Origin of the sequence: Methylobacter sp. BBA5.1 (assembly GCF_000746145.1) — a bacterium.
Classification (GTDB): Bacteria; Pseudomonadota; Gammaproteobacteria; order Methylococcales; family Methylomonadaceae; genus Methylobacter; species Methylobacter marinus.
Window position 1 is genome coordinate 1 of record NZ_JQKS01000018.1, and the last position, 56869, is coordinate 56869.

Below are 56869 nucleotides of genomic sequence, written 5' to 3' on the forward strand. Positions count from 1 at the left end.
TTTGAACCACAAGAGGCGCGGCGAATTTTGGATAAACTGGAAATCCATTACACGCCCAAGCACGGCAGTTGGCTTAATATGGCGGAAATCGAGTTGAGCATCTTATCAAGACAATGTTTGGATCGGCGCATTCCGAATCAAGAGGTCTTGAAAAACGAAGTCGCTGCCTGGCAAGACAAACGAAATTCGATTTCAAAACCCATGGAATGGCAATTTACCAATCAAGATGCTCGGGTAAAATTGAAAAAACTTTATCCGACAATACAACAATGACTAAGTACTAGTACCCAGCTTCCGAAATATATCCGATAACCTATACGAGCAAAGGCTTGCCAATGTAAGTCCAGAGAAACGGCTTTGCCAAGGTCTCGTTGAAGAATTCAATAAAAGCCAGGATACGCTGATTCAAAATTTCAGTTGAAGCAAAGCTACCTCGTTTGAGAAACCGGCGGCTCAGGATCCCGAACCAGATTTCGACCTGGTTGAGCCATGAGCAATGTTTTGGAGTATACACAAAACGGATACGCTGCCCGGTGTCTTGCAAGAACTCTGCGCGAGAGCCCATATTGAGCAGAATACCGGACTTGCCTTTCTCACCCAGTGCTGTTTTACGCCACACAATCCGGCCACGCATTCCACCAGTGAGGCCGATTTATGAGTATTGAGCTGGCAAAGTTGGCTATCACTGTCTGCGTCCCATGTCAGGTGCACTCGAACTCGTGCAGTTCCAGCTTACCTTGCAGTTCTTACGCGAATATCCGCATCGAAGACGGCAAAGCCGGGACATCAGCCGTTTCGATGCCTTAGAAGTCGAACGCAAGACGCTCGATGTCCGGCGGCGGTTGCTGGAGTTCACCGATGAACGCGATTTTCTGATCAAGCGCATTCAGGACATGCGTCCGTGGGGCGATTTCGTTTTTTCGCCGCTGCATGAAATGGGCAATCTCCGCTTCTGGTTCTATGTAGTGCCGCACCGCGATATGCCCAAAGTGGCGGAACTGGGGCTGCCCTATGAGATCGTCAAAAAGGATAACCGTAATAGTTATGTCGTGGTCATTTCCGAAAACGAGCCTGAAGGCATGCCCGTCAATCGCACGCATATAGGCTACCAGCCCCGGCATGTCCTGGAGGCTCTCCTTGAAGACGTGGAACTGGCTATCGAGGATGTGCAAGCGGAACGCGCCTATTTGACCCGCTGGTATACACTGATCAAGGACAATATCGCCACACTGGAAGATCAGGCCGCATTGACAGCCGCGCTGAATCAGACTTACACGCGCCACGAAATGTTCGGGTTACGCGGCTGGGTGCCGCAGAATCGCCTCCCGCAACTTGCCGATTATGCGCGCCGCCATCGGGTGCATATTGATACCCGGGAAGCAGAGCCTGACGACAACCCGCCGACTTGTATGGAGAATCCATCCTGGCTTTCGGCCGGCGAGAATCTGGTCAATTTCTACATGACACCGGGTTACCGTACCTGGGCCCCTTCTCCAGTCGTATTCATCTCTTTTGCACTGTTTTTCGCGATGATTCTGGCCGATACCGGCTATGCGCTGCTGCTGGGCACTCTGCTGCTCTTCTTTTGGTGCAAGATGGGTGCTTCGCGGGCAGGAAGACGCTTTCGGCCACCTTAGGACCCGGCCTGCTTGGGCAAGTTTTCGACGGCTTGTTCAACCCTTTGCATGTGCTGGCGAAAAAATATGGCTTTTTTCTGCCGCGCGGCGTTTCTGTTTCGCCGCTGGACACCGATAAAAAGTGGCAGTTCACGCCGGAAATAGAAATTGGGGGGACATTGCCTCCCGGCGGGGTCCTGGGATCGGTACCGGAAGGCCCTTTCAAGCATAAGATCATGATTCCTTTCAATGAGGCGGGGCCAGTCAAGGTAACCTGGATCCGTGGAGACAGTTTCAGCATCGATGAGGTTGTCGCACGCTATCAAACGTCTGCCGGAAAGGAGCGGGAATTAACCCTGGCCCAACGCTGGCCAATCCGGCGGCCGATTCCGGAAAACCTGCTACGCAAGCGCTATGTCGAACGGCAGTTTCCGGCCATACCGCTGACTACGGCAACCCGTATCATCGATACTTTTTTTCCCATCGCCCAAGGCGGCACCGGTTGTATTCCGGGGCCATTCGGCGCCGGTAAAACGGTCCTGCAAAGTCTGATCGCGCGTTACTCCAGCGTCGACATCGTGATTATCGTCGCTTGCGGCGAACGTGCCGGCGAGGTCGTCGAAACCATTCACGAATATCCAGAAACGGCTGATCCCCGTACCGGCGGAACGTTGATGGACCGGACGATCATTATCTGCAACACGTCTTCGATGCCGGTCACGGCGCGCGAGGCCTCCATCTATACCGGCATCACCCTCGGGGAATACTTCCGGCAAATGGGCTATCACGTCCTGCTCATTGCCGACTCGACCTCGCGCTGGGCGCAAGCAATACGTGAGACATCAGGCAGGATGGAGAAAATTCCGGGCGAGGAAGCGTTTCCGGCCTATCTCGATTCTGCCATTAAAAATCTTTATGAGCGCGCCGGCGTTATCCGTTGCACCGATGGTACCACCGGCATGCTGACATTGATCGGTACGGTTTCTCCGGCGGGCGGCAATTTCGAGGAACCCGTGACACAATCCACTTTGGGCACCGTCAAAACTTTTCTCGGTCTGTCCGCCGACCGCACCTATAAACGCTTTTATCCGGCCATCGATCCATTGCTGTCGTGGTCGCGGTATCTGGATCAGTTGGCGCCGTGGTTCAAGAAAGAACTCGATGCGCAATGGGTTGACGACGTTAAGGACATGATGGCCTTACTGGAGCGCGGCGATGGCATTTATCAAATCATGCAGGTTACCGGCGAAGAAGGCATTTCCCTGGAAGATTTCATCGAGTGGCAAAAATCGGTGCTTTTAGACATGGCCTATCTGCAGCAAGACGCCTTTGACGAAGTGGATGCCAACATGCCGCGCGAGCGGCAATTGGCCAGTTTCCGCTTATTGAAAAAGCTGTTGACGACTGAATTTAAATTTCAGGACAAAGAGGCCGCGCGCGATTTTTTTACCCGAATTACCGGGCTTTATAAAAACTGGAATTACAGCCGTGCGGATTCACCGGATTATGAACGATACATGACGGAAATCGAGCAGCTTGCCGGGCAATATCAATCGTTCCACCTCATGCCTTAAATTAGTGCAATTCTCTGTTCTATAGAACCGTATTCTGTCCAAATAGCTGGAGATATTCTCAATTAAGCCAGATGGACGGCATTGCGGCTACTGTGACTTTTGTCTACTGGATTAGGATGTAGTGGAACGATATGTTCAAAACAATGGAAGCAATTGATTTTAGATTATCACCTTATCCTCATACTGTAGTAGCATACGCGGCGAGCAATAGAGGTCTAAATCTTACTGTCTCTCTATAAATCACTGATCCTTTATCCAACGATTGAACTCTTGACGCTGATTTCAGATGCTAGGGTCTGAGTGATAGCAACGCTGAACAAGAACATTGAAAGTAAGGCTCAAATTGGATGTGACCGAAGTGTTTGTAAAACTTCAGATTCGATCACGTCTGTCATGAAAAATAATTAAGCGAAAAAAGTGTTATGAGATTTGTCGTTTCTTATCCCCAAACCAACTGGGATTATGTCAAGTTTAGATTAAACCGCATCATCAGAGGCAAAGACCGATCCAATGATGTTTTCAGAGGTTTACCCGGCGGAAAACTGGAGTTATTCGAACATACTGGCGAATTAGGCGGCATAAAATATCTGGGTGAAATATCGCCTGTGAAGCCGTTTGGGATGCAGTATGTCTCGGGGGAAGGTTTATATTTCATAACAGGTTTACCTTGTAGCGAAGACGGCGTACCGGGAGACGAGCATATCGCCAGGCTCAATGACAAAGGCGAGATCGATTTGGAAATTCGTAGCCCTTATATGACCCAGGTACGTTCGTTGCGCAGAACCGAGCGGGGGTTATTGATCACGGCAAGTGGTGTTGATGCCCTGCTGGAATTTGATTTAACAGGCCAATTGGTCTGGTCCTGGTGGGCCACCGAACATAGCTATGACACAGCCTATGGCGGCGGAAAGCGCCTTATCGACAAGCAAATGGACCATCGCTTCAAGAATTATCCCGGTCGTCTGCAAACAACTCATTTAAATTCCGCCATCGTCGACCCCTATGATGAAAGCAAAATACTGACCATACTGTTCTATCAAGGCAAAGTGATCCGCATTGATAAAAAAACCCTGGAGCATGAAGTTGTCATTAGTAACTTAAACGGAGCGCATCACATCCGGCCTCATTCAGGTGGATATATGTTATCCAATTCGCGCAGAGGGGAAGTACTTTTATATGATGAAAACTTCAACTTGACGCGCCGCATTCCCGGCACGAGCCGCTTTTTTCCTGTTAAATGGGTGCAGGATGCGATTGAAACGCCTTTTGGAACCCATCTTATCGCCGATTGCAATACCTTTAATTTGCGCGAGCGCGACAAGAAAGGCCGAGAGAAGGTCTACAATACACGAATGCCGAATCGAGTGTTTCAAATCGAGTGGGTCGACGATCATTTTAATTTCGCTACCTGATATAAAAAATGCGCGTTTTAGTTATCGCACCCTCCTGGGTAGGCGACATGGTGATGGCGCAGAGTTTATTCATCACCCTCAAACGACAGTACCCGGACTGCCGAATTGATGTGATCGCTCCTTTGGCAACGATCCCTTTACTGGAATATATGCCCGAAGTGTCATTGGGCATTGAAATGACAGTCAAACGCGGTAAGTTGGGATTGCTGACCCGCATCAAATCCGGGCTGAATCTACGCGATCATTATTATGATCAAGCAATAGTATTGCCAAATACCTGGAAGTCGGCGTTGACGCCATTTTTTGCTCGCATTCCCCAGCGAACAGGCTATGTTGGAGAATGTCGCTGGGGATTGCTCAATGACGCACGTCTGCTGGATAAAACCAAACTGACTAAGACCGTTCAGCGTTTTGTCGCCTTGGCGACTATGTCGAAAGCTGATGCGGAGGATTTTCCTAAGCCTGTTTTTAAAGTTGATCCGGAACGTCAGAATCAGGTCATTCAAAAATATCACTTGTCGAAAGACCGTAAAATTGCCGCCTTATGTCCGGGCGCGGAGTATGGAGAGGCAAAACGCTGGCCAATCAGTCATTATGCTGAAGTTGCACGTCAACTAATAGATTATGGCTGGCAAGTCTGGCTTTTGGGTTCCGGCAAAGATCAGGCTGTGACTGATCAGATCAATCAATTGACGGACGGCGCTTGTCTGGATTTTGCCGGCAAGACAAGTCTGGGCGAAGCCGTTGATTTATTGTCGCTGGTTGAGGTGGCCGTCAGTAACGATTCCGGTTTGATGCATGTTGCCAGCGCCTTAAATAAAAAAGTGCTTGCAATCTACGGATCTTCAGATCCCAACTTTACGCCGCCACTTAATGACAAAGCCAGAATATTTTATTCCGCTCTTGAATGTTCCCCTTGTTTCAAAAGGATCTGCCCTTTAGGGCATACGTCCTGTCTAACCGACATTAACCCCGGTTCCGTTATTTCAGAATTAACAGATTCTTGAGTTTTGCATCGATGCCTGCATTAGCCTGGGCCAAAACCGGAGACCAGTTATATTTTATTCTTTTCGTTCAAGATCAAAACCAAGCGGACAATCGGTCTGTTTGATCGTCTCTCTACTAGTAGTATGTGTATTCTTTATCTTTAAATAGTGTCGGTGCCGGTTTTGCGCGTCGTTTTGATCATTTTTTCCTGGCTGACGCGAGGGCTATGGCGCGGCCACTATCTCAGGCGATAACAGTTTGATATCCAGCTCAAAATCCATTTTGATGCGACGTACAACCGATTCAGCTTCTTTTTGGTTTTTGAAGGGGCCGGCGATCACTTGATAAGAGCCGTCTGTTTCAACTTTTCGCGCCGGGATTGGCGGACCTTGATGATTGAGCATCGCCACCAGTTGTTGCGCCTGCACCTCTTTGTCTAAGTCGGCGACTAAAATCGCCCAGTCGCTGTCGGTCAATGCTGAAACCACTGGCGCCCCGTAGAAATGCTCAGGATGCTCCAATTCAGACGCACTCGCGACCAGTTCCGGTAAGCCCGGACTGGCCATCAGGATCGGGGTGGGGATGCCGTCGGCGCGTTGCAGGATGCGGTCGACTTTTTCCCAATCGATAGCTACGTTTTGCTTAGTGCCGATTTGCTTCAGATCATTGATCAATTTCTTTTTCAGCTTAGGCTTTTGCTTGGCCCATTTTTCCAGCGGCTCATGGGCTTCCAGGTAAAGCCTGTCCCCGTCCCATGCCGTCATATAAGGCTGGTGTATGATGCGCACCGGCATCCCGACCGGTCTTTTTTTGAACAGCACTTCAATGTCTTCGGGGTAAAGGCGCACACAACCGTGGCTGACTTGCAGACCGACGCCATAGGGCTTGTTGGTGCCATGGATCAGGTAGCGTTTAAAGCCTAGCAGTAGCGCATATTTGCCTAGGGGATTGTCGGGGCCAGGGGGCACTGCTTCGGGCAGCGGATCGCCTTTTGCCGCGTGTTCGCGGCGAATGGACTCCGGAACCATCCATGTCGGGTTGGCTGTTTTTGCGACGATAGTGGTTTGCCCTAATGGCGTATTCCAGTTTTGGCGGCCAATGCCGACCGGGTAGGTAAACACGGTGTCCGGCTGTTTCGGGGGATAATAAAACATCCGCATGTTCGCCAAATTGAGCACGATGCCTTTGCGCGGCACATCGGGCAGGATGAACTGCAACGGCAGCAGCACGCGTGCGCCTGCTTTAGGCGTCCAAGGGGGTATAGCGGGGTTGGCGATGGCGATCTCGTTATAGCCCAGGCCGAAATGCCGGGCGATATCGGGCAAGGTATCTCCATCGCGCGCACTGATCATGGCAAGACTGCCAACGATGCTGTGGTCTTTGTCGATAGCGAATTTGCGGGTGGCGATGCCGGCAAGTTTCGGCTGACGGCCGGAAAGTTTCGGCTGGCGCTCGTCTACCACATCCAGCAGGGAGGCTATGATAGGCGGTGAAAAGTCTATATAAGCAGGCTCAATCTGGCAACCGCCGAGAAAACCGACGGCCAGCAGCACGAAAGGCAAAGCTATTCCCGTATGTGACAGGCCGACCGATGTTTTTTTCAATGGATTCACTTCGTCTAAGCACACTACGCGGTAGCTTTTCAGGATGAAGTTAGCGTGGAGCAATACAGAAGTAATAACACCGCATTCTGTAACGCCCCACGCAGGTTATTCGTTATTCAGGCATCAAAGGAAGTGTAGAACCAATTTTCACGTCGCTAGTAGCTTGCAAAATGTTTTCTATTTGCAGAAAACGTGCAGCAATGGTTTTTGATGTTGCTTTTGCGATTTTGCCATAATATTTTTCAAGTAGTGCCGTGCGCTTTTTGCGGAAATCAAACATACGTTTGACCAGTTTGTCTGCTTCAGCACCCTTAATGTTGTCAATCTTAGCCGCATAATCACTGATGACTGCAAGACGCTCGTCATTTAACTGTTTCAATTCAGTGTCATAACGATCGTATTGATCCAGAAACTTTTCTTCTTGTTCTGGGGGCAGTTTCATCGCTTTCTTGACGAAGTCCAATTTCTCCATACGCAGACTGAAACGGAACATATCCAGTGTCTTTCCTTCATCAGCCGTTGCTGCAGTTGCGGCTGCTTCTTCCACAGCTTTGTCATGAGCTTCGACGGGTGTAGCTGTTTCTGCTTGTGTAGTATTTATCGCAGGAAGATTAACGGCGGCAATAGCGCAAATAAAGGCCAGATGTTTATATTTCATTGGCTACTCCTTAATAATGAATTGAGGATATGTTTATTCAGCGTTGAATATTTGCCAATAAATCACAGCGAAGTTGACCACGTAAATTAACCCGAGTTCGAGAAAGCAGACAGGATTTTGTAAAAACAGGAAACCATAGGTTCTGACATCATATAAGCATGGTTTCAAGTTGTTTCGTTCTGGCTCGGATTGTTTTGGCCAGTGGGCCTAAATTTGCGCCTAGTACTCAGTCAATTTAATTATGACGGATAAACTGTAGGTGCGAATTCATTCGCACTATTCGCAGGCTATGGATACTCCGCAAATTTTACTCGTCAGAACAAGGCTGACCGAGTACTAGCGGCTTGCTGCTAAAGTATGACCCTGCTCTCACAGTCAATTGCCCTCCAAGGCACCACTTGCAGTTTTGCTCAGCAAGGAGCCAAACCATGAAACAAACCGACGACGAATCACTGGCACTCTCCCTGGTCCGGGATGACCTGCCGTTTCGGCTCCAACGCCGCGTGGGGCTGATTCCCGAACAGGGATTGGGCACAATGCGCCGGGCAGTATTTTTTGCTTTGCTCGCCTGGTTGCCCATCGTCGTTTGGGCCATGTTTACGAGCCGGATACTGCCCGGTACCGTAGACGAGCCTCTACTGAGGCACTTCGGTGTACATGTCCGCTTTTTGCTCGCCGTACCGCTGTTTATTCTGGGCGAGGGAATGCTGCATCAGCAGAGTACGACTCTCACTCCCTATTTCCTGACCTCGGGCCTGGTACAGTCGGCTCAGCGGCAGGATTTCGTAAACATCATCAAGGGCATTACCCGCCTGCGTGATCGGACCCTGCCTTGGGTGTTGATTACCGCGCTTATTGTTGCCTGGACGATCTTGGCGTCAGTGACCGCCGGGTCTGATCTGGGCCATGAAGTCAACTGGGCCTCAATCGACGGCACAGGCCGTCTCGGGTTCGGGGGCTGGTGGTTCATGTATGTGAGCCGTCCTATCTTCATCGCCCTCCTGGCGGCTTGGCTTTGGCGCCTGATCCTAATGTTCATCCTGCTGAAGCGCATTGCCCGGCTCGATCTCGCGATTGTGCCCACCCATCCGGATGGAGCCGGTGGTTTGGGCTTCCTTAATCGATTGCCAAAAGCGTTCAGTCTGTTCGCCTTTGCCGTATCAGCGGTACTGGCTTCACGTCTGGCTCATAACGTGCTGTACCACGGAGTCGACGTTCAATCCTTAAAGCTAATGCTCACAGTTTTTCTGATTGTCCTCGTCGGGATTTGTCTGGCGCCGCTTCTGACATTCGTCATCCCTCTCGCCGCCGCCAAACGCCGTGCATTGCTGGAGTATGGCGCCTTGGTCGGCGAACACGGGCGTTTAGTGCGCCGGCGCTGGATCCTGGGTCAAACGGAAGTAGACGATCCACTTCTACAAGCAGAGGAACTCGGGCCGGTGGCTGATACCCTGGCACTTTACGAAGCAGTCAGAAAGATGCGCCTGGTGCCGATCGATAAGTCCTCATTGATTGCCATAGTGGTCCCGGCTCTGATTCCCATTGCCGCCCTATTCTCTATCCAAATCCCGATCAAGGACATACTGATAAAGATTGCCACCGCTCTCTTCTAATAACCTTTAGCCCTACGGCCTTTTGTTTAGGCAACCTTGCCCCGTTCTGGTATTTGCGCTATGAGCAGAATAGGCTCTATCGATTTAGGATAGCGCTGAACTGCTTCCTGTGAATGCCAAGCTATCAATAGTTTGCGCCCATCCACACTGGGAAACAGAAGTTTTGAACTGATAATTTGTAAAACTCTGAACTTGTTCTGACAACTTACAAAATTAGTTTTAACTGCACAAGACGTTGAATGGCTCAAGTAGACCCAATGCGGAAGTTCGGATTCTCATTCTCTTGTGTCTGCTATCAGGTATGAAGCAGGCGTTCGGTAGTAAAACTCCAATCTCAGCCTACTGTTTATGCTCTACGTCCCTCGTATCACTGTTGTCGAATTCAAATGATCCGGTTCGTCCCTCATCGCATCCTAGTAGTCAGTCAATTTAATTATGGCGGGTAAATTGTAGGTGCGAATTTATTTATGCCCTTCAGGGTATTCGCACTATTCGCACGCTATGAATACTCTGCAAATTTTACTCGTCAGAACAAGACTGACTGAGTACTAGGGTACAAGCTCAGTAGTCATACCAATTGCTAAATTAACGAAATTTAGTTCATGCTTGCTTAACAATTCAAATGTAAGAAGGACAAAGTCATGACCACCCAAGAGAAAAAAACAAAATAGTCCCAATACACATAATCCTTCCTCATCAAAAAATAAATTTATTAACGAAATACTGGAAACTAAAGCAACGGACTATCGAATCGATAATATTTATGACATTTTTTGCACAACGGAGAAACGATATGAAAAACAATATGAAACTTATAAAAGGCACGATACTGGCAGCGAGCATGCTGTTGACAGGACAGGCACTGGCAGCTTTTACGGCCGCGGATGCAAAAAAACTGGAAACGGATGCATCAGCGGCCGTAGCGCGGTTCCAGAGTGAGACCCAGGGAGCAGAGACGTTGTTTAATAACGCTAAGGGTATTCTTGTCTGCCCAGAGATTACCAAGGGCGGCTTCATTATAGGCGTTGAGGGCGGAAAATGCGTGATGCAGATCGGGGGAAAGCCAGTTGGATATTACACCAACCGTGCCGGGAAGTTCGGTTTCCTAGCCGGTATACAGTGGTATTCACTGATTCTGGTTTTCAACGACCAAGCGACTCTTGACCTTTTCCGGACCGGCAAACGTGACTTTGAGATCGGTGCCGATATTTCCGTAGTGGTGGGTAAAGTAGGAGCTGGCGGTTCACTGGATACCACCAATCTTCAAAGTCCTGTTGTTTCATTCGTCTTCGGTGAGAAGGGCCTGATGGGAGATTTATCGATAGAAGGGGCATCCTTCAAGAAACTTGAGGTTGAATAAGAACCCATTTAGCTATACATGGCTTCTCACTAAAAGGGTTTGAAGTCCAGCGGTACAAAAACCGCTAAGCCAAAATATTGCTCATCTAAGTACAAGGCAAAAATCTCAAAGCCTAAAGAAAGTCGGCAAATCGCATGGAGAAATACTGCGGAGAAAGTCGAGTCCGTGCCGGAAGATAGACTTCTGTTTCGTGCGTGATCGGATAGGCATCCCGCTTTGATATGGCTACACTAAACCGGACACACAATTTAAAATTAAGTAAACAGAGAACGTGTGCCCAAAATGAATCAAGAAAAACAAAAAATCTATAGTGCGGAATTCAGAGCGTCAGCCGTTAAACTGGCGGACGAGTCGGACTAGTCGATTGTCCAGACTGCCAAGGATCTCGGTATCAATGTCAATACGCTGCATACCTGGATCAGCAAATACAGCCGGCCCAAAACCAGCGATAAAGCGATACGCACTGACGAGCACCTTTACGATGAAATTAAGTTACCTCCGGCATAGCCGGAGGTTTATTGGGTTATGCCCGCCCTCAAAGGGCTCTTATTGCGGCCAAGCCGCCACTCACATCCATTGATTGCTCAAAATATTCATCCTGGCTTTCTTGATGCCGGATATATTCTCTAACAACGACTTCATCCAAACCCACCGTTGAAACGAAATACCCCCGTGCCCAAAAGTGTTCGCCATTGAAATTTCTCTGTCGTCCCTTAAATTTCCTGGCAACGGCAATTGCGCTCTTCCCTTTCAAATAGCCGACTGCGCTCGATACAGCTATTTTAGGCGGAATACTTAAGCACATATGAACAGGGTCTCTCATCAAATGCCCTTCTAAAATTTCAATGCCTTTTTGCTTCGCCAGCTCATGCAGAATATCACCCAAATATTTTCTTAAACTGCCATAGATGACTTTCTTCCTTTTCTTCGGAATGAATACAACGTGGTATTTACAATCCCATCGCGTATGCGACAGACTTTTATAGTCTTTCATAGTTCTTTTCCTTCAAATTTCTTGGTCGAAATTTAAAGGTAAGAAAAACTGCCGTATCGGTAAAACCTATGAGAGTCTCCCCGGCATAGCCGGGGGTTTACCTAATGATTAATTAGTATTATTTTTCCGTGTCCTCTGTGCTCTCGGCAACTGCTCCTGCGTTGCCTACAGGGATGTAGGTACTTAGCGTGAGCAGGAGCAGTTTTCGACCTACCTCCCGCATAATCCCCATGGATGGGGATTATGCAGAGAAATGACGGGATCATTTCCTGTCCATGCGGTCGTCTGTGGTAAATCATTTTTTTAACCTGGCAGGGATAATACATTCACACTCTCGTACCCTACGGTATTTTTCAGGCAGGCTTGTCAATAACAAAACTCAATGTTCACAACAGTCGTTGCTTTCAAGTAACGACTGATTGCTCTAAACAGCCAAGCGCTCAAGTCTGAACGTACGTAATAAGCTCCTGTTTATGTCATCTTTCCTGCAATCCCCCGATATTTTTGTCGCATTTGTCGTATAACCGACATTAATTTGTGGTTTTATCGCCACCTTGCCGGCGTTATTTTCCGCATTGATAAAAAGGTTTTTCTAACCCGTCAATCCGGTATGAATGTTGCAATAGCATTGCGGAGCAGTGTCGGCGGGGGAGTCATGCCGGTCACCGCGCTGGATAAAAACAGGCACTGAAGAACGTCCACGAACCGCCGCCGGCCGTGCGTTCATCGAGTAGCCGGATAACAACGCCAGGAGTTCCTGAATGAATGAAACCTTTTACGATGTCATGCGCAGGCAAGGCATCACGCGCCGCAGTTTTCTCAAGTTCTGCAGCCTGACCGCTGCTTCGTTAGGGCTTTCTCCCGCTTTCGCTCCCAAAATCGCGCATGCGATGGAGACCAAGCCGCGCATTCCGGTGCTGTGGCTGCATGGCCTGGAATGTACCTGTTGTTCGGAATCCTTTATCCGTTCCGGCCATCCCTTGGCCAAGGACGTGATCCTGTCGATGCTGTCGCTGGATTACGACGACACCATCATGGCGGCGGCCGGCCATAACGCCGAAGCCATCGTCGACGAGATCGTGGAAAAATACAAAGGCAACTACATCCTGGCCGTGGAAGGCAATCCGCCGCTAGCCGAGGACGGCATGTACTGCATCATCGGCGGCAAGCCGTTCGTCGAGCAGCTGAAATATGCCGCCGAAAGCTGCAAGGCCATCATCTCCTGGGGCTCCTGCGCATCGTGGGGTTGCGTGCAGGCCGCCAAACCCAACCCGACCCGGGCGACGCCGGTGCACAAAGTGCCGGGTCTGGCCGACAAGCCGATTATCAAAGTCCCCGGCTGCCCGCCGATTGCCGAAGTCATGACCGCCGTGGTGGCGTACTTGCTGACTTTCGACAAGCTGCCGACGCTGGACAAGCAAGGCCGGCCGCAGATGTTCTACAGCCAGCGCATTCACGACAAATGTTACAGAAGGCCGCATTTCGACGCCGGCCAGTTCGTCGAACACTGGGACGACGAAGCCGCCCGCCAGGGCCATTGCCTGTACAAAATGGGCTGCAAGGGGCCGACCACCTATAACGCCTGCTCGACGGTGCGCTGGAACGAAGGCACGTCATTTCCGATCCAGGCCGGCCACGGCTGCATCGGCTGTTCCGAAGACGGTTTCTGGGATAAAGGCAGTTTCTACGAGCGCCTCACCGACATCAACCAATTCGGCATCGAGGCCAACGCCGATGCCGTCGGCGGCACCGCGGCGGCCGTGGTCGGCGCCGGCATTGCCGCGCATGCGGGCCTTACGGCATTGAAACGGGCCAGACAATCAGGAGCTGAACAACAATGACAGTCAGAAACACCCCCAACGGCTTCCATCTGAACGATGCCGGCCGCCGCGTCGTGGTCGATCCGGTCACGCGCATCGAAGGACACATGCGCTGCGAAGTCAATATCGACGACGACAACATCATCCGCAACGCCGTCTCCAGCGGCACCATGTGGCGCGGCCTGGAAGTGATCCTGAAAGGCCGCGACCCGCGCGACGCCTGGGCCTTCGTGCAGCGCATCTGCGGCGTCTGCACCGGCACCCATGCCCTGACCTCGGTGCGCGCGGTGGAAGATGCGCTGAAGATCAAAATTCCTGAAAACGCCAATTCGATCCGCAACCTGATGCAGCTCAGCCTGCAGGTGCAGGACCATCTGGTGCATTTTTATCATCTGCATGCGCTGGACTGGGTCAATCCGGTCAACGCCCTGAAAGCCGATCCGGCCGCGACTTCGGCGCTGCAGCAATCGATTTCGCCGCACAATCCCAAATCCTCGCCCGGCTATTTCCGCGACACGCAGAATCGTCTGCTGAAGTTCGTCGAATCCGGCCAGTTGGGCCCGTTCAAGAACGGCTACTGGACCAATCCGGCTTATCTATTGCCGCCGGAAGCTGACCTGATGGCCGTGACCCATTATCTGGAAGCGCTGGATTTTCAAAAAGACATCATGAAAATCCGCACCATCTTCGGCGGCAAGGACCCGCATCCGAACTGGCTGGTCGGCGGCGTGCCTTGCGCGATCAATATCGACGGCGTCGGCGCCAACGGCGCGATCAACATGGAGCGGCTGAATCTGGTCTCGTCGCTTATCGACCGCACCATCGATTTTATCGATCAGGTCTACATCCCCGATTTGCTGGCCATCGCCCAGTTCTACAAAGGCTGGCTGTACGGCGGCGGCATTTCCGGTCAAAGCCTGCTGTCCTACGGCGACATCCCCGACAACGCCAACGACTACTCGGCGGCCAACCTGCTGATGCCGCGCGGCGCGATCATCAACGGCGACCTGTCCAAAGTCCATGAAGTGGATTTGACCGATCCCGAGCAGATCAAGGAATTCGTGCCGCATTCCTGGTACAAATACCCGGACGAGTCGCTGGGCCTGCATCCGTGGGACGGCGTCACCGAACCCAATTACCGCATAGGGCCGAAAACCAAGGGCAACCGCACCCACATCGAGGAACTGGACGAGTCCGCCAAGTACTCCTGGATCAAGGCCCCGCGCTGGCGCGGCCATGCGATGGAAGTCGGACCGCTGGCGCGCTATGTGATCGGCTATGCGCAAGGCAACAAGGAAATCACCGAGCAGATCGATTTCGTCCTGAAAACCCTGGACGTGCCGGTCACGGCCCTGTTCTCGACCCTGGGCAGAACCGCGGCCCGCGGCCTGGAGGCGCAATGGGCGGCCGGCAAGATGCGCTATTTCATGGACAAGATGATCGCCAACATCAAGGCCGGCGATCTGGCCACGGCCAATGTCGAGCGCTGGGACCCGGAAACCTGGCCGGACAGCGTCAAGGGCGTCGGCTTTACCGAAGCGCCGCGCGGCGCCTTGGGCCATTGGCTGAAAATCGAGAACACCAAAATCGCCAATTACCAATGCGTGGTGCCGACCACCTGGAACGGTTCGCCGCGCGATGAACAAGGCAACATCGGCGCTTTCGAGGCGGCCTTGATGAACACCAGGGTCGAGCGTCCCGAGGAACCGGTGGAAATCCTGCGCACCCTGCACAGTTTCGATCCCTGCCTGGCTTGCTCCACGCATATCATCAGCCCGGAAGGCACCGAATTAACCCACGTCAAAGTTCGCTGAGGAGCCTGATTATGAAAAGAATTATATTGACCGCCGGTCTTATCGCGTTTTCCCAAGCCGCATCGGCGCATACCGGCCTGCTGCCGACCGACGGTTTCAGCGATGGTTTCCAGCACCCGTTTCTGGGCCTGGACCATTTTCTGGTCATGCTGGGCCTGGGGTTGTGGGCGAGCAGCCAACGCCGTTTGCTCTGCAAGCAAGCGATAGGATTGTTTTTATTATTCATGGTGATAGGGGCGCTACTGGGTTTAAGCGGGATTGGTTTCGCTTATGTCGAAACGGCTATTTTGGTCTCGCTATTGCCGGTTGGCATAGCGCTGAGTTTTCCAATAGTTCCCACGCTCCGGCGTGGAAATTCAGTCTGCAACGCTCCAGCGTTGCGGGTGCGGGACGCTGGAGCGTCTGTCACGGCATTCCCACGCCGGAGCGTGGGAACGATAAAACATGGCTCGCAGAAACCAGGAAGATTTAGTCAGGCAATCATCTTAACGTCGATTGCAATCTTTGCCGCCATGCACGGACTGGCGCACGGCAGCGAAATGCCGGCAGCCGCTTCGGCCTATGCTTATATCGCCGGAATTGTCTCGGGCACGGCGGTTTTGCATTTTTCCGGATTAGCTTTGGGCTTGCTCTTCAAGCGCATCAATGCGGCAGGCTTGATACGCGTCTATGGCACCCTGACCGGCCTGATCGGTGCCTGGCTGTTGCTCGCGTAAGGAATCCGCCATGACTCAACCTGCATCTTCCACTCAAGCCGTTTATGTCTACGAAAAACCGGTACGGCTATGGCACGGCCTGAACGCCTTAGGTATCGTCGCCCTGACCGTCACCGGCTACCTGATCGCCTCGCCGCCCGCGTCAGTGAGCGGCGAGGCGTCCGATCACTTCCTGATGGGCACTATCCGGTTCGTGCATTTCGCCGCCGGCTACCTGCTGGCGATCGGCCTGCTGTTCCGGTTGTACTGGGCCTATGCCGGCAACGAACATGCCCGGCAAATCTTCCTGCCGCCGTTGTTGTCGCGAAAATTCTGGCAAGGCGTCGGCCATGAAATCCTGTGGTATGCCCTGCTCGTCAAGGAACCGCGCAAATACACCGGCCACAATCCATTGGCGTTGCTGGCCATGCATTTCGCCTTCGTCTGGGGCACGCTGTTCATGATAATCACCGGCTTTGCGCTGTACGGCGAAGGCACGGGGCAAGGCAGCTGGCAATACGCGCTGTTCAGCAGTTGGGTGCTGCCGGTGTTCGGCGACAGCCAAAGCCTGCACAGCTGGCACCATCTGGTCATGTGGCTGATCGTGTGCTTCGTGCTGATCCACGTTTACGTCGCCGTGCGCGAGGACAGACTGTCCCGCCAGAGCATTCTGTCGACGATGGCGACCGGCTGGCGCACCTTCAAGGACGACAAACCGCTGGACGACATCCATTGACCATGAACATTTTACTGCTAGGCATAGGCAACGTGCTGTGGGCCGACGAAGGCTTCGGCGTTCGCGTGATCGAACATCTGCAAAAAAACTACCGCTTCCCCGACCGGGTCAAGGTCATGGACGGCGGAACCCAGGGCGTTTATCTGGTCGAACATGTGCGGGCCGCCGATGTATTGATCGTATTCGATGCCGTCGATTACGGCCTGCCGCCCGGCACGCTGAAGCGGGTCGAAAACGATGACGTGCCGCATTTTCTCGGCGCCAAAAAGATGAGCCTGCATCAAACCGGATTTCAGGAAGTGCTGGCGATGGCGCAAATGCTGGGCGATTATCCCCGGCACCTGCTGCTGATCGGCGTGCAGCCGGAGGAACTGGACGACTACGGCGGCAGCCTGCGGCCGTCGGTCAAGGCGCAGATTCAACCGGCGATCGACATGGCGCTTGATTTTCTGAAGGCTTTCGGCATTACGGCCGAAACGACCTGCACGGATGGCGAGCTGGCCGACCCGGTGCTGGACATGCATCGCTATGAACAGGAACGCCCCCCGGCAGACCAGGCCTGCCGCATCGGCGACGAACGTATCCTGCTGTCCGATGCATTTGAGGTGCGCCCGCCGCAACCCGCGGACGAAAACACATTGCAAGTCGATGTCGATTACCGGGGCAAATACTGATGTGTATCGGCATCCCCATGCAGATCATCGAGCCGCGCGGCGAATCGGCGCTGTGCGTTCATAATGGCCGGGAAAGCCTGATCGACATGATGCTGGTCGGCCCGCAGCCGGCCGGCACCTGGCTGCTGGTTTTTCTCGACACCGCGCGTGAAGTGCTCAGCGAACAGAAAGCCCGGCAAATCGCCGATGCGCTGGAAGCCGTGCATCTGGCGATGCAGGGCGAGAGCCGGATAGACCATTTATTTGCCGACTTGGTCGATCGGGAACCCCAATTACCGGAGTTTTTAAAACCATGACATCGCCGCTGATTACCCAATTGCAAACCCGCCACGGCTATCCTTTGCTGGATGCGGACAGTTACGATCATTTCGTTTACGGCGCCGAAACGAGCGTGCTGTTTTTTTGTAACGATCCCGTTCAGTTTCCGGAAAGCCATGACGTCGCGGTGATTCTGCCGGAATTGGTCAAGGCATTCAGCGGCCGGCTGCAGGCTGCGGTCATCGACCGGTCCATAGAGCGGGAGTTACAGGCAAGATTCCGCTTTACCGGCTGGCCGTCGCTGGTGTTTTTGCGTAACGGCGAGTATTTAGGCGCCATCACCGGCATTAAGGACTGGCAGGAATACAGGCAGGAAACCGCGCGGATTCTGGTCGCCGCGCCCGGCGAGCCGCCCGTTTTCGATCTGGATAAAGTCTGTGGAGCACGTTGAATTTTGGAACCCGTAGGGTACGCACCGCGTACCTTTCCCAAACGTTCCAGGCATTCAAAATCTAAACAAAGGTACGAGACTGTGAAAGTATTCAATTTAAAAGATTTAACCACGAAGGACACGAAGCACACGAAGTTTTAAGTTATTGATTAATTTTATTTTTTCTTCGTGTCCTTCGTGATCTTCGTGGTGAATAAGGCTTTTTATGACGCTTTTCACTAATTCTTTCACAGTCTGGTACCAGACTGTGAAAGAATTCAGAATTTTTCTCTTCAATGTCTATATGTTGTTATATAAAAATATTGAATACACAGTATATTGTGTTGGAAATTTTAAAAAACGAATACTTTCACAGCCTCGTACGCGATGCGTACCCTACATTAATAACCAGCCAGCGAAATCAATAAACCTGAAACTATGAACTCAATCTCCCTCCCAATTTTCGGCCAGGGCAGCCAGCCTCCGGAAGAAGACGGCGTCGAACTGGACTACCTGCAAATGCCGCAGGAAATGGCGACCTACCGCATGCCGCAGGTTTCGGCGGAATTAAACGCGGCGGATCTGGCGCAGGCCAAAACCGCCTTGCGGCAACTGGAACAGAATCTGGCTGCATTTCCTTCGGTTTCCGAAGCTATTGACCTGACCAGGCTGAATCAGCCCAACCGGCAATTCATCAACGAACTGCTAGGCGAAGGCGAAGTCAGCCTGATCTGTTCCGGCAGGCAGGACATCCGCATTCAGGAATCGGTGCTGGCCGGCGTCTGGCGCCTGCAACAGCTCGACGGCCGACAACAGATCGTCGCCGATACGGTGGAAGTCGGCATTATTCCGCAGCACGCAGTTCAATCGGCTTTCAACGGCGCGGCCGGCCAAATCGACACGCATTGGACGGCACTGCCGGAAGGCGTGATGAATGCGCCACCGCTGCTGGCCGAACTCAATGCCAAGATCGCCGAATACCGGCCAGGCGGCGAGGCGCATATCATCAACTTGAGCCTGCTGCCGCAGACCGAACAGGATCTGGCGTTCCTGGAGCAGCGGCTGGGCCGGGGCCCGGTAACGATACTGTCCCGAGGCTACGGCAACTGCCGGATCACCGCGACCGGCACCCGTTTCGTCTGGTGGGTACGGTATTTCAATTCCCAGGACACCCTGATTCTCAACACCCTGGAAGTCAGCGATGTGCCCAGCGTGGCCTGCGCCTCGCCGGAAGACATAGCAGACAGCCATGAGCGCCTGCAGGAAATACTGAAGGTGTATTCATGAGCACAGCCTTTTTTGCCGGCGCCTTTGGCGGCGATGCTTCCGGATTGCCGCAGGAGACCCGGCTGGAATGCAAAATCTGCTGGCATGTCTATGATCCGGCAGAGGGCGACGAGATCTGGCAAATACCGCCCGGCACGGCTTTTTCGCACTTACCCGAACACTGGAGCTGCCCGCAGTGCGGCGCGCCCAAACAGGATTTTCTGGTGCTGGACGACTGAACATGCAGTGGCGGAATGTCGAACAAATCAGCTGTGCGCTGGAGACAGTATTCAACGGCGTTCTGGAAACACGCATGCGCGGTGTGCCGATTATCAACCCCGCGCTTTCGGTGCAGGCCATCGGTTTCAATCCTTTTAACGGAGACTGGCCGGGCGTGCTGATTACACCCTGGTTCATGAACCTGCTGTTGTTGCCGGGACCGGACAGCCAGTGGCGTGAACAGCCGCCCGGCGGCAAATTTCAGCAGTCTTTCCCGTATGGCACATTCGAATTTACGCTGGCCCGCGAAGCGCAATTAGGGACTTATGCGCTGTGTTCGCTGTTCTCGCCGATGTTTCAGTTCGAGAATCAGTCAGCCGCTCTGGCTGCGGCGCAAGCCGCGTTGCAAGGCTTGCTAACCGTCCCGGCGGCGCGCGCCGTCAGCCGGCGGGACCTGCTGCGCGGCGCTTTCGGAAGCCGTTGAGCGATGCCGACCGGCGCTGTCCATATCGAACTGCATCACCGCGCCGGACGCGCGATGGAAGCGCGCGTCGTCTCCGCCCGGCCCGAAGCGGCGCGGGCATTGCTCGGCAAAACACCGGAACAAGTCCTGTCCAGCGTGCCGCTGCTGTTTACACTGTGCGGCAATGCCCAAGCCTACGCCGCGCTGCTGGCCTGCCGCGCCGCATTGGGCATGGCGGCCGAACCCGAAGCCGATGCAGCCCGCGATCTGTTGGTGCAACAGGAAACCCTGCGCGAGCACGCCTGGCGGATTTTGCTGGACTGGCCGGGCCTGGTCGGCCTGGAACCGGATAAAAAAGACGTGGCGGCGCTGCTGAAATTCGATGCGCTTTTCAAGCGGCATCTGTTCCAAGGTGGCGAGGCCTACAGGCTCGACAGCCGGCTCGACATCGATGCCATGCCGTTTACGCGGCTGACGGCCGAATTGGAAGCGCTGATCGACGCCGCAATTTTTAAAGGTCGGCTTGCCGGTTTTCGGATGATAACCGGCGAAACGCAGCTGCTCGACTGGCTGCGCCAAAACGATGCGCTGCCGGCCAGCCTGCTGAGCGATTTGTATAACCGGAACTGGACGGCAATCGGACAAAACGACATCGCCTGCCTGCCCGAGCTTGAGGCGGAGGCTTTAAACCGGCAGATGCGGAATGAGGATTTGACTGCGTTCTGCCGGACGCCGTGCTGGCTGGGCCGCTGCTTTGAATCGACGCCATTGGCGCGGCAACGGTCGCATCCCCTCATCGCCGGATTGCAAAACCGTTACGGCAACAGTCTGATGGTGCGTTTTCTGGTCTGTTTACTGGAAGTGGCAGCGATAACGAGGCGGTTAAGCCGGTTTGACGGGCAAAAAGTTAAACAGATATTCACTCCGGGTATCGGCGGCATCGGCCTGGCCCAGGTTCAGGCCGCGCGCGGCCTGTTGATTCATCGTCTGGAACTGCGGCATGGGCGGGTGTATGATTACCGGATTGTCGCGCCCACGGAATGGAATTTCCATCCCGAAGGCGCCGTCGCCCAAGGCTTGAAGCGCTTGGAAGCCGAAGATCCGAACGCGCTGCGGCGGCAGGCGGAACTATTGATCAACGCCGTGGACCCATGCGTACGATACAATTTAACGCTGACGGACAGCGATAGCGAGACAAAAAATTATGCATGACAAACTACCGAGAACGGATTTGCACTTACCCGAAGGGTACATGGCAGGGATTCCCATGCATGACAAATCCGCCGGGAGCGGATTTGCATTTACCCGAAGGGTGCATGGCAGGGATTGCCATGCATGAAATGTCGTTATGCGAAAGCGTTTTGCAGATACTGGAACAACAGGCGGAAGCCCAGCAATACCGCAAAGTCAAAACGGTCTGGCTGGAAATCGGCGCCCTGGCCGGCGTCGAGATCGAGGCGCTGCGTTTCAGTTTCGATGTTGTCGTACAAGGCTCGCTGGCCGACCAGGCCCGCCTTGAAATCATCGAAGTGCCGGGCCAGGCCTGGTGCCTGCCGTGCGGGCGCAACGTGGCCGTGCGGCAGTTATACGATCAATGCCCGCGCTGCGGCAGTCATCAATTGCAGATCAACGGCGGCGATCAAATGCGAATCAAAGAACTGGAGGTAGAATAATGTGCGGCGTATGCGGCTGCGGCGAGGGCCATTCCCACTCGCACGATCATGATCATTCCCATGATCACCATCATCACGACCATGACCACGAACACGGCGCGGCGCACGCTCACGCCCCGGATTTGAGCCCGGCGCGCATGGTGCGGATCGAACAGGATATTCTGGCCAAGAACAATCGTTACGCCGCGGAAAACCGCCGCTATTTCAATGAACGCGGCATGCTGGTGCTGAATCTGGTCTCCAGCCCCGGCTCCGGCAAGACCACGCTGCTGACCGAAACCATCGCCCGGCTGAAAGACGACACCGGCATCGCGGTGATCGAAGGCGACCAGCAAACCGCCCGCGACGCCGAACGCATCCGCGCCACCGGCGTGCAGGCGGTGCAGATCAATACCGGCAAAGGCTGCCATCTCGACGCGCACCGCGTCGGGCATGCGCTGGAAAGCCTGCAGCCGGACAGCCATAGCCTGTTGTTCATCGAAAACGTCGGCAATCTGGTCTGCCCTTCGTCGTTCGATCTGGGCGAGGCGCACAAGGTGGTGATCCTGTCTGTCACCGAAGGCGAGGACAAGCCGATCAAATACCCCGACATGTTCCATGCCGCCGACCTGATGATTTTGAACAAGACCGACCTGCTGCCGTATCTGGACTTCGACAGCGAACAATGCATCAGTTACGCGAAACAGGTCAATCCGCGCATCAAGGTCCTGTCGCTGTCGGCCAGAACCGGCGAAGGCATGGACAACTGGCTGCGCTGGCTGAAGGCCGAACTGGAACTGCAGCGCATCGCCTATGCTTAATGATCGCTACCGTAGGGAACGCAGCGCGTACCTTCTGGATTTTGATCGAGCAATTTGAAGCCGGTACGCAATGCGTACCCTACGTCTGAGGAAATCGAAAGTTATGTGCCTGGCTCTGCCCGCTCAAATCATCGCCATCGATCCCGATTCGGGGATGGCGACCGCCTCGGTCGACAACGTCAAGGTCGAAGTGTCGCTGGCCCTCGTCGATGATGTCGAGGTCGGCGACTACGTACTGGTGCATGTCGGTTATGCGCTGAACAAAATCGACGAGGACGAAGCCCTGAAAACGCTGGCCTTGTTCGCCGAAGCCGGATTCACGTCAAAGCCATGAAATACATCAGCGAATTCAGGCAACAGGACCTCGCCCGCCAATTAGCCCGGGCCATCGCGCAAACCGTCGATCCCGACCGCCGTTACCGGCTGATGGAGTTCTGCGGCGGCCATACCCATGCCATTTTCCGCTACGGCGTGCAGGACCTGATGCCGGCCAATGTCGAATTCATCCACGGCCCCGGCTGTCCGGTCTGCGTCTTGCCGACCGGGCGCATCGACAACGCGATCCAGCTGGCCGAACGGCATGAGGTAATACTCTGCACCTATGCCGACCTGATGCGCGTGCCGGCCACCGGCCGCAACAGCCTGCTGAAGGCCAAGGCCGGCGGCTGCGACATCCGCATGGTTTATTCCACACAGGACGTCCTGAAAATCGCCCGCGACAATCCGGATCGCCCCGTGGTGTTCTTCGCCATCGGCTTCGAAACCACCACGCCGCCGACCGCCGTCGCCATCAAACAGGCGCAGGCCGAACGGCTGGCCAATTTTTCGGTGTTCTGCAACCATGTGCTGACGCCCGCCGCAATGCTGGCGATACTGGACGCGCCGCAGCCGGTTTCTATCGATGCCTTTCTCGGACCTTCCCACGTCAGCACGATCATCGGCAGCCAGGCCTATGAGCCGTTCGCCGAGCACCATGCCAAACCCATCGTTATCGCCGGCTTCGAACCCTTGGACGTGATGCAGTCGGCACTGATGCTGATCCGACAGCTGAACGAAGGCCGGCACGAGGTCGAAAACGAATACAGCCGCGCCGTCACCCGGCAAGGCAATGTGAAGGCGCAAGCGCTGATGCGGGAAGTGTTCGAGTTGCGGCCGCAATTCGAATGGCGCGGCCTGGGCCTGATTCCTGACAGCGCGTTGAAGCTGAAACCCGACTACGCCGACTTCGACGCCGAACAGCGTTTCAGCCTGCCTGCCATTCAGGCATCCGACGTCAAAGGCTGCGAATGCCCGACCATCCTGCGCGGCGCGAAAAAGCCGCAGGACTGCAAGTTGCTGGGCACGGTCTGCACGCCGGAAAATCCTATGGGGTCTTGTATGGTGTCGTCGGAGGGAGCTTGCGCGGCATACTGGTCGTATGGACGGTTGAGTCGTAGGTCGGGTTAGCGCAGCGTAACCCGACATTTGCCGCTACCTTTATCAAGCTACTTTGCAATACGGGAATCCATTCAATGCCCAAACCCTACACATCATCCCTTAACCTGACAACCGGCAAGGTCGACCTGAGCCACGGCGGCGGCGGGCGAGCGATGGCCCAACTGGTCGACGAGCTGTTCATCAGGCATTTCGATAATGACCTGCTGCGGCAGCGCAACGATCAGGCGCTGTTTGCCGTACCGGCGGGGCGGCTGGTGATCAGCACCGACGGCCATGTGATTTCGCCGCTGTTTTTTCCGGGCGGCGATATCGGCTCGCTGGCGGTGCACGGCACCGTCAATGACGTGTCGATGTCCGGCGCGCGGCCGCTGTATCTGGCGGCCGGGTTCATCCTGGAAGAAGGATTGCCGCTGGCCGATCTGGAAAAAATCGTCATCAGTATGGCCGCCGCTGCCCGCCAGGCCAACACGCCTGTCGTCACCGGTGATACCAAGGTGGTGGAGCGCGGCAAGGGCGACGGCGTTTTCATCACCACGACCGGCGTCGGCATCGTGCCGGAAGGCGTCAATCTTTCAGGCGACCGCGCGCGGCCTGGCTGCGCAATTTTGGTCAGCGGTTCAATCGGCGATCACGGCGTCGCCATCATGGCTGGGCGGGAAAACCTGCAATTCGGCACCAGCATCATCTCCGATTCCGCCGCGCTGAACGGCCTGGTCGCCGAGATGGTGGCGATCGCGCCGGACGCCATTCATTGCCTGCGCGACCCGACCCGAGGCGGCCTGGCGACGGCCCTGAACGAACTGGCCCGGCAATCCGGGGTCGGCATGGTCGTCGACGAGACGCGGATTCCCATAAAAGCTGAAGTCAAAGCCGCCTGCGAAATTCTCGGCCTGGACCCGCTGTATGTCGCCAACGAGGGCAAACTGGTCTGCATCTGCGCCGCCGATGCCGCCCAACGCCTGCTGGCGGTGATGCGGCGGCACCCGCTGGGCCGTGACGCCGCAATCATCGGCGAAGTCGTCGACGATGCGCACGGCTTCGTACAAATGCTCACCACCTTCGGCGGCAGGCGCATCGTCGACTGGCCGGTCGGCGAGCAGTTGCCGCGCATCTGCTGATGGCCGGCAAGGCGATCCGGGCGCGCGGCGTGGTCCAGGGCGTCGGCTTCCGGCCGGCGATCTGGCATCTGGCCCGGCTGCACCGGCTGACCGGATCGGTGTGGAACGACGCCGAGGGGGTTATGATCCACGCCTTCGGCAACGAAGCGGACCTGGACGCCTTCATCCACGACATTCCGCTGCAACTGCCGCCGCTGGCCCGGCTCGACAGCCTGGAGGCGCAGGATTTAAACGCACCGCCGGATGACGAATTCCGCATCGTTGCCAGCCGCGAAAATCACGGCGCCCAAACCCCGATCGCCGCCGACGCCGCCACCTGCCCCGACTGCTTGGCCGAAATCGCCGACCCCGCCAATCGCCGCTACCGCTATCCGTTCACCAATTGCACGCACTGCGGCCCGCGGCTGTCCATCGTCCGGGGTGTGCCTTATGACCGCTGCCGCACCAGCATGGCGGAGTTTGCGATGTGCCCGCGATGCCGGCATGAATATGACGACCCAAACGACCGCCGCTTCCACGCCCAGGCCAATTGCTGTCCCGACTGCGGCCCCAGGCTGTGGCTGGAGAATGACAACAGGGAAACCTGGCATTGCGATGATCCGGTCACACAAGCGGCCGAACTGATTCGGCAGGGGGTTATCGTCGCCGTCAAGGGCCTGGGCGGCTTTCATCTGGCCTGCAATGCCGCCGATCCGAACGCCGTTGCGCGGCTGCGGCAACGCAAGCGGCGCCATGCCAAACCGTTCGCCCTGATGGCCCGCGATGCGGACATGATCGCTCGCCACGCCCGGTTGGGCGAACAGGAAAGCCGGGCTCTGCATGACAAAGCCGCTCCTATCGTGCTGCTGGCCGCGCACGGCATGACGCTGGCGCCCGGCATCGCACCGGATGACGACAAGCTGGGTTTCATGCTGCCCTACACGCCTTTGCACAGTCTGCTGATGCAGGCGCTGGACGCGCCTATCGTGCTGACCTCCGGCAACATCAGCGACGAACCGCAATGCACGGACAACGATGAAGCCCGGGAAAAGCTGGCCGGCATCGCCGATTATTGGCTGCTGCACGACCGGGCCATCGTCAACCGGCTGGACGATTCGGTGGCGAGGCTGATGGACGGCCGTATCCGGCAGCTGCGGCGGGCGCGCGGTTACAGTCCGGAGACGCTGCCCCTGCCGGCGGGCTTCGAAGCGGCCGATAACATTCTGGCCATGGGCGCGGAATTGAAGAACAGTTTCTGTCTGCTGAACAACGGCCGGGCTATCGTTTCCCAGCACATCGGCGACCTGGAAAACGCCGCCGTGCAGCACGATTACCGCAATGCCATTGCGCTGTACCGGCGGTTATTCGGCTTCACGCCCAAACGCATCGCCGTCGATCTGCATCCAGGCTATCTGTCTACAGAGTACGGGCATGCATTGGCGGAAATAGAACCAGCGGAGCTAGTCGCGGTACAGCATCACCACGCCCACCTGGCCGCCTGTCTGGCCGAGCATGGCATACCCCTGGATACGCGCCCGGTGCTGGGCGCGATCTTCGACGGTTCAGGACTGGGCGATGACGGCGCGCTATGGGGCGGCGAATTCTTGCTGGCCGATTACCGAAGTTACACCCGGCTCGGCCATTTCCAGCCCATCGCCCTGCCCGGCGGCGCCCAGGCCATGCGCGAACCCTGGCGCAACGCTTATGCGCAACTGCTGCATTATTTTGACTGGCCGGCGCTGCGGCAGGAATTCGACGGGCTGAACATCATCACATTGCTGACCGGCAAGCCGCTGGATACGCTGGCGACGATGATTGCCAGACAGCTCAACTCGCCGCTCAGCAGTTCCTGCGGCCGCTGGTTCGACGCCTTTGCCGCCGCGCTGGACCTGCATGCCGAACAGGTCCATTACGAAGGCCAGGCCGCGATTGCGCTGGAAACGCTGGCAACGCCGCTGTTCGCCGATGAACGGCCCTACCCGCAAGCCTGGACGGCCGATAACGACGGCGGCCTGCAGGAATTAAACTGGCGCGGCTTATGGCGAGCCGTACTGGCCGATCTCCAATGCGGCACGGACAGAGCCCGCATCGCCGCCCGCATCCATCACAGCCTGATTGCCGCGACCGTCGAACGGCTGAACCGGCTCTGCCGTCAGACCAGCGCCGACTGTATTGTGCTCAGCGGCGGCGTATTCCAGAATCGGCTGCTGCTGGAAGCCGTATCCCGGCAATTGCGGCTGGCCGGCAAGACCGTCCTGTCGCCGCAGCGCTATCCGATGAACGACGGCGGCCTGGCATTGGGACAGGCGGCGGTTGCCGCTGCGCGAAGTATTTAACCTGGATATTTCATTACGAACGATCGCATGGCTGCAGGAAGTAGAGCAACGCAGGAGCAGCGTAGCGGTGTGCCGAGAGGAGCAAATATCTGTCCCTGAGGTCGTTTGTATCCTCTGTGCTCTCTGTGTTCTCTGTGGTTTTATGAAATTTTCGGGCTATCCTAAAGCGGACGATCTCCGGGCGTAAAACTCGCGGCATTCGCGCTCCCGGCCGCGCACGACGCGCTTGCCCTGCAGCGGTCCTTTGGTTTCGGTGACGACCGTGTATTGCCCTTCATGATGCTGGTCGTCGTAGAAGTAAATAACCACCCAGTCCTTGATCCGGTTGAGTTGGTGGGCGCGCGAGGTGTTCGAGTACAAGGCCGTGAAATGCCAGCCGTTGCGGGTTTTGTGCATGATCGGCAGCCAGGCTTCGCCGGACGGATTGAAGCGTTTGGGCGCGATTTTGGGCAGTTCTTCCTCGTCGGCTTTGGTCAGGTAAAGATAGTCGATTTCCAGCAGTAATTCGATCGGCACCTCGACGGTCGGCGCCTGCGTTTTTTTACGCGGGCGTCGATAGCCCAGAATGCGATCCAGCCAGGCCTGGATCATTTCGGTTTTGTTCCGGCTAAAGCCCGGCACGGCCGCGAGCCGCCCGTCATGCGCGGCCATTTCCAGCTCTTCCAGCGTATCGATATGCAGCGTTTCCAGCAAGCGATGCGCCAGGGTCGGGCCGATGCCCGGAATCTGTTCGAACAGTTCGATGGGATCATGGCCGGTTTTCAGGCTGTCCAGCCGGCTCATGCGCCCTGTGGTGGCGTATTCGCAGATCGAGCGGGCGATGCCGGAGCCGATGCCGGGCAGTTCGGTCAGGCCGTCGATGCCCTCCTTTTCGACGATCTCGGACACCGGCCGGTCGAGTTCGTCAACCGTAACCGCGGCCCGTAGATAGGCGGTCGAACGGAACGGATTGGCGCCCTGATCCTCAAGCAATCGGGCAATTTCCCGCAATCTGTCGGAAACTTCTTTGTTGATCATAAAGCGGTCCTCGCGCCCATTATGGCCTGTGACCCGCAATCGGCTCGCTAAGTTCTGGTCGTTTCGGGACTGGAAAAATTTTTTAGCGCTCTGTTAAACGAGCCGAGGGCTTACGATGTCAGATGGGGGCGTTCGCAAGCAAATTTTTCGCCTGGCGTCCGCAAATAATAAAATACAATGACTCTCCCATCATTTCACAGCGAGGAACAGATAATGGCCAACAGGCAATCCCCCACGATAGCGAATCCCTCCGTTATCGTTCCGGTCAATCCGGCCATCGAGAACTACCTGCTCAGCCTCACCGGCCCTACCGATCACCCGGTATTGGCCGAGATGGAAGAGTATGCAAGGCAGCATAATTTCCCCATCGTCGATCGTCTGGTGGGTATTTTTCTGGAAACGCTGGCGAAAAGCATCGGTGCCCGGCGCGTATTCGAGTTCGGCAGCGGTTACGGTTATTCGGCTTACTGGTTCGCGCGCGCGGTCGGTCCTGAAGGCACCGTGATCTGCAGCGACGGCGATGCCATCAATCTGCGGAAAGCGGGGGACTATCTCAGCGCCGCCGGGTTATGGGACAGGGTCGATTTTCATACCGGATCGGCACAGGACATCTTCGCTCAAACCGAAGGACTGTTTGACATCTGCTACAACGATGTCGATAAAGGCGATTATCCTGAGGTCTGGAGAATGGCCCGAGACCGCGTCCGCCCCGGCGGCCTGTATATCGCCGATAATGTGCTCTGGCACGGCCGCGTGGCGGCGGAAAATTTTGTCGATATTGTGCCGGGCTGGACCGAGGCGATACTGGAGCACAATCTGTTGGTCTTTAACGATCCCGATTTTGACAGTTTTATCAACCCGACGCGGGACGGCGTGATTGTCGCGCGTAAAAAAACAGCCTGACAGCAATACAAGTGCCGCCGGCTGTTCATTCATGGTTTTGCATGGCTTTGGACAGCTGCCGCATTTGCCCGGCATCCAGCCACTTCTTGCACCAGACGTTCAGCGCCCGCGCATCGCCCTGCATCAGCTTAAACTCTTGCCGGGCCAGTCCGGGCTGTTCCGTGGGCCACCAGGAATGCGCCTCCAGCTGTCTTTGCAGATAATCGCGCGCGGCTTCATAACTGGACTCGGTTATTCTGGAATTGCGTGTCGCCATCTTGATCACCCGTTTATGCTGATTATGGACTGGACAGATTTTATGATTATTGGAAACTCAAAAAACCATCAAGTTCCTGATTAATAACAGTTGATTTAAACCACTAACACTGCTTTATCCCACCTCTTTGAAACATCATGCCGACAAATTTATCAACTACCGCGATTTTATTCTGATGCGCATCCCATTAGCCTACCTCAGTATCATTTTAATTTGGGCCACTACACCGCTGGCGATCAAATGGAGCGGCGAAGGGCCGGGTTTTTTGTTCGGCGTGGCCGGCCGCATGAGCATCGGAATTGTCTGTGTAATAACGCTGCTGTTAATGCTGCGGCAACGTTTGGCCTGGCACGGCAAGGCGCTGCTGACTTATCTGGCCGTGGCCCTGCAAATCTACGGCGCCATGCTGTCGGTTTACTGGGCTGCGCAGTTCATTCCTTCCGGCTGGATATCGGTGATATTCGGCTTGTCGCCGTTGATCACGGCGCTGCTGTCGGCGCTCTGGCTGAAAGAACGCAGCCTGTCGCCGGGCAAATTGTTGTCTTATGGCCTAGGCGTTGGCGGTCTGGCCATCATGTTCGGATCGGCCTTGCAATTCGGTCCGGAGGCGGTGCTGGGTATCGCCGGCGTACTGGTTGCCGCCGGCCTGCAATCGGCCAGTGCCGTTTGGGTGCAGCGCATCCACGCGCAACTGCCGGCTTTGTCACAGGTCGCCGGCGGTTTGCTGCTGGCGGTGCCGGCCTATTGGCTGACCTGGTGGCTGGCCGATGGGCAATGGCCGGTTTCCTTGCCGCTTGCCAGTTTGGCCTCGATTATTTATTTAGGCGTTATCGCGACCACTATCGGCTTCGTGCTTTATTACTATGTGCTGGCCCATCTGGCCGCTACGCGCGTGGCCTTGATTACCCTGCTCTCGCCGGTACTGGCACTGATGCTTGGCCATACGGTCAATCATGAACCGCTGACCATGAAAATCGTTTCCGGTACGGCGCTGATACTGGCGGCGCTGGTTTTGCATGAGTTTTTCGACAGGATGACGAATTATTTCGTCCGGAAAACCACTGCCAGGACAAGGCGACGCTTGCGGCCCTTGGATTGACGCGCATTGCGAACCTCTTCCGGGCGAAACTATTTTGCCGCCGGCCTGTCTTCTTTTTAATTCATGTTTGGTTTGTGAACTTAACAGGAGAGGCTGAAATGAAAATGTCAAAAATCGACAAAGTACTGGTAGGTGAAGCTCTTGTAGGTGAAGGCAATGAATTGGCGCATGTCGACCTGATCATGGGGCCGCGCGGCAGCGCCGCCGAAACGGCGTTCTGCATTACACTGACTAATCAGAAGCGCGGGGATAACGCTTTATTGGCGCTGGTGGCGCCCAATCTGATGGCCAAGCCCAATACGGTCATGTTCAATAAAGTCGAAATCAAAAACGAGAAACAGGCCACGCAAATGTTCGGTCCGGCCGAGCGCGGCGTCGCCAAGGCGGTTGCCGACAGCGTTAAAACGGGCGTCATACCGCTGGAGGAAGCCAACGATATTTTTATCTGTGTCGGCGTTTTTATCCACTGGGAAGCCGAGGACAATAATAAAATCCAGGACTGGAATTACGAGGCCACGATGCTGGCGATCAAGCGCGCCGTTGAGGGCACGCCGACAGCCGAGGAAGTGATCCGTCAGGAAGATGTCGCCCATCATCCGCTGGCAGCGCACGATTAATCACTGCCATCAAGCATTTGATGACTGCTGTCTCATCTCATCAATTCAAGGCATAAAACCGCGAACGACTGCCTGGACGGGAACTGATTCAGTCATTGCCCGGCATAAACACTTTCCTTGGGGCTTATGCATACGGTAGGGAAAGTCGCCCGCAGGTCATGGCGCCTGTATCCAGACAGTTCTGTTCGTTCGAGGCAAATATCCCCAGGCTAGCGCATGACAGCCGTTATAAGGCGGGTTTATTGACGATATTCAGTTTATCGGATTCGATGCCGATCAAAAAATCGCCCTTCAGCAGTCCCACCAGTTCCCTGCCCGCCATGCTGAAGCGCCAGCCGTGCAGTAACGAGCACTCGTCGTCATCGTTGAATAGCAGTACTTCCAGGTCTTTGCGTGTGGCAAGAATGGCTGGATTCAGCGAGTTCTCTTCGGCCCTGACCCGAACCAGCGCCGTCAAAATATCCAGTATGGCTTCCTGCTGCTGCGTTTTCCGGGCGGGTCTGCCTTTTTCGTGCAACGGAACGGGCGGGCGTTGCCTGGCGTCGTTGATCAACTGGCACAGCACCTTTCCGTATCGGTTGACGGTGCGCTCGTTAATGCCGCGCACTTCGGCCAGGGCGCTGACGGTACCGGGCTGAAGCTTGGCCAGTTCAAGCAACATATCATCGCGCATCAGCCAGCTTCTGGGCCTGTCTTCAACCTGCGCGGTACGTTCGCGCCATTCACACAGTACCTGGACAATCGACAGCTGCCGACCTGTCAATTTGTTTTTACCCTTGACCTTTAACCAGGCTTTTTCCGGTGACACCAGGTAGAGTTCGGGATTCTTCAATAGCTCAAAATCGCTTTTCAGCCAGTCGAAACGGCCAAGCTCCTGAAGCTTCTGGCGCATGATCAGATAGACCTGACACAAATAAATCACGTCATCGGCCGCATAGCGCAACTGCTCCTCGCTTAACGGCCGTACGGTCCAGTCGGTGCGCGTATGCGCTTTGCTGAGGTTGATATTGAGAAAGCTGGACACCAGCATGGCATAACCGGGATTATCCTGAAAGCCCAGCAAAGGCGCGGCTATTTGGGTATCGAAAATCGGCTCGGGGATGCTGCCTCTTAATTGAAAGAAGATCTCCAGGTCCTGTCTGCAGGAATGGAAGACCTTGATAATGGCGGGATTGTACAATGCGTCGAAAAGTTCGCTTAAATCGGGCAGCGCGATGGGATCGACGCAGGCCACCCATTCGGGCGTGGCAATCTGCAACAGGCAGAACTTTGGAAAGTAGGTTTTTTCTCTCAAAAACTCGGTATCCAGCGCCAGCCAGGGTTCTGTCAAGATTTGCCGGCACAACGCACTTAGCTTTTCCGGCGTATCAATATATTGAATAGTAGTCATAATTATCACAATAACAGTTTTTTTATTTTTAACCTACCTCGGTCATGAATTTGATCGAACTGCATCTGATAGGTTGATGGTAAAATCGTTTTATTTAGAGTGTGTCTATATGAAATACCGCATTATTCCCGTCACGGCCTTTCAGCAAAACTGCTCCCTGCTGATCTGCGAGCGAACCGGCAAGGCCGCTGTCGTTGACCCGGGAGGTGATGTCGACCTGATTCTGGACGCCATCGAGCAGGAACAGGTGATGCTGGAATCCATTCTGCTGACGCATGGCCATCTCGATCACATTGGCGGCACTTATGAACTGGCCTCTTCCTTTAGTATTCCCATTGTCGGCCCTCACCGCGACGACCAGTTCTGGATTGATGCCATTGCGGCCCAATGCCGGACCTTCGGCTTTCCTGCCTGCCATAAGTTCAAACCGACACGCTGGCTGGTGCACGGCGATAAGGTCACAGTCGGGGAAGAAACGCTAGAGGTATTGCATTGTCCGGGACATACGCCCGGCCATGTGGTTTTTTATCACCGTCAGTCGCAACTGGCGATTGTGGGTGATGTCTTGTTTAAAGGCTCAATCGGACGGACCGATTTTCCTAAAGGCGATTTTCATACATTGATCAGTTCCATAAAAAATAATTTATGGCCTTTGGGCGAACAGGTCGCGTTCATTCCCGGCCACGGCCCGATGTCTACCTTTGGCGAGGAAATGCGCCGCAATCCTTATGTCGGTGTTTAGCCTACGATGCCCGACAGGTCGGTGCCCTGATTATCCAATTGCGCGGAACGCTGCCGCCCGCGCCGAAAATTGCCTTTTCCACGTTTTTTACTGCGCGCTTTTATACGCGTTATGTTCAATTTTTGCTGATTGATTTCCACTGTTTTCAGGTGTTGAAAGATATCCGGCGGCATGCCGGCCGGCAATTCGATAATGGTATAGACACCATGAATATCGACTCTGTTGATATTATTCTTATCAACGCCGGATTCTTCAACCAGAACCTTTCTGATTTCTTCTACCGTAACATGATGGGTTCGGCCTATGTCCAGGCGATAGCGTATCATTTTGATAGGCGGCAGACCGGGTGACGGCGGCGGTTTGATGGCCGGCTTTTGTTCCTCCCATAAACCAATGGACGATATAGTCGCCGCCGACTGGTTTAAATAAACCAAAGCCGCGGCGCAATCCAAAATATCCGCATCCAGTTCAGCGGCTATTTCCTTGATGACGGCACGATGGGCCTCCAGGTTCTGGCTGCTTAAAATCTGCCGCAAACGTTTTGTCAACGGTTCGGCTTGGCTGACCGCTTCAGCCGTTACACTATTCCTGTCATTCATCCTGTTTTACGATCGATCGCTGTTAACCGCACTACTTTAGAGTCTATCCTGGTAAATTTCCACAAATGCTTCATCACGCAGCCTGCGCATCCAAAGTTCGGTTTCTTCTTCAATTTTACGTTTGCGTATGGCTTCCCTGACCTGATTCTTTTTGTACTCGTCGCTATTATCCTTGTTTTCCCTATCCTGAACCTGAATTAAATGCCAGCCGAACTGTGTCTGCACGGGCTCGCTGATTTCATTGGTAGCCAGTTGCTCCATGGCGTCTTCGAACGGCTTTACCAAATCGCCGGGGCCGACCCAGTCGAGACTACCGCCTTTTAATGCCGATCCTTTGTCGTCGGAGTGGGCGCGCGCCAACGCTGCAAAATCCTCGCCGTTTGCCAGCCGCTCTTTCAAGGCCAGCAAGCGTTTTCTTGCCTCGGCATCATCGATCAGCTCATTGGTTTTGATCAGGATATGCCGGACTTTGGTTTTAGTGACGATATGCTGCTCCGAACCTTTTTGTTCGAGCAATTTCACAATATGAAAACCGCTCGGGCTGCGAATGGGGTCGGCGATATCGCCCGGATTCATGTCCCCGACCTCACTAGCAAACATGGTCGGTATATCGCCCTTGGTGCGCCAGCCCAGATCGCCGCCTTTCAAGGCATTGGCATCATCTGAATAGCTCATCGCCGCCTGCGCGAAATCGCCGCCCGCGCGCAGTTTTTCAACCAGCTCATTGGCTTTGGCCCAGGCTTTTTGTATTTCCTGCGCCGACGCGGCTTCTTGAACGGCAATCAGGATATGGCCAAGATGATACTGAGTCGCCTCCTCGCCAATCTTGCCCTGGGTTTCCAGGTAGTGTTCAACCTCTCTGTCGGTCACTTTGATGCGCCCGCCAATTTCCCGTCCGCGCAACTGGTTGATAATAATCTCATTACGCATGGTATCCAAAAAACCCTGGTAGCTGATGCCCTGACTTTCCAGCTCGGCCCGAAACTCCCGGGCAGTCATATTATTTCTTCGCATAATCTCAGTCGCCTGGCTGTTCAGCATTTCCTCGGTCACCGTGATGCCGGCTCTCTCAGCCATCTGACGTTGCAGCATATCGATAATCATTCTTTCCAGCACCTGCTTGCGCAGGATATAACTCGGCGGCACAACGGCATTATTGGCCTCGATTCGCTGCACGACAGCCGCGACTTCCCGCTCCAGTTCACGGTCAAGAATCACGTCATCTTCAACGACAGCAACAATTTTATCCAGCACTTCCGCATGCACTGCGCCAAAAGCGCTGAAAAATAAACTACAAAGCAGTACAGGTACAATCAATTTTTTCATATTTTTTTGAAAAATTATTTCGTCGGTTTCCGGTAACCATAAATATTCTCTTCAAAGAACTCATCCAGTTTTTCTCCCACACCGGTCAAGCCTTTAAGCTCTATTTGGAAAAATACGCCGGTCTGGCTTTCGCCTTCCGGATCGAGATTAGCGAAATCGACATTAGAGATAGCGGTATCGCCAAACACATTAAGGACGGCAGTGTTCACCCAGCGCCGGCCGATCACGCGGAAACGCCAGCAGCAGTTCTCTTTTTCAAAGCCGAAAAAGCTTTCCCGCGTGGCATTATTGAGCAAGGAGTACTGCCAGCGCCCCACCGCATACCAGTTGTTGTATATGGGCCAATGGAATGAAATATCGCTTTGGATAATATCATTGCGCCGGTCAGGGAAAGTCACGACCGTATTTTTTCTATACCGGTAACCGATATTGATAATTTCACCGGGATGATTAATATAATGCAGCATGACATCACCTCGGACGATGTCATTGACATCCGGGCTCCATTGTAGACCGCTGTCAACCGATAAATGATCCGTTAACCGGACATTTAGTTCACTCACCAGGTTGGAAAAACGGCTGGTTTCAAGCGGCCGGTTAACTGTGCATAACGGTGAGTAATAGCTGCCGCATAAACCGACTTCCCTATCCCGGAAATAGAAAATCTCACCGATATCGAATCTGAGTCTTTCCCTGCCGGTCTCAGAATCGACCAGACGCGAAGTAAGGGCGGCCGTGATCTGGTTTGCATCCTGTACCCTGTCGTTGCCGCTGAAGCGGTTTTCCCTGAACAAACTGCTGAAGTTGAAATCATAGAGCGAGGTATCGAACAACGGTATGTCGTCCTGATCGTCTTTGGGAATATACAGGTAGAATAACCTCGGCTCTATCGTATGCCTGAAGGAATTCTCGCCAAAGTCGAATTCACGCTCAAAAAACAGGCCGCCGTCGACGGATGCGATAGGCAGGGTTCTGGAAATGGAATCCGGTTGCCCTAAATTTCTTGTTTCCTGCTTGCTTAACAGGTATTGGGTATGCTGCAGGGAAAATTTCGGCCTTAAAAAAGCACCGGCCGTTTCCAGCGGGAAACTGACTGATGGCTTGACATTGATCCTCTGGCCATTTACCAGATGATCATGCTGAAAATTGACATATTCAGTGTTCATGGCAGCATCGAGCGGCATGAAATCGAAGCTGTGGTTCAGATTCAAAATACTTTGCGGCAATCTCCGATAAGGGCGGTTTTGCGGCCGTATTGCCTTGTCAATCGCCTGATAATTCTCAACCCGGTTAATAAATGAAACGCCCTTGTTGACATAACTGACATTCGCCTGGCTGTGCAAATAGCTTAAATTAGTCAGGCTCAGCGCATTTCCAAGGTCATTGAAATAGTCCTTATCAGATACATAACTGAGATCCAGATATGAACTGATATGCGGCGTGAACCGGGTGCTGTTTAAAATCTTGGCAAAATACCGTGATTGATCCCGCAACCTGTCGTCGGGCATGAATTCGAGATTTAACTTGCCTTCTGTCATCTTGGTCAGATAACGAAACTCGCCGCCCAGTAAAATGCCTCTTTTTGACAGGTAACGAGGTCTTAAAGTCGCATCGTAGTTAGGGGCGATATTCCAGTAGTAAGGCACGGATACATTGAATCCCCCGCGTTGCGTATTGCCGAAAGAAGGCGCCAGGAAACCGGACAACCTTCTGTCATCGATAGGAAACGAAAGATAAGGCGAATAGAATACAGGCGTGCCTTTAAACTCCAGCCAGGCATTTCTGGCCGAGCCCTGGCCGGTTATATCATTCAGTTTCAATTCGGAGGCATGGACCACCCAATCCTGGTTGCCGGGACGACAGCTGGTATAGGCGACCTCTTTATAGCGGGACAGGGTCTTGCTGTCGCGGTAAACGACTTGCGCCCGCCCTCTGATCGGTGCCGCCGGCGCTATAAACATCGTATCCCTCAGCCTGCCCTGATCAGTGGCCAAATTAAGTACGGCCGTATCGCTGTACAAGGCCAGTTCATCTTCGCTGTAATAAACATCGCCCTGCAGATCGAGCGTTTCCGAAACCGTATCATAATTAGCCATATCCGACAGAATGTGCTGATCGGCACGATTAATTTGGACATTGCCGAAATAGCTGCTGATTTCGGTATCGAAAAGTTCCGAATAGTCCGACCGAACCTCCAGCGGCGAAGTCTCCCGCAAGTGTTTTTCCGGCACAAACGTCGGCGATACCGGGGTATCCACCATGCAATTTTCCCACGGATCATATTTCAACTGCGAGTGCAAGGTGGTAAAGATTTGTTCCTGTTGCCAATCAAATGCCGGATCCAGCAGCAGCCCCGGTTTAGTCTCATCCGTGGCAACAATCTGCGCCTGGCCTTTCGGATCATTACCCTCCAGCTTGCAACTCCAGTTCTGGTTTTCCTCACCGGGCGCGCAACTCCATCCCGGACGCCGCTGTGCTTTTGCAACGCTGACGGTTTTGGTGCTTCCCAGATCAACCGGAACCGGTTCATTCGGATCGATAACGACGGGGCGTTTGACAACTACCCGCCGCTTATCTTCAGGATCGACTACAACCGGTGTTTCGTTTTCCACTACCTCAGTGGCGGCTGACTCGAGGTCTTCTACAGGTTTGGCCAAAACCGGTTCGGTCTCTTCAACAGGCTCGGGAACTGCTGGCTGTGCGGCTTGAACAGGTTCAGGAACAACCGGTGGCTGCGTTTCTTCAACCGGTGCGGGTTGAGTTGCCGCTTGTGCCTCATCGGTTTTCCCGGCTGGCTTCGCTTCGCCAACGCAAACCCACTCCTTGCTGTCCTTGTTTTGCTCGCAATTCCAAACTGCTTCATTGGCAAAACCGAGAGATGCGTAAAAAGAGGGTAAGAAAACCAGAAATAAGCGGCGCCGCATAGAGGATAGAAGTTTAGTAGCTTAAAGAATCACAAATCGATAAAATGCTGAATTCAGCATTTTACCTTATTTACTGCAGCATTATAACTAAACTCTTCTATTCCTCATGATGCCCGAAGACTTAAGAGCATTATCCATGCTCGACTGGCTCGAAAACGATTTATTATTGGATATTCGCTCTTGTGAATCTGCTTCCAGTGACGCCAGTTTCAGGCGCTACTTCAGAATCAAGGCGCCGCAAGGCCAATTTATCGTTATGGATGCGCCTCCGCCCCAAGAAAACACCGAACCCTTCATAAGAATCGCTGGTTTGCTGGCGCGTTCTGAAGTCAATGTACCGACTATTTTCCAACAAAACCCCGGCGACGGATTTTTATTGCTGGAAGATTTCGGTTCCCAGTGCTTACTGGATCAATTGAATGAGCATACCGCCGCCGATTTATATCAAAGCGCCTTTGACAGCTTGTTTAAGCTGCAAACCAAAACGCCGCAAATCGGCAGCGACCTGCCCGCCTACGACGAGCCGTTACTGAAAAGGGAACTGGCTATTTTCGATGACTGGTTTCTAGAGCGATCGCTGGACATCGCCATGCCGGAGCAACTGCGAAACGCGGTGCATGAAATACTGATCGCCTCGGCGCTGGAGCAGCCGACTACTTGCGTGCATCGCGATTTTCACTCGCGCAATCTGATGGTGCTGGAAGCCGATTCACCCGGCGTGATCGATTTTCAGGATGCCGTTATCGGGCCTATCACCTATGATCTGGTGTCGCTGCTGCGCGACTGTTATATAGCCTGGCCCGAACAGCAGGTCGACCAGTGGATGACGCGGTATTATCACCGCCTCCTGCAGGCAGGCCTGATCGATTGCGATCCGCCTCGCTTTAAACGCTGGTTCGACCTGATGGGCATGCAGCGGCACCTGAAAGCCATCGGCATTTTTTCACGCCTGCATATCCGGGATAACAAACCCGGCTATCTGAAAGACATACCTCGCACGCTGAATTACGTCACCGCCGTTTGCGCTAGCTACCCTGAATTAGCCGATTTTGGCCGGTTTCTACACGAACAGGTCTTGCCCAGACTATGAAAGCCATGATTTTAGCGGCAGGACGCGGTGAGAGAATGCGCCCCTTGACCGATCACACCCCCAAACCCTTGCTGCCCGCTGCCGGAAAAGCGCTTATCGAACACACGATCACGCAACTGGTCGCGGCGGGTTTCCATGAAATCATCATCAATCACGCCCATCTGGGCCAGCAAATTGAACAGCGGATTGGCAATGGCGAACGGTTCGGCGCCGAAATTCGCTACTCGCCCGAAGGCGAGCAGGGACTGGAAACGGCCGGCGGCATTATCAATGCCCTGCCCTTGTTGGGCAAGGAGGCATTCTTGGTCGTCAATGGCGATATTGCCACGGACTTCCCGTTTGCAGAACTGAAAAACCTCAATATTGATCTGGCGCATCTGGTATTAGTCGGCAATCCGGAGCACAATAGACAGGGTGATTTCGGCCTTGATAAGACCGGCAAGGTCATTGAAAACGGCTTGGAAAAATTCACCTTTAGCGGAATCGGACTCTACCGTCCTGAACTATTTGGCAATACACCGGTCGGAAAAATTAAACTAGCGCCGTTGCTGCGGACGGCCATCCCGGAACGCAGAATATCGGGACAAAAATTCGATGGTTTCTGGATGGACATAGGCACTCCGCAGCGCCTAAAAGAACTGGACCTTTACTACAAGCAAAGAGAGAGCAATCATGACTGACCATATCTATAAAAAAATAGAACTGACCGGTTCCTCAACCGTCAGCATGCAGGAAGCCATCGAAAATGCCGTCAGCAAGGCCGCAAAAACCCTTCATGATCTGCGCTGGTTTGAAGTTGTCGAAACCCGTGGAAATATAGAAAACGGTAAAATTGCTCACTGGCAAGTAACGATAAAAGTCGGGTTTTCACTGACCGAATAAGAAATCTTCAGAGAGGCATCGACACCGCCTCTCTCTCACCCGCCGTCCATTTAGAACAGGCCATAAAACGCCGAAGCGGCAGCCCTGTTTCCAGCTAAAATCCCATGCAGGGCTTTTACACTACGGCGCTATGCCTCTGGATTCCAATGTAGGTGCGAATTTATTCGCACTATTCGCACTATTCGCACTATGCGAACTATAGGGCTCAAGTGAATTCGCATCCATCACAGACATGCCCCCGCCGATTACCCGCAATACACGTCCAAAAGCCGCGGCGCCCAGCGCGGCAAACGGGAATAAAAACCGACCATGCGTAACATCAGTTTTTAATTGTTATTTACCCCTTCATTCATTTTGAAAAAGCGATAAACCGCCGATAAGGCGAACCCTGCTTCCAGGTAAAAGCCTCCGTGTAATAATGCATTAACGCCAGGTAGCCCAATAAACCCACGGTAATGACCTTACGAAATTCCACATCAAAAAGGTAGATGGTTATTAAATTCACCGCATCATCTCCGTAGTTCTGCAAGGTAAACGCCAGCGCAAAGGAGAGCACCGGCAGCACGACAAAAACATGTACGTTGCAGCGCGCGGCATAACGGTAGATAAAATTCCCGGGATGCGAATGATGCTTGTTGTAGTCATGCGTCACATAGAAGACATAAGCCGTCGCATCGTGAACCAGTCTTGGCACCAGAATAGCGAGAAAATAATACTGCTGGCTGTAAAAATAAAAACTGCTCAGTACAAGCAAGGTATTGGCCCATAGAAACAGCTTGCCAAATAGAGTGGTGGCATAGCGCTGACACAACACCGTACTTAGCGCCAGGCCGATGCACAAGCCGGCCGCCGCATGCTTGACCCATTCGGTTTGCTGTGCATCCAGGGTGTTTTTCAGGAATATGCCGACATAAACAAATATACCGGCCGCCACACTCAGCCACAACAACAGGTAAAACGCCCATGACGGCAGATGACAAACGCCTCGGGCCACGCCGTGCTGCTGCTTAAGCACATGGTAAACGGTCCAGCAGGCCACAAGCACATAAAAAACCAGATAGGGAATAAACAGGCTACCGATGCCGAAGAAAGCCGCTATCGCGACAGTCATTAAAATGATTTTCAGCTTATAAAACTTCAGATACTCCTTATTGCTTGCCATGACAATGGCGCTGGCGATAATGTGAGGCGTGCCAAAAACGATTTGAAACAATATGAAATGGTGGGGACTGCTTGGCAAATAGCGCTGCAGAAAACCTTGCCAAAATCCGACATCAAGCAACTGAAGCAGTAAACAAGCGGGAATAATGGCATACAATCCCAATAGCAGCCGGAACGATACGGCCAGCTTATTCTCAGAAGGCAGGTCTTGAATTGGAATGGTTGGCGCGGACATGGAACGACCTTTTTACTGTTTGTTATAATTTTTTAAAAATAGTAAATTAACCCCAATTTTCCGATTAATTCAAGCATCGTTATAAAAACCATGGCATTTGAGCTGCACCCTCGCCTCCAGCAAGACTGCGTCGAAGTCGGCCGATTTCAACTGAGTCGCTTGCTGATGATGAACGACAGCCAGTATCCCTGGTTTATCCTGGTGCCCGAAAAAGCGGGGCTGCGCGAGATTTATCAACTGACAAAACCCGAGCGGGGACTGTTGCTTGACGAATCCAGTTATCTGGCGGAAAACCTGGCCGCGCTTTACAAAGCCGACAAGATGAATATCGCCTCTATCGGCAATCAGGTGCCGCAACTGCACATTCATCACATCGTCCGCTACCAGACCGATAAAGCCTGGCCGGCACCGGTCTGGGGAAAATTTGATGCCGTTCCCTATACGCAACAGCAGATCACGGAAAATCTCATGCGCCTTAGGGACCGGTTAGACTGGCTTAATTAACCAAAAATTCGGTAAAAAACACGTCCTTAAACCCTTCGCTGCTTCCATGTCTTTCCAATGTCTCGCGTATCGCGACAATACTTTCCTGCCGCAACCCTTCACGCTGCTCCATCGTTTGCAAGGTATCAAAAGACCGGCCGCTGTAGAGCATGATCAACTCATGTCTTAATGCCGGCAGATGTTTTTTTATGCTTGCCAGCGCTTTTTCACCCTCGACCATTAACTGGATGTTTACCTGAAGATATTTTCTCGGCTCGGCCAAATTAACAGTAAATTTAGGATTCATCTCCAAATATTCTATAATTGCCCCTATTTTTTCTTCATCTCCGACAGCGGTATAAGCAGGGATGAATAAAAGGCTTAATAATAAAACAAACAAACGCACATCCAACTCCGTTTAACTTAAATATCAGGCCTTATAGACCTTTTCAAAATAATACCAGGCAATGACACGTAACTATCCTATCGGCCCCATCATGCTGGATGTTGAGGGTTTGACTCTCGCTCCGCATGAAACAGAAATAATAAACCATCCGAATACCGGAGCGGTTATACTTTTTTCACGCAATTATGAAAGCCCCGAGCAAGTCACTGAACTGATCGCGAGCATTCGCGCGGCGCGTCAGGGTAATATACTGATTGCCGTTGACCAGGAGGGCGGCAGAGTGCAGCGTTTCCAAAACGGCTTCACCCGCCTGCCGCCAGCAGCCTGTTATGCACAGGCGCCTGAACTGGCCGAGCCGGCCGGCTGGCTCATGGCCGCCGAATTATTGGCCGTCGGCGTCGATTTCAGCTTTGCGCCGGTGCTTGATATCGATTGCCGCATCAGCGAAATTATCGGTAACCGCTCGTTTTCCACAGACCATGAACTGGCGACGCGGCTGTCAAGCGCCTTTAGAAAAGGCATGAATGCCGCCGGCATGGCAGCCACGGGAAAGCATTTTCCGGGCCACGGTGCCGTAGCGCTGGATTCTCATCTTACCCTTCCTGTCGATGAAAGAGACCTGGACAGTATCCGGAACAAAGACCTAATGCCGTTCAAGCAGCTCATCGCCGAAGGACTGGAAGGCATTATGCCCGCACATGTGCTTTATCCGAACATTGATGCCAGCCCGGCCGGTTTTTCGCCGTTTTGGATACGGCAGATTTTGCGCAGGGAACTTAACTTTAACGGCACGGTTTTCAGTGATGACTTAAGCATGGAAGGGGCCGCATCAGTCGGCGATTTCCCTGAACGCGCAAGGCTGGCACAGCAAGCCGGTTGCGATATGATACTGATCTGTAATAATCCGCGCGCCGCGGAACAAGTGCTCGATACGCTGCCCATCACCCAGGACCCGCTCAGGGAGCAACGGCTCAACAACATGCGTGGTAAACCGCAAATGAACCGCGAGCAGTTAATCAACTGTGAGAAATGGCAAAAAATTTCAGCTCAAATCAATCAAATTTATAATCATGCTTGAAGAAATCAAACACGTACAAGCCACCGCTGATTTACTGTATAGCGAACAGGAAGTTGAGGCCGCCCTGGACAAAATGGCTCAAGAAATCAATGCCCGGCTGGCCGAGCGCAATCCGTTATTCCTCTGCGTCATGAACGGCGGCCTGGTCACGGCGGGCAAATTGATGACCCGCTTGCAGATACCGCTTACCCTGGACGCCATCAATGCCAGCCGCTATCAAAACCAGACTTCGGGCGGCCACATTAAATGGGTTCTTAAACCGGACACACCGCTTAAAGGCAGAACGGTACTGTTGGTCGATGATATCCTCGACGAAGGCATCACGTTGCAGGCAGTCTACCAATATTGCCTGGAACAGGGCGCTACGGAGGTCTTCACCGCCGTGCTGGTTGATAAAATTCTCGACCATGAAAAACCGATAACGGCAGACTTTGTCGGCCTGAAAGTTGAGAACCGTTACCTGTTCGGCTACGGCATGGACTACAAGGGCTACTTACGCAATGCAGCCGGCATTTATGCCTGCAAAGAACAAAATGAGGAAATGACATCATGACCAAACTGGCCATCATCGGCGGCACGGGGCTCACCCAAATGCATGACCTGAAAATCATCAGGCGGGATCGCGTCACCACGCCTTACGGCTTGCCTTCGGCCGAATACATTACCGGCGAGCTGAGCCATACTGAAGTGATATTTCTGGCCAGACATGGCAATCCCCACCGCATACCGCCTCATAAAATCAATTATCGCGCCAATATCTGGGGACTTAAGGAACTGGGCGTCGAACAAATCATTGCCGTGGCCGCGGTCGGCGGCATTACTTCTGAAATGGAGCCCGCGCATATCGCCATTCCGGACCAGATTATCGATTACACTTATGACCGCAAGCATACTTTTTTCGAAGACGACAATGAGGTGACTCATATAGACTTTACTTATCCCTACAGTCAAAAGCTGCGCTCCCGTTTAATCACCGCCGCGGCCCAAGCCCACCTCAAAATAACCCCATTGGGCACCTATGGCTGCAAACAGGGCCCGCGACTGGAATCAGCCGCGGAAATACGGCGCATGGAGCGTGACGGCTGCGACCTGGTGGGCATGACCGGCATGCCGGAAGCGGCTTTGGCCAAGGAACTGAATATGGATTATGCCACGATTGCCGTTGTGGCGAACTGGGCTGCCGGCAAAACCGACGGCGAAATTACCATGGCGGAAATTGAGCAACATCTGCATAAAGGCATGGCTGATGCCGCCGAATTGTTGAAAACCTTTATTTCCCTGTCATATGACTGACATGACTTGTAACGCTTAAGCGCTGGGTTCCTTTAGCACAACGATCATGAAAAATAGGTTACCTTACTTTCATGCGAAAGGCCTATTTTCTCGGCAAAGGGCTAACGAAAACTGAAAGCTGAAAGAAAGAACCGGATATAATGGACAATTAGTAAGTGAGTAGCTTGCAGTAACCAAGATAATTTTCAATTACCAGGTTACCCATTAGTTTTTGGAGATTTAGTATATATGACCGATAGATTAAGGCCGCTAACCCCGGCTATATTGACCCTGGACGACAAGACCTACACATTGCCCACTTATATAGGGGTTGAAGGTGAGAAAGCGATTGATATTTCCAAACTTCGCAGCCAGACCGGTTATGTGACACTTGATGACGGTTATGGAAATACAGGCGCTTGCGAAAGCGCCATCACTTTTATTGACGGCGAAAAAGGTATTCTGCGTTACCGGGGCTATCCTATTGAAGAATTGGCCGAGCATTCAGGTTTTGTCGAAGTCGCCTACCTGTTGCTGTATGGCGAATTGCCGACCGTGGATCAGCTGCGGCACTTCTCGACTGCATTGAATGATTCTTCGATCATTCATGAAGACATGCACCATTTTTTCAACGGTTTTCCGCGCGGCTCGCATCCCATGGGGATTCTGGCAACGATGGTCGCGTCGTTATCGACTTTTTATCCGGTGTTTGATCGCCTCGATGAAGCATCTGAAATACAAATTGTAGCGAACCTGGTTTCGCAGGTACGCACCATTGCGGCGTTTTCCTATAAAAAATCGATAGGCGAACCGCTGGTTTATCCCTCCATCAAGTTCACCTATGTGCGCAACTTTCTGAACATGATGTTCTCGTCACCGGTACGCGATTATCAACTAGACGATGATATCGTGCGCGCGATAGATATGCTGCTGATATTACATGCCGACCACGAACAAAACTGCAGCACCTCTTCTGTCCGCACCGCAGGCTCCAGCATGGCCAATGTCTATGCCGTTATTTCCGCCGGTATTTCCGCACTCTGGGGGCCTCGTCATGGCGGCGCCAACCAGGAAGTGATTAAGATGCTGGAACAAATACATGCGGAGGGTGGCGATGGCACTGAATTCATCAACGAGGCCAAAAACAAGAACTCGGCCAAGCGCCTGATGGGCTTCGGTCACAGGGTTTATAAGAATTATGATCCTCGGGCCATTGTATTGAAAAAACATTGCGACATATTACTCAACAAGCCAGGCATCAAAGACCCTCTGCTTGATATTGCCAGACGAATTGAAGAAGTCGCGCTGAAAGACGACTATTTCATTTCACGCAAGCTGTATCCGAATGTGGATTTCTATTCCGGCCTGATATTGCGCGCAGCCGGCATTCCTACCAATATGTTTACCGTCCTGTTTGCTATTGGCCGCATGCCAGGGTGGCTGGCTCATTGGCGAGAAATGATCCATGGTGAGCGCGTTGCTATTTATCGCCCCCGTCAGATCTATGTCGGCGAACCCATACGGCATTACTGCAATATAAGCGAGCGATCTTCTAATAAATAATGCGTTTAATAGCGCAAGAATTCGATTATCTGCCGAAGCGCAATGCAAAAACGGATTTAGCGACAGAACGCCAGCGATCGATACACACGGTCTGCCGGATTTATGGATAGAGGATCAGGCACGCCTATGCCTGCAAGATGCTGATACTTGATTTTCTCCTTGCGCTTCCATGTCTGGCTATCAAGCACACAGACGGTTACGCGAAACCTTATTGCGCTTGATAACAGCCAATACTGGGCGACCAACCCAACCGGTCGCCCTTCTGAAAATTAAATGTTTCTAATATTTTTTTAATTTCAATCCAGCATCAGCGAAATCATTAGAAATCGAATTCAGACTCATCGAAATCATCCAACTGTTCCTTCAACCGCTTCTTTTCCCAATAGATTTCAATCTTCCTTCGGGCATCCCTTTTTATAGTCTCATTTTTAATACCATCAGAAAATGAAGCATATTCGTTATCTTCAAACAGATCGTTGTCATCATGCTCAATTTCTGCGCCATTTCTTCTTGAACTGGTTTTGATAACTGATTTAGAAGATGTTTTAGACATTTTTTAAACTCACATTAAAGAATTTTTCTTATTAATTCTTGCCATGAAAACATGCAAAGAATAAAAACATTACCATTAAAATTTTAACTTTAACTCAATAAAGAACCCGCTTATATTTTTATCAATCTCCGTTAAGATTTTTTTAATTATCGCTACAAAGACATCGTAGTTAAGAATAAGTTTAGCATTGCCTCAACTTGATTTTTTGCCCGCGCCTAAAGGGCAAATACCCATGGCCGGCGGTTGGACCGACCTTCAGCGACCCGACCTAATAAAACTAACCTTTGCCCCGTGTACGTGTACGGTGGTTACTGCCTAGTGATTTATCCTTGGCCGCCCCCAGCGCTTCAAAACGTTTTTCAATAAATTGAATAATCAGATCGGCAATATCCTTGCCGCTGGTTTGTTCGATACCCCGCAGCCCTGGTGATGAATTGACTTCCATAATGACGGAGCCATGATTGGAGCGCAGCATATCCACGCCGCAAACATTGAGCCCCATGATTTTTGCGGCCCTTACAGCAGTAGAGCGCTCTTCCGGAGTCAATCTGACCAGCGTAGCTGTTCCGCCGCGATGTAAATTAGAGCGAAACTCGCCCGCCGCACTCTGGCGCCTCATGGCAGCCACTACTTTATCGCCAACGACAAAACAGCGAATATCGCTGCCTTCGGCTTCCTTGATAAACTCCTGCACCATAATATTGGCTTTAAGCCCCATAAAAGCCTGAATAACACTTTCGGCCGCGTTATGCGTTTCCGCCAACACTACGCCTATCCCTTGCGTGCCTTCCAATAATTTAATGACTAACGGCGCACCGCCTACTTGAGAGATCAGATCTTCAATGTCATCCGGATTATTGGCAAAACCGGTTACCGGCAGGCCGATACCTTTACGCGCCAACAATTGTATTGAGCGTAATTTATCGCGCGAACGTGAGATAGCCACAGACTCATTCAATGGAAATACATTCATCATTTCAAATTGCCTTAACACCGCAGTACCGTAAAAAGTGACCGAAGCGCCAATACGGGGAATCACGGCATCAAATCCTGTCAGATCCTCGCCCCGATAATGGATGGACGGATTATGCGACGTGATATTCATATAACAGCGCAAAACATCCAAAACCCGTACCTCATGTCCGCGTGCTTCGGCGGCTTCAACCAATCGAGCGGTTGAATATAATTTAGAGTTACGAGACAAAATAGCAATTTTCATAAAAGAGTAATTCCTCACATATAAGTTAAATCATATTTTGTCATGAAACATGCAGGCAAGCATTAGAAATAACTGATTCTTATCAAGGGTCGGCGGAATTTCTTAAGGGCTGTTTAAAAATCAAAGCTTAAACTATAGCTTTAGCCGAACACCGGAAAGATCAGAATGGCCGTTACAATCATTCCCGTCTGAGCACTAAGAAAAAAGATAAAAGCCCAACAGATTACTATGATTGACAGGAAGATTTATGCATAGGCAAGTAACCGTTTTCAGCTTTAGCAGAACATATTTACAACATGGATATATCGGGCTGACGTTGCTGCTTGCCGGCTTAATCAATGGCTGCGCATCGGAACCACCATTTCAGCCATTCCACCAACCGCCTCCCGCTTATAAAGGCGCCCTTAATTCTCACAAGGCGCCTTATAACCGTCCTTATAAAGTAAGAGGCAAGACCTACTATCCATTGCATTCCGCGGAAGGTTACAGAGAACGGGGCATCGCCAGCTGGTATGGATCGGAATCCGGCAACCGTACCGCCATGGGAACCCGTTTCAAACCAGGCGGCCTGTCAGCCGCACATAAAACGCTGCCATTACCAAGCCGAGTACGCGTCACTAATTTGCGTAATGGCCTTTACGTTGATGTCCTGGTAAATGATCGCGGTCCGTTTAAAAAGGGCAGATTGATTGATTTATCTGAAGGAGCCGCCAAAAAAATCGGCTTGCGAGGCCAGGCCGAGGTAGAAGTCAGGTATCTGGAAAATCAGGCACGCATCAATGAGTGAGCCGCCTTGTTTCATAATAAACTGTGCTGTAATAAAAGCGGGGGAATTGCCGGATTACGGCCTGTCGTTAATAGTTGCAACCAGGATCAGCCCGGCGGCCATTTCATTTGGCGGCCGCCCAGCAGATGCAGATGCAAGTGATAGACTTCCTGCCCGCCTCGCTTGTTGCAACTGATTGCCGTTCTATAGCCGTCTTCAGCCAACCCTTCCTGCTTTGCCAGTTTCACGACGGTCTGTAACAGTCGGCCGGCCAATTCGGTATCATCCAAGTCATTCAATGTCGGGACATGGACTTTAGGGATAACCAGAATATGCACAGGAGCCTGCGGATTAATATCCCTGAATGCCAATATACGATCATCTTCAAAAACCACATCCGGTTTAATTTCGCCGGCAACCATTTTGCAAAACAAACAATCAGCCATAGTTTTCACCTTGAGTTTTGGATCTAAATTTGTTTTCTTCCGTTAAATGCATGAGATAACGTGCCGCTGTCGATAAACTCCAATTCGCCGCCCATCGGTACGCCGTGGGCGATTCTGCTGGCTTGCACATGATATTTTCCGGCCAGTTCTCCAATGAAGTATGCGGTTGCCTCACCCTCTACCGTTGAACTCGTGGCCAATATCAATTCATTTACGCTGCCTGTCGCCAGGCGCTGTTCCAGTATATCCAGGCCGAGTTCATCCGGCCCGATGCCGTCTAACGGCGACAGTCGTCCGTGCAAGACAAAGTAACGCCCTTTAAACACAGCGGCCTGATCAATAATCCAGACATCAGCCGGATTCTCAACGATACAAATCAGGGAACTGTCGCGTGAATTGTCAGCGCAGATTCCGCATAGGCTATCTTCGGTCAACGTGCGGCACTCACGGCAGTAGCCGATTTCATCAATAGCCCGCAACAGTGTTTCAGCCAGCAATCTGGCGCCGTTGCGGTTATGCTGGAGTAATTGAAAAGCCATGCGTTGAGCGGTTTTGGGACCTACGCCGGGCAGACAGCACAAGCTCTGTATCAACTGGCCCAATAAGCCATTTTTCTGCATGTCTAGAAAGGCATCTGGAACCCGGGCGGCAACGGAATGCCGGCTGTTATATCAGCCATTTTTTCTTTTTTCATTTTTGACACTTTATTGACGGCATCATTAATAGCGGCCGCAACCATATCTTCCAGCATATCCTTGTCTTCAGCCAGCAAAGAATCATCGATCGTAACCTTTCTGGCTTCCCGCTTGCCGGTCATCAAGATAGTCACCAGGCCGCCACCGGCTTCACCCATCACCTGCATGGATGCAAGTTCTTCTTGAGCTTTCTTGATATCTTCCTGCATTTTTTGGGCTTGCTGCATGAGATTACCCAGCGCATTCTTCATTGTTTCACTCCTAATATATTGTTAAACAGGCTCTATCGTACCGGGCAGCACCCTGGCATCAAAATGTTCTTTCAAAGCCTGAATATTCTCGTCTGAATTAATAGCATCAACAGCCGCCTGCTGCCTGTCTTCCCGCGCCTTAATCAATTGTACCGCCGGTGTATCGATAACGGTTTTTTCGGTATTAATCACCAGTTTCAGTGATGTGCCGCGGTAACGCCGCAGGGCGTTTTGCAATTTTTCTTCTGTGACCGCACTACGCAGTTGTTTGTGCCCTGGATCCAATACTAATGTGCACACTTTATCATCTATATTTTCCAGAATACAGTTATTGGCCAGCTCCCGGGTCATGCCGCCAATCCTCATGGCAACAATCATTTCAGCCCAGTCATTGTCGCCTTTGCCATTCACTGGCGCTTGCACAGGCTCAGTCTGATTAACTGCTGTGACAGGCGGTTGCTGCGGCTTGGTCTCCTGCTTAAGGACAGTTCGGGGAGACTGGGTCGGCTTGACGGGATTCGGCTCCTGCACTGCCGGCCTGAACGTCAGCATGCGCAACATAACCATTTCGAAGCCACTGCGCGGATCGGGCGCCAAATCCAGATCTCTTTGTCCTATCAAGCCAATCTGGTAATAAAGCTGAACATCTTCAGGCGTGAACCGTGAGGCCAGCGCCGCAATCATGTCGGCATCAAATTCATGATTGATGACTCCAGGCACTTGCTGAACCATGGCTATGCGGTGCAGAAACTGCAGAATTTGTTGCAAAACATCACTGAAATCAGGGGTTAAATTGGCGATTTCATCGATTTTATCAAGAATAGCCGCAGCGTCATCGTCGGCCAGGGCTGTTAACAGATCGTCCACGGGCTGCTGGGCAACGGTGCCCAGCATGGCGCTAACTTGTTCCGCACTCACTCTACCGTTACCGAAGACGATGGCCTGATCCAGCAGGCTCAATCCGTCACGCATACTGCCATCGGCGGCGCGTGCCAGTAATTTCAGAGCCGCGTCTTCAGATTCGATTTTCTCTTGCTGGAGTATAAACTCCATCTGTTGCAAGATCTGGGTCGGGAGCAAGCGCTTCAGATTAAACTGCAGACAGCGCGACAGTACGGTGACGGGAATTTTATGCGGGTCCGTAGTCGCCAACAGGAATTTGACATGCGGAGGCGGTTCTTCCAGGGTTTTGAGCAAGGCATTAAAGCTATGCCCCGACAACATATGCACCTCGTCGATCAGATAGACCTTATAGCGGCCTTGATTGGGTGCATACTGGACGTTATCCAGTAAATCCCGCGTATCTTCGACTTTGGTACGGGATGCCGCATCCACCTCGATTAAATCCAGAAACCGGCCTTCATCAAGATCGCGACAGACACTACATTCTCCGCAAGGATTAAACCCCTGCAGATTCAGGCAATTGATGGCTTTGGCCAGGATTCTGGCGATTGTGGTCTTGCCGACGCCCCGGGTTCCGGTAAACAAATAGGCATGATGAAGTCTGTCATGCTGCAAAGCGTTCATCAACGATTTGACAACATGTTCTTGTCCGACAACTTCTGTGAAATTATGAGGACGCCATTTTCTGGCGAGAACCTGGTAATTCATTGCAGGCTCGAAAGATGATTATAGAGTTGGGCGGCAACCATGCCAGCCACATCCCGGCACACGAATCTGCTGCTACCGTTGCTCCCTTCCGGGCCTGGCGGGGTTTACAGCGTATCGTTGCGAGAGGACCGACACGGTTACCATGAAACAATCAGCCGTAGCGGCTAAAGAGGTGACATTATGTTTGAATTCATCCAATAATACAAGCCCTGGACAATATTTTTTTAATAAACTAGGCCGACCAGAGTATGACGGCTGCACGCAAACGGTTTTTACCGAAGCAGGACATGCGGTCAAAATCTTCTCGAGCCACTGGAATATATTGGCAGTCGAGCTCATTTTGGCGCCCTTCTTCCGGGTCTGGATCATGCATATACAGGCAATCTTCATCGAAACCGCTCATGACCACCCAGTGCGGTGCTTTCTTGCGGTCCATGCGGAAGGTACTGATCAGCACCAACGGTATGGCTCCGGCATTAAAGGCATCGATCAGGTCGGTCTGGGTGATATTGGCGTAATGTATTTTCACGCCCTGCTCTTCGGCTTCGCGCTTAAAACAATGATCCACCAATTCGACGACCCGTTTTTTTTCCTCACTGCGCACACCGTCAATAAACAACGTCCCTGACTGATTAATCCAGACCTCAACGGCAAAATGCCGGCGCTTCGCCGCCAGCGCCAAGCCAACCGGATGGCATCCGCCGTGACCGGAAGTCATGAAAATAGTCGTCGCTTCGCGCCATAAATTCAGCTCCTCCTCCTGAGACGGCGCATAGGATTTGTTAAGTCCATGCATGGCCATCATCAGCGAGGCCGGTCCGCAGGTAAACGGCGTTGTTTGCCTCATCCAGTGCACAGGCCTATGCTCCAGTATTTCCCGATAACGGCGGATGCGCTTCTGGTAACGCAAAGCATCCTTGTGGTCTTCATAGTAATCATGGTAAACACCGAATTTCTGGAAGCCCAACGATTCATATAAATTAATCGCCGCTATATTGTCGGTGCCGACTTCGAGACGCAGGTACAACCGTCCATCCTCGATGGCCTCCTGTTCGCCCGCCGCCATGAGCAACTTGGCGATGCCGGAGCCTCGTTGCTGATGCGCCACGGCAAGCGAATAAATGCGGGCCAGGCGGGTACCGGGATGATAAATAATGAGAATATAACCCACGATCTTGCCGGCCACTTCCGCAACCAGCAAAGCGCGATGTTCCGTGGTTATCCAGTGCCGGAAACTGCGTCGGCTCAGTCTGTCGGTCTCAAAGCTGGCATTTTCAAGCGTTACCAATTGATCCAGATCATCCAATCCGGCATGGCGGATTACAATATTATCGATAGTCATCAGGCCGATACACCCTGCAATGCCTGCGCAATGACCTGCCTGGCCCGGAACAGCACCATTTCTTTCCAGGCCTGATCATTGGGACAGAAATGATGACGCATAAGCTTGCCGTGCCCTAACCGGGCCTGCCGGTTATCCGACTGCGCCCACAGCTGATGATCGAGCAGCAGGACTTCAAATAGCTGATCGGTTTTGAACGTACCGAATTCCAGGGTGATATAACAACTTCTTTCGTTCATAACGGCATGCCAGGCATAATCGAGCAAACCTAGTTTGGGCACGGAACTGGATGTACCCAAGGTAGGCAAGGTCACGGAATCGCCGTACCAACGGCAAGCCACGCTTGTTCCGGGACTATCCGGCTCATGGTCGCAAATAATTTCACCGTAGCCATAAGGCCCAAGACCGGTATGCAAGTCGATAACGGCCAGATCGCGCTGTCGCAGGCCATATTTATCGATAAGATCCTCAACGACCCGCCTGCCATGCGCAGGCGCCCGCCCGCCATAGAAAGGGCCGTCCGCATCGACATACTGTCCGGCACTGATGGCGCTTTCAAGCGATTCGCGCCCATGCTTATGCTCCCAGTCGGCAAAAGCCGCTCGTCTTTCTCCGGCATCGGATAAAAACAAGGCGTAACGTAGCGATTCATAGCCGGGATTTTCAGGCAATGGCTTGGAAAAATCGACCACATTCCGATTAAGATCAACGCCATCGGCATCACAGCGGCGCTGCCAGGCATAGCCCCATGGCGTCAGGGCATGAATCATTAACACGGCAGTATTGGCTGGCAGCGTAACATGTCCGGCAGCGAGCAAGCGCAAATAATCGATCTCCACCGCCGTCCCGGCAAAGCCTTCAATGCCATGTGTACCACTAATCAGCACCAGCACCCTGCAAGCATCTTCCGGACCAAGCCAGACCGCATCGGTAAACAACGCCTCACCTTCAGGTCCGGCCCCGGCACAGGGATAAGCCGTATGTTTTTTAGAACACGATAATGCAGCCAGTTCAATCCGCCAGCGTTGCCTGGCAATCGCATAGCTGACAGGAAAAACGTCTGTATCAAGAGCGGCGACCGGAAGATAAGAAGACATAATAATTTCCTAATAATTTTTCTCTAGCATAGCGCCAGTCAGACCAATATGAAATATTTTTCCAGGCTCAAAAAAACACCTTGTAGAAAAATAGGTCTGGTTCCAAAATTATCATTTATTTTGCTTGAGGCTTTTATTCGCTATGGCGCGTACCATTCTGGTTGTCGATCATCTTTCCGACTGGGGACCTTATTATCCCAGTGATCAAGTGATGGCCTTTGAAAGCTATCTGGCGACCGAACAAAGCGACACGCAGCAACGCACCCGCGTCATCAACCTCTGCAGCAGCTATCGCTATCTTTCGGACGGCTATTACTGTTCCCTGCTGGCCGAAGCCAGGGGGCATCACGTAATCCCTTCCGTCAAAGTCCTGAACGATCTGGGCAAGAAGTCCTTATACCGGCTACAGCTTGAAGACCTGTCTCCGACATTGACCCGTGCTTTTAAAAGCTACAGCAAAGAGAACGAAATAACCTTGTTGAGTTATTTTGGCACAACCCGCGACCCGGCTTTTCAAGAATTGGCCAGACTCTTGTTTGAACGTTTTCCCTGCCCGATTCTGGAAGTCACGCTGCGCTTTCGACAGCAATGGGAAATCACTGCTTTAAAAGCCATCTCGCACCGTGGCCTGAATGACGAGTTGGAAACGTTTTTTGCCGAAGCGCTGGACCAATTCAGCAAAAAAGTCTGGCGCAAAGGACGTGCCCGCAAAGCCGCGCGCTACGACCTCGCCATCCTGATCAACCCGGAGGAAAAATTACCCCCCAGCAACCGCGCCGCCCTCAAAAAATTCATCAAAATCGGCAGACAACTGGGCATTGACGTGGAACTGATATCGCAGCAGCATTATATCCGTCTGTCAGAGTTTGACGGCCTGTTTATTCGCGAAACCACCGCCATAGATCACCATACCTACCGTTTCGCCAAGAAAGCCGAGGCCGAAGGCCTGGTGGTGATCGATGATCCGACCTCCATACTGCGCTGTACAAACAAAGTATATCTTGCCGATTTATTTCGCACGCATCGCGTGCCATCACCCAGAACCTGGCTGTTGCATAAAGGCAATACCGGACACCTGGATAAACTGGAAGTCGAAGCCGGCTTTCCGGTTGTCATCAAGATACCGGACGGCTCTTTTTCCCGCGGCATTGTTAAAGTTCATAGTCGCCCGGAACTGGAGCTTAAAGTCGATGAATTATTCCAAAAATCGGCGCTGCTTTTGGCCCAGGAGTTTTTATATACGGATTTTGACTGGCGCATCGGCATATTCAACAACAAGGCCTTATACGCCTGCCGTTACTATATGGTCAAAAACCACTGGCAGATTTACCGCCATGGCAGCAGTCGGACCGATAGTGGAAATTTTGATACCTTGCCGACTTTTGAAGTACCCAAAGCCGTATTGGACGCGGCGTTGAAAGCCACGCAGCCGATAGGCAACGGTTTGTATGGCGTGGATGTCAAGGAAAAAGACGGCAAGGGCTACGTAATCGAAGTTAATGACAATCCGAATATCGACAGCGGCATTGAAGACAAATACCTCGGGGACGAACTCTATGTGTTGATTCTGAGCGAATTCCTAAGGCGCATGGAGAACCGGAGCAAAGGCATATAGCTCAGAATTAAAACCTTACGGCAAATAAACCCGCCAACTCATACCATCCAAGGTTTCGCTCCGACCTCCTTCCAGCTTGCCGCCCAGCAATCCTGTTAATTCATAGACGACCGCCATGCCGATGCCGTGACCATGAATGTTCTCATCGGCCCGGACTCCTCTTTTCAGGATGTCCTTAAGCTTATCGGGCGGAATGCCGGGGCCGTCATCCTCAACCCGCAGCAGCACCGAAAAGTCGGCACTGACTTTCGGATTATTGAGGGAAACATGGATACTGACCTTCTGGCGGCACCATTTACAGGCGTTATCCATCAGGTTGCCCGCTATCTCGTAAAGATCGCCCTCTTCGCAATAAATCCGGCAAGGCTCAGGCACGTCAACATCGAAAGTTATGCCTTTATCGATATAAACCTTGCCTAGTGAAGCGATGATTTTTTTAATAATGACCCCGACATCCACTGTACGCGTGATTTTACGCTCGCCTTTCGCGGCAGCCCGTTGCAACTGATATTCGACAATCTCGTTCATGCGGAAAATCTGCTCTTGCACGGTCTCCTTATTATCATTGAAAGATTCAGTGCAGCCCCGTAGTATAGCCAACGGCGTTTTCAAGCTATGCGCCAAATCGGCCAAGGTATTGCGATAACGCTCCAAATGCGCCCGCTCACTGCTGATCAGAGCATTCAGATTACCGG

At 52.7% G+C, this 56869-nt stretch carries 59 protein-coding genes and 1 other RNA gene (1 of these 60 cut by a window edge); 38 read left to right on the forward strand and 22 right to left on the reverse strand.

Annotated features, from left to right (window positions below):
- A partial coding sequence (locus EK22_RS12030; protein WP_036251264.1) for a transposase occupies positions 1-273 on the forward strand: 273 nt, incomplete at its 5' end.
- Between the two features lie 40 nt (positions 274-313).
- On the opposite strand, the gene EK22_RS12035 is transcribed toward EK22_RS12030, so the two are convergent.
- Positions 314-619: a transposase gene (locus EK22_RS12035; protein ID WP_200882598.1), complete on the reverse strand. Its 306-nt coding sequence runs from the start codon at positions 617-619 to the stop codon at positions 314-316.
- A gap of 79 nt (positions 620-698) precedes the next feature.
- Here EK22_RS12035 and EK22_RS12040 point away from each other — a divergent pair, with 79 nt between their 5' ends.
- From EK22_RS12040 to waaF, 4 genes are all read left to right on the forward strand, one after another.
- Positions 699-1637: a V-type ATPase 116kDa subunit family protein gene (locus EK22_RS12040; RefSeq protein ID WP_152565094.1), complete on the forward strand. Its 939-nt coding sequence runs from the start codon at positions 699-701 to the stop codon at positions 1635-1637.
- A complete protein-coding gene (locus EK22_RS12045) occupies positions 1589-3190 on the forward strand; it encodes a V-type ATP synthase subunit A (protein ID WP_081917879.1) in 1602 nt (533 codons plus the stop codon). The genes EK22_RS12040 and EK22_RS12045 overlap by 49 nt, the downstream gene beginning before the upstream one ends.
- Before the next feature lie 422 nt (positions 3191-3612).
- On the forward strand, positions 3613-4602 hold the full coding sequence (locus EK22_RS12050) for a hypothetical protein (protein WP_036251267.1): 990 nt from the start codon (positions 3613-3615) through the stop codon (positions 4600-4602).
- 8 nt (positions 4603-4610) lie between these two features.
- A complete protein-coding gene (gene waaF, locus EK22_RS12055; RefSeq protein ID WP_081917871.1) occupies positions 4611-5609 on the forward strand; it encodes a lipopolysaccharide heptosyltransferase II in 999 nt (332 codons plus the stop codon).
- A gap of 204 nt (positions 5610-5813) precedes the next feature.
- On the opposite strand, the gene EK22_RS12060 is transcribed toward waaF, so the two are convergent.
- Together EK22_RS12060 and EK22_RS12065 are read right to left on the reverse strand one after the other, a co-directional pair.
- Positions 5814-7193 (reverse strand): L,D-transpeptidase family protein, encoded by a 1380-nt coding sequence (locus tag EK22_RS12060; protein ID WP_036251273.1) that lies wholly within the window; start codon positions 7191-7193, stop codon positions 5814-5816.
- 112 nt (positions 7194-7305) lie between these two features.
- Positions 7306-7851 (reverse strand): hypothetical protein, encoded by a 546-nt coding sequence (locus EK22_RS12065; protein ID WP_081917872.1) that lies wholly within the window; start codon positions 7849-7851, stop codon positions 7306-7308.
- A gap of 428 nt (positions 7852-8279) precedes the next feature.
- Here EK22_RS12065 and EK22_RS12070 point away from each other — a divergent pair, with 428 nt between their 5' ends.
- A complete protein-coding gene (locus tag EK22_RS12070) occupies positions 8280-9464 on the forward strand; it encodes a hypothetical protein (RefSeq protein WP_051961876.1) in 1185 nt (394 codons plus the stop codon).
- A gap of 793 nt (positions 9465-10257) precedes the next feature.
- Positions 10258-10824 carry a lipid-binding SYLF domain-containing protein gene (locus EK22_RS12075; RefSeq protein ID WP_020157429.1) on the forward strand — a complete coding sequence of 189 codons (567 nt, stop codon included), beginning with the start codon at positions 10258-10260 and terminating at the stop codon, positions 10822-10824.
- Positions 10825-11359: 535 nt separating this feature from the next.
- On the opposite strand, the gene tnpA is transcribed toward EK22_RS12075, so the two are convergent.
- Positions 11360-11818, reverse strand: a complete 459-nt coding sequence (gene tnpA / locus EK22_RS12080) for an IS200/IS605 family transposase (protein WP_036251276.1) — start codon at positions 11816-11818, stop codon at positions 11360-11362.
- Between the two features lie 761 nt (positions 11819-12579).
- Here tnpA and EK22_RS12085 point away from each other — a divergent pair.
- The 17 genes from EK22_RS12085 (at position 12580) to hypF (ending at position 27536) form a co-directional block, all read left to right on the forward strand.
- Complete coding sequence (locus EK22_RS12085; protein WP_036251279.1) at positions 12580-13659, forward strand: hydrogenase small subunit; 1080 nt, start codon at positions 12580-12582, stop codon at positions 13657-13659.
- Positions 13656-15452 carry a nickel-dependent hydrogenase large subunit gene (locus tag EK22_RS12090; protein ID WP_036251281.1) on the forward strand — a complete coding sequence of 599 codons (1797 nt, stop codon included), beginning with the start codon at positions 13656-13658 and terminating at the stop codon, positions 15450-15452. The genes EK22_RS12085 and EK22_RS12090 overlap by 4 nt, the downstream gene beginning before the upstream one ends.
- Positions 15453-15463: 11 nt before the next feature.
- On the forward strand, positions 15464-16168 hold the full coding sequence (locus EK22_RS12095; RefSeq protein WP_036251283.1) for a HupE/UreJ family protein: 705 nt from the start codon (positions 15464-15466) through the stop codon (positions 16166-16168).
- A gap of 10 nt (positions 16169-16178) precedes the next feature.
- Positions 16179-16883, forward strand: coding sequence for a Ni/Fe-hydrogenase, b-type cytochrome subunit (gene cybH / locus EK22_RS12100; RefSeq protein WP_036251286.1), 705 nt, complete (start codon positions 16179-16181; stop codon positions 16881-16883).
- A gap of 2 nt (positions 16884-16885) precedes the next feature.
- Positions 16886-17557, forward strand: a complete 672-nt coding sequence (locus tag EK22_RS12105; protein WP_036251289.1) for a HyaD/HybD family hydrogenase maturation endopeptidase — start codon at positions 16886-16888, stop codon at positions 17555-17557.
- Entirely contained in the window at positions 17557-17853 is a 297-nt protein-coding gene (locus EK22_RS12110; RefSeq protein WP_036251291.1) for a HypC/HybG/HupF family hydrogenase formation chaperone, read from the forward strand. The genes EK22_RS12105 and EK22_RS12110 overlap by 1 nt, the downstream gene beginning before the upstream one ends.
- Complete coding sequence (locus tag EK22_RS12115) at positions 17850-18266, forward strand: thioredoxin domain-containing protein (RefSeq protein WP_036251292.1); 417 nt, start codon at positions 17850-17852, stop codon at positions 18264-18266. The genes EK22_RS12110 and EK22_RS12115 overlap by 4 nt, the downstream gene beginning before the upstream one ends.
- Positions 18267-18683: 417 nt before the next feature.
- Positions 18684-19532, forward strand: coding sequence for a hydrogenase expression/formation protein (locus tag EK22_RS12120; protein ID WP_036251293.1), 849 nt, complete (start codon positions 18684-18686; stop codon positions 19530-19532).
- Positions 19529-19750, forward strand: coding sequence for a rubredoxin (locus EK22_RS12125; RefSeq protein WP_036251295.1), 222 nt, complete (start codon positions 19529-19531; stop codon positions 19748-19750). The genes EK22_RS12120 and EK22_RS12125 overlap by 4 nt, the downstream gene beginning before the upstream one ends.
- Positions 19751-19752: 2 nt before the next feature.
- Positions 19753-20214, forward strand: a complete 462-nt coding sequence (gene hybE / locus EK22_RS12130; protein WP_036251297.1) for a [NiFe]-hydrogenase assembly chaperone HybE — start codon at positions 19753-19755, stop codon at positions 20212-20214.
- A gap of 3 nt (positions 20215-20217) precedes the next feature.
- Positions 20218-21405 (forward strand): nickel-dependent hydrogenase large subunit, encoded by a 1188-nt coding sequence (locus EK22_RS12135; RefSeq protein ID WP_036251298.1) that lies wholly within the window; start codon positions 20218-20220, stop codon positions 21403-21405.
- Positions 21406-21524: 119 nt separating this feature from the next.
- Complete coding sequence (gene hypA, locus EK22_RS12140) at positions 21525-21866, forward strand: hydrogenase maturation nickel metallochaperone HypA (RefSeq protein WP_036251412.1); 342 nt, start codon at positions 21525-21527, stop codon at positions 21864-21866.
- Positions 21866-22666 (forward strand): hydrogenase nickel incorporation protein HypB, encoded by an 801-nt coding sequence (hypB, locus tag EK22_RS12145; RefSeq protein ID WP_036251299.1) that lies wholly within the window; start codon positions 21866-21868, stop codon positions 22664-22666. The genes hypA and hypB overlap by 1 nt, the downstream gene beginning before the upstream one ends.
- A 103-nt stretch (positions 22667-22769) precedes the next feature.
- Positions 22770-23000 (forward strand): HypC/HybG/HupF family hydrogenase formation chaperone, encoded by a 231-nt coding sequence (locus EK22_RS12150; protein WP_036251300.1) that lies wholly within the window; start codon positions 22770-22772, stop codon positions 22998-23000.
- The gene (gene hypD / locus EK22_RS12155) at positions 22997-24112 is read left to right on the forward strand and encodes a hydrogenase formation protein HypD (protein ID WP_036251301.1); all 1116 of its coding nucleotides are present in this window, start codon (positions 22997-22999) and stop codon (positions 24110-24112) included. Before EK22_RS12150 ends, hypD begins: the two co-directional genes overlap by 4 nt.
- A gap of 65 nt (positions 24113-24177) precedes the next feature.
- Positions 24178-25221 (forward strand): hydrogenase expression/formation protein HypE, encoded by a 1044-nt coding sequence (gene hypE, locus EK22_RS12160; RefSeq protein ID WP_036251303.1) that lies wholly within the window; start codon positions 24178-24180, stop codon positions 25219-25221.
- Positions 25221-27536 (forward strand): carbamoyltransferase HypF, encoded by a 2316-nt coding sequence (gene hypF / locus EK22_RS12165; protein WP_036251307.1) that lies wholly within the window; start codon positions 25221-25223, stop codon positions 27534-27536. The genes hypE and hypF overlap by 1 nt, the downstream gene beginning before the upstream one ends.
- Before the next feature lie 156 nt (positions 27537-27692).
- Here the strand turns inward: hypF and EK22_RS12170 are convergent, their stop codons facing one another.
- Positions 27693-28553 carry a helix-hairpin-helix domain-containing protein gene (locus EK22_RS12170; protein ID WP_036251309.1) on the reverse strand — a complete coding sequence of 287 codons (861 nt, stop codon included), beginning with the start codon at positions 28551-28553 and terminating at the stop codon, positions 27693-27695.
- Between the two features lie 213 nt (positions 28554-28766).
- On the opposite strand from EK22_RS12170, the gene EK22_RS12175 reads away from it, so the two are divergent.
- Positions 28767-29456, forward strand: coding sequence for an O-methyltransferase (locus EK22_RS12175; protein ID WP_036251312.1), 690 nt, complete (start codon positions 28767-28769; stop codon positions 29454-29456).
- Positions 29457-29481: 25 nt separating this feature from the next.
- Here the strand turns inward: EK22_RS12175 and EK22_RS12180 are convergent, their stop codons facing one another.
- Complete coding sequence (locus EK22_RS12180) at positions 29482-29712, reverse strand: hypothetical protein (RefSeq protein WP_232216309.1); 231 nt, start codon at positions 29710-29712, stop codon at positions 29482-29484.
- A gap of 175 nt (positions 29713-29887) precedes the next feature.
- Here EK22_RS12180 and EK22_RS12185 point away from each other — a divergent pair, with 175 nt between their 5' ends.
- Positions 29888-30811 carry a DMT family transporter gene (locus tag EK22_RS12185; protein ID WP_036251415.1) on the forward strand — a complete coding sequence of 308 codons (924 nt, stop codon included), beginning with the start codon at positions 29888-29890 and terminating at the stop codon, positions 30809-30811.
- 104 nt (positions 30812-30915) lie between these two features.
- Positions 30916-31428, forward strand: coding sequence for a formaldehyde-activating enzyme (gene fae / locus EK22_RS12190; protein ID WP_036251419.1), 513 nt, complete (start codon positions 30916-30918; stop codon positions 31426-31428).
- A 226-nt stretch (positions 31429-31654) separates the two neighbouring features.
- Here the strand turns inward: fae and rnd are convergent, their stop codons facing one another.
- The gene (gene rnd / locus EK22_RS12195; RefSeq protein ID WP_027146977.1) at positions 31655-32818 is read right to left on the reverse strand and encodes a ribonuclease D; all 1164 of its coding nucleotides are present in this window, start codon (positions 32816-32818) and stop codon (positions 31655-31657) included.
- Positions 32819-32927: 109 nt separating this feature from the next.
- On the opposite strand from rnd, the gene EK22_RS12200 reads away from it, so the two are divergent.
- On the forward strand, positions 32928-33560 hold the full coding sequence (locus EK22_RS12200; RefSeq protein WP_020157454.1) for an MBL fold metallo-hydrolase: 633 nt from the start codon (positions 32928-32930) through the stop codon (positions 33558-33560).
- Here the strand turns inward: EK22_RS12200 and EK22_RS12205 are convergent.
- From EK22_RS12205 to lptD, 3 genes are read right to left on the reverse strand one after another with little or no spacing between them, the layout of a single operon-like run.
- A complete protein-coding gene (locus EK22_RS12205) occupies positions 33557-34159 on the reverse strand; it encodes a DbpA RNA binding domain-containing protein (RefSeq protein ID WP_036251316.1) in 603 nt (200 codons plus the stop codon). The two genes, EK22_RS12200 and EK22_RS12205, sit on opposite strands and share 4 nt — an antisense overlap.
- 36 nt (positions 34160-34195) lie before the next feature.
- Positions 34196-35485, reverse strand: coding sequence for a peptidylprolyl isomerase (locus EK22_RS12210; RefSeq protein WP_020157456.1), 1290 nt, complete (start codon positions 35483-35485; stop codon positions 34196-34198).
- Positions 35486-35499: 14 nt separating this feature from the next.
- On the reverse strand, positions 35500-38409 hold the full coding sequence (lptD, locus tag EK22_RS12215; protein WP_020157457.1) for an LPS-assembly protein LptD: 2910 nt from the start codon (positions 38407-38409) through the stop codon (positions 35500-35502).
- Between the two features lie 136 nt (positions 38410-38545).
- On the opposite strand from lptD, the gene EK22_RS12220 reads away from it, so the two are divergent.
- The 3 genes from EK22_RS12220 to EK22_RS12230 are packed head-to-tail and all read left to right on the forward strand — an operon-like array spanning position 38546 to position 40381.
- Entirely contained in the window at positions 38546-39499 is a 954-nt protein-coding gene (locus EK22_RS12220; protein WP_020157458.1) for an aminoglycoside phosphotransferase family protein, read from the forward strand.
- Positions 39496-40179 (forward strand): N-acetylmuramate alpha-1-phosphate uridylyltransferase MurU, encoded by a 684-nt coding sequence (gene murU, locus EK22_RS12225; protein WP_036251318.1) that lies wholly within the window; start codon positions 39496-39498, stop codon positions 40177-40179. The genes EK22_RS12220 and murU overlap by 4 nt, the downstream gene beginning before the upstream one ends.
- The gene (locus EK22_RS12230; protein ID WP_020157460.1) at positions 40172-40381 is read left to right on the forward strand and encodes a dodecin; all 210 of its coding nucleotides are present in this window, start codon (positions 40172-40174) and stop codon (positions 40379-40381) included. The genes murU and EK22_RS12230 overlap by 8 nt, the downstream gene beginning before the upstream one ends.
- Before the next feature lie 349 nt (positions 40382-40730).
- Here the strand turns inward: EK22_RS12230 and EK22_RS12235 are convergent, their stop codons facing one another.
- Positions 40731-41777, reverse strand: a complete 1047-nt coding sequence (locus tag EK22_RS12235) for a hypothetical protein (protein ID WP_036251321.1) — start codon at positions 41775-41777, stop codon at positions 40731-40733.
- A gap of 90 nt (positions 41778-41867) precedes the next feature.
- Here EK22_RS12235 and EK22_RS12240 point away from each other — a divergent pair, with 90 nt between their 5' ends.
- Positions 41868-42281 carry an HIT domain-containing protein gene (locus tag EK22_RS12240; protein WP_020157462.1) on the forward strand — a complete coding sequence of 138 codons (414 nt, stop codon included), beginning with the start codon at positions 41868-41870 and terminating at the stop codon, positions 42279-42281.
- Here EK22_RS12240 and fliL read toward each other — a convergent pair.
- Complete coding sequence (gene fliL / locus EK22_RS12245; RefSeq protein WP_036251421.1) at positions 42274-42666, reverse strand: flagellar basal body-associated FliL family protein; 393 nt, start codon at positions 42664-42666, stop codon at positions 42274-42276. The two genes, EK22_RS12240 and fliL, sit on opposite strands and share 8 nt — an antisense overlap.
- 61 nt (positions 42667-42727) lie before the next feature.
- Between fliL and nagZ the strand changes: the two genes are divergently transcribed.
- The 4 genes from nagZ to EK22_RS12265 all read left to right on the forward strand — a co-directional run bounded on the left by nagZ (position 42728) and on the right by EK22_RS12265 (position 46579).
- On the forward strand, positions 42728-43744 hold the full coding sequence (nagZ, locus tag EK22_RS12250) for a beta-N-acetylhexosaminidase (RefSeq protein ID WP_036251324.1): 1017 nt from the start codon (positions 42728-42730) through the stop codon (positions 43742-43744).
- A complete protein-coding gene (locus tag EK22_RS12255; RefSeq protein WP_036251326.1) occupies positions 43737-44297 on the forward strand; it encodes a hypoxanthine-guanine phosphoribosyltransferase in 561 nt (186 codons plus the stop codon). The genes nagZ and EK22_RS12255 overlap by 8 nt, the downstream gene beginning before the upstream one ends.
- Positions 44294-45037 (forward strand): S-methyl-5'-thioinosine phosphorylase, encoded by a 744-nt coding sequence (locus EK22_RS12260; RefSeq protein WP_020157466.1) that lies wholly within the window; start codon positions 44294-44296, stop codon positions 45035-45037. Before EK22_RS12255 ends, EK22_RS12260 begins: the two co-directional genes overlap by 4 nt.
- Before the next feature lie 228 nt (positions 45038-45265).
- Positions 45266-46579 carry a citrate synthase gene (locus tag EK22_RS12265; protein WP_036251328.1) on the forward strand — a complete coding sequence of 438 codons (1314 nt, stop codon included), beginning with the start codon at positions 45266-45268 and terminating at the stop codon, positions 46577-46579.
- Positions 46580-46898: 319 nt separating this feature from the next.
- Here the strand turns inward: EK22_RS12265 and EK22_RS12270 are convergent, their stop codons facing one another.
- Together EK22_RS12270 and rimK are read right to left on the reverse strand one after the other, a co-directional pair.
- Positions 46899-47132, reverse strand: a complete 234-nt coding sequence (locus tag EK22_RS12270) for a PA3496 family putative envelope integrity protein (protein ID WP_020157468.1) — start codon at positions 47130-47132, stop codon at positions 46899-46901.
- 277 nt (positions 47133-47409) lie between these two features.
- On the reverse strand, positions 47410-48351 hold the full coding sequence (gene rimK / locus EK22_RS12275; protein WP_027146981.1) for a 30S ribosomal protein S6--L-glutamate ligase: 942 nt from the start codon (positions 48349-48351) through the stop codon (positions 47410-47412).
- 247 nt (positions 48352-48598) lie between these two features.
- Between rimK and EK22_RS12280 the strand changes: the two genes are divergently transcribed.
- Entirely contained in the window at positions 48599-49138 is a 540-nt protein-coding gene (locus EK22_RS12280) for a septal ring lytic transglycosylase RlpA family protein (protein ID WP_020157470.1), read from the forward strand.
- An 86-nt stretch (positions 49139-49224) separates the two neighbouring features.
- Here the strand turns inward: EK22_RS12280 and EK22_RS12285 are convergent, their stop codons facing one another.
- The 7 genes from EK22_RS12285 to EK22_RS12310 form a co-directional block, all read right to left on the reverse strand.
- Positions 49225-49563 carry a histidine triad nucleotide-binding protein gene (locus tag EK22_RS12285; protein WP_020157471.1) on the reverse strand — a complete coding sequence of 113 codons (339 nt, stop codon included), beginning with the start codon at positions 49561-49563 and terminating at the stop codon, positions 49225-49227.
- A 23-nt stretch (positions 49564-49586) separates the two neighbouring features.
- Entirely contained in the window at positions 49587-50183 is a 597-nt protein-coding gene (gene recR / locus EK22_RS12290; RefSeq protein WP_020157472.1) for a recombination mediator RecR, read from the reverse strand.
- Between the two features lie 2 nt (positions 50184-50185).
- Entirely contained in the window at positions 50186-50509 is a 324-nt protein-coding gene (locus tag EK22_RS12295) for a YbaB/EbfC family nucleoid-associated protein (RefSeq protein WP_020157473.1), read from the reverse strand.
- Positions 50510-50530: 21 nt separating this feature from the next.
- On the reverse strand, positions 50531-52120 hold the full coding sequence (gene dnaX, locus EK22_RS12300) for a DNA polymerase III subunit gamma/tau (RefSeq protein ID WP_036251331.1): 1590 nt from the start codon (positions 52118-52120) through the stop codon (positions 50531-50533).
- Between the two features lie 37 nt (positions 52121-52157).
- Positions 52158-52254: signal recognition particle sRNA small type (gene ffs / locus EK22_RS23680), an RNA gene on the reverse strand.
- Positions 52255-52352: 98 nt separating this feature from the next.
- Entirely contained in the window at positions 52353-53462 is a 1110-nt protein-coding gene (locus tag EK22_RS12305) for a GNAT family N-acetyltransferase/peptidase C39 family protein (protein WP_081917874.1), read from the reverse strand.
- Positions 53462-54559, reverse strand: a complete 1098-nt coding sequence (locus tag EK22_RS12310) for a DUF2817 domain-containing protein (protein WP_036251334.1) — start codon at positions 54557-54559, stop codon at positions 53462-53464. The genes EK22_RS12305 and EK22_RS12310 overlap by 1 nt, the downstream gene beginning before the upstream one ends.
- Positions 54560-54701: 142 nt before the next feature.
- Between EK22_RS12310 and EK22_RS12315 the strand changes: the two genes are divergently transcribed.
- Positions 54702-56174, forward strand: a complete 1473-nt coding sequence (locus EK22_RS12315; RefSeq protein ID WP_020157477.1) for a RimK family alpha-L-glutamate ligase — start codon at positions 54702-54704, stop codon at positions 56172-56174.
- 15 nt (positions 56175-56189) lie between these two features.
- On the opposite strand, the gene EK22_RS12320 is transcribed toward EK22_RS12315, so the two are convergent.
- Positions 56190-56869, reverse strand: partial view of an ATP-binding protein gene (locus EK22_RS12320; protein ID WP_027146983.1) — the 3' portion only. It continues 679 nt past the right edge of the window; only the last 680 of its 1359 coding nucleotides appear in the window; the start codon falls outside the window, past its right edge; it ends in the stop codon at positions 56190-56192.

Coding starts and splice junctions, on each gene's coding strand:
- hypB (WP_036251299.1), top strand. CDS start 21,866: ATGTGCGGCGTATGCGGCTGCGGCGAGGGCCATTCCCACTCGCACGAT.
- EK22_RS12050 (WP_036251267.1), top strand. CDS start 3,613: ATGAGATTTGTCGTTTCTTATCCCCAAACCAACTGGGATTATGTCAAG.
- EK22_RS12110 (WP_036251291.1), top strand. CDS start 17,557: ATGTGTATCGGCATCCCCATGCAGATCATCGAGCCGCGCGGCGAATCG.
- EK22_RS12090 (WP_036251281.1), top strand. CDS start 13,656: ATGACAGTCAGAAACACCCCCAACGGCTTCCATCTGAACGATGCCGGC.
- EK22_RS12235 (WP_036251321.1), bottom strand. CDS start 41,777: ATGTCCGCGCCAACCATTCCAATTCAAGACCTGCCTTCTGAGAATAAG.
- EK22_RS12070 (WP_051961876.1), top strand. CDS start 8,280: ATGAAACAAACCGACGACGAATCACTGGCACTCTCCCTGGTCCGGGAT.
- EK22_RS12040 (WP_152565094.1), top strand. CDS start 699: ATGTCAGGTGCACTCGAACTCGTGCAGTTCCAGCTTACCTTGCAGTTC.
- EK22_RS12175 (WP_036251312.1), top strand. CDS start 28,767: ATGGCCAACAGGCAATCCCCCACGATAGCGAATCCCTCCGTTATCGTT.
- hypA (WP_036251412.1), top strand. CDS start 21,525: ATGCATGAAATGTCGTTATGCGAAAGCGTTTTGCAGATACTGGAACAA.
- EK22_RS12210 (WP_020157456.1), bottom strand. CDS start 35,485: ATGAAAAAATTGATTGTACCTGTACTGCTTTGTAGTTTATTTTTCAGC.
- dnaX (WP_036251331.1), bottom strand. CDS start 52,120: ATGAATTACCAGGTTCTCGCCAGAAAATGGCGTCCTCATAATTTCACA.
- EK22_RS12170 (WP_036251309.1), bottom strand. CDS start 28,553: ATGATCAACAAAGAAGTTTCCGACAGATTGCGGGAAATTGCCCGATTG.
- hypF (WP_036251307.1), top strand. CDS start 25,221: ATGGCCGGCAAGGCGATCCGGGCGCGCGGCGTGGTCCAGGGCGTCGGC.
- EK22_RS12280 (WP_020157470.1), top strand. CDS start 48,599: ATGCATAGGCAAGTAACCGTTTTCAGCTTTAGCAGAACATATTTACAA.
- EK22_RS12285 (WP_020157471.1), bottom strand. CDS start 49,563: ATGGCTGATTGTTTGTTTTGCAAAATGGTTGCCGGCGAAATTAAACCG.
- EK22_RS12135 (WP_036251298.1), top strand. CDS start 20,218: ATGCCGACCGGCGCTGTCCATATCGAACTGCATCACCGCGCCGGACGC.
- EK22_RS12065 (WP_081917872.1), bottom strand. CDS start 7,851: ATGAAATATAAACATCTGGCCTTTATTTGCGCTATTGCCGCCGTTAAT.
- EK22_RS12310 (WP_036251334.1), bottom strand. CDS start 54,559: ATGTCTTCTTATCTTCCGGTCGCCGCTCTTGATACAGACGTTTTTCCT.
- EK22_RS12265 (WP_036251328.1), top strand. CDS start 45,266: ATGACCGATAGATTAAGGCCGCTAACCCCGGCTATATTGACCCTGGAC.
- EK22_RS12125 (WP_036251295.1), top strand. CDS start 19,529: ATGAGCACAGCCTTTTTTGCCGGCGCCTTTGGCGGCGATGCTTCCGGA.
- EK22_RS12305 (WP_081917874.1), bottom strand. CDS start 53,462: ATGACTATCGATAATATTGTAATCCGCCATGCCGGATTGGATGATCTG.
- cybH (WP_036251286.1), top strand. CDS start 16,179: ATGACTCAACCTGCATCTTCCACTCAAGCCGTTTATGTCTACGAAAAA.
- fae (WP_036251419.1), top strand. CDS start 30,916: ATGTCAAAAATCGACAAAGTACTGGTAGGTGAAGCTCTTGTAGGTGAA.
- rnd (WP_027146977.1), bottom strand. CDS start 32,818: ATGACTACTATTCAATATATTGATACGCCGGAAAAGCTAAGTGCGTTG.
- EK22_RS12260 (WP_020157466.1), top strand. CDS start 44,294: ATGACCAAACTGGCCATCATCGGCGGCACGGGGCTCACCCAAATGCAT.
- lptD (WP_020157457.1), bottom strand. CDS start 38,409: ATGCGGCGCCGCTTATTTCTGGTTTTCTTACCCTCTTTTTACGCATCT.
- EK22_RS12255 (WP_036251326.1), top strand. CDS start 43,737: ATGCTTGAAGAAATCAAACACGTACAAGCCACCGCTGATTTACTGTAT.
- waaF (WP_081917871.1), top strand. CDS start 4,611: ATGCGCGTTTTAGTTATCGCACCCTCCTGGGTAGGCGACATGGTGATG.
- EK22_RS12230 (WP_020157460.1), top strand. CDS start 40,172: ATGACTGACCATATCTATAAAAAAATAGAACTGACCGGTTCCTCAACC.
- EK22_RS12200 (WP_020157454.1), top strand. CDS start 32,928: ATGAAATACCGCATTATTCCCGTCACGGCCTTTCAGCAAAACTGCTCC.
- recR (WP_020157472.1), bottom strand. CDS start 50,183: ATGCAGAAAAATGGCTTATTGGGCCAGTTGATACAGAGCTTGTGCTGT.
- EK22_RS12180 (WP_232216309.1), bottom strand. CDS start 29,712: ATGGCGACACGCAATTCCAGAATAACCGAGTCCAGTTATGAAGCCGCG.
- EK22_RS12270 (WP_020157468.1), bottom strand. CDS start 47,132: ATGTCTAAAACATCTTCTAAATCAGTTATCAAAACCAGTTCAAGAAGA.
- nagZ (WP_036251324.1), top strand. CDS start 42,728: ATGACACGTAACTATCCTATCGGCCCCATCATGCTGGATGTTGAGGGT.
- EK22_RS12295 (WP_020157473.1), bottom strand. CDS start 50,509: ATGAAGAATGCGCTGGGTAATCTCATGCAGCAAGCCCAAAAAATGCAG.
- rimK (WP_027146981.1), bottom strand. CDS start 48,351: ATGAAAATTGCTATTTTGTCTCGTAACTCTAAATTATATTCAACCGCT.
- hypD (WP_036251301.1), top strand. CDS start 22,997: ATGAAATACATCAGCGAATTCAGGCAACAGGACCTCGCCCGCCAATTA.
- hypE (WP_036251303.1), top strand. CDS start 24,178: ATGCCCAAACCCTACACATCATCCCTTAACCTGACAACCGGCAAGGTC.
- EK22_RS12150 (WP_036251300.1), top strand. CDS start 22,770: ATGTGCCTGGCTCTGCCCGCTCAAATCATCGCCATCGATCCCGATTCG.
- EK22_RS12315 (WP_020157477.1), top strand. CDS start 54,702: ATGGCGCGTACCATTCTGGTTGTCGATCATCTTTCCGACTGGGGACCT.
- EK22_RS12115 (WP_036251292.1), top strand. CDS start 17,850: ATGACATCGCCGCTGATTACCCAATTGCAAACCCGCCACGGCTATCCT.
- EK22_RS12095 (WP_036251283.1), top strand. CDS start 15,464: ATGAAAAGAATTATATTGACCGCCGGTCTTATCGCGTTTTCCCAAGCC.
- EK22_RS12205 (WP_036251316.1), bottom strand. CDS start 34,159: ATGAATGACAGGAATAGTGTAACGGCTGAAGCGGTCAGCCAAGCCGAA.
- murU (WP_036251318.1), top strand. CDS start 39,496: ATGAAAGCCATGATTTTAGCGGCAGGACGCGGTGAGAGAATGCGCCCC.
- EK22_RS12120 (WP_036251293.1), top strand. CDS start 18,684: ATGAACTCAATCTCCCTCCCAATTTTCGGCCAGGGCAGCCAGCCTCCG.
- tnpA (WP_036251276.1), bottom strand. CDS start 11,818: ATGAAAGACTATAAAAGTCTGTCGCATACGCGATGGGATTGTAAATAC.
- EK22_RS12220 (WP_020157458.1), top strand. CDS start 38,546: ATGCTCGACTGGCTCGAAAACGATTTATTATTGGATATTCGCTCTTGT.
- EK22_RS12085 (WP_036251279.1), top strand. CDS start 12,580: ATGAATGAAACCTTTTACGATGTCATGCGCAGGCAAGGCATCACGCGC.
- EK22_RS12105 (WP_036251289.1), top strand. CDS start 16,886: ATGAACATTTTACTGCTAGGCATAGGCAACGTGCTGTGGGCCGACGAA.
- hybE (WP_036251297.1), top strand. CDS start 19,753: ATGCAGTGGCGGAATGTCGAACAAATCAGCTGTGCGCTGGAGACAGTA.
- EK22_RS12240 (WP_020157462.1), top strand. CDS start 41,868: ATGGCATTTGAGCTGCACCCTCGCCTCCAGCAAGACTGCGTCGAAGTC.
- EK22_RS12075 (WP_020157429.1), top strand. CDS start 10,258: ATGAAAAACAATATGAAACTTATAAAAGGCACGATACTGGCAGCGAGC.
- EK22_RS12185 (WP_036251415.1), top strand. CDS start 29,888: ATGCGCATCCCATTAGCCTACCTCAGTATCATTTTAATTTGGGCCACT.